The organism is Streptomyces sp. NPDC002926, from assembly GCF_053591755.1.
The window spans coordinates 1-57671 of record NZ_JBSFUK010000008.1; the positions used below are offsets into that span (position 1 = coordinate 1).

The window sequence follows — 57671 nt, forward strand, 5'->3', positions numbered from 1 at the left end:
GTGGCGAGGCCGGCGGCGAGTGCCTGCAGTGCCTTCCTGTCGATTTTGCTGTTGGCGGTCAGCGGCAGGTGGTCGCGCCAGTGGAAGGCGGCGGGGACCATGTAGTGGGGCAGGGAGGCGGCCAGCCGGTCGGCGAGGGTTGCGGTGTGGAGGGGGTGGGGGCCGGTGTAGAAGGCGATGAGGTGTTGGCTCTGGCCGGCGTGTTCGGTGACGACGACGGCGCCGTCGCGGACACCCTCCACCCGCAGCAGGGTGTTCTCGATCTCGCCGAGCTCGATCCGGAAACCGCGGATCTTGACCTGGGCGTCGCGGCGGCCGAGGAACTCCAGCTTCCCGGTGGGGTGCCAGCGGCCGTAGTCGCCGCCGAGGTAGAGCCGTTGGCCCGCGCGGTGCGGATCGCTCAGGTAGGCGGCGCGGGTGCGGTCGGGGTCGTTGATGTAGCCGCGGCCGACGCACACACCGGAGAACGCGATCAGACCCGGCGCGCCCAGGGGGACCGGGGTGAGGTGTTCGTCGACGACGTAGAGGTGCACATTGTTGACCGGACGGCCGAGCAGGACACGCTCCGGTGCCCGGTCCATGACCTCGTGGTTGGTGTCGTCGGAGGTCTCGGTCAGCCCGTAGGCGTTGACCAGCCGGGTCCCGGGCCGGGCCGCGAACCAGCGCTCGGCCAGTTCCCTCTTCAGGGCCTCCCCGGTGGCCGACACGCAGCGCAGGTCGGGCAGGGGGCGGGGGCGCTGCTCGAGCTCGGCCAGGACGGCTTCGAGGTAGGAGGGGACCAGTTGCAGGACGGTGACGTGGCCGGTGGTGAGGGTGTCGAGGAAGCGGGGGATGTCGAGGATCGCTTCCTGTTCGACCAGCAGGGTCCGCCCGCCCACCAGGAGCGCGCCGAGCAGTTGCCACAGGGAGATGTCGAAGCACTGGGGTGCGGTCTGGGCCACCACCTGCCCCGCGTCGATGCCGAGGTCGTCGGTCTTGGCGTAGAGGTGGTTGAGCAGGCCGGCGTGTTCGCACATCGCGCCCTTGGGCTCGCCGGTGGAGCCGGAGGTGAAGTAGATGTAGGCGAGCTGGTCCGGCGTCACGCGGATCCCCGGATCACCCTCGCCGTGGTCCTGGGCGCAGGCCGCGTCGATGAACAGCCGCTCGGTCCCGGGCCGGCTCTCAAGGGCCGGGTCGAGGGTGGCGGTGCTGCCCGGCTCGGTCAGCACCAGGGTGCACCCGGCACGGGCCAGGACGGCGGCGATACGCCCGGCGGGGAAGTGCGGCTCGATGGGCAGATAGACACCGCCGGCCTTGAAGACCGCGATGACGGCGGCCAGCCAGTCCAGATTCCGCTCGGTGACCACCGCGACGACACCCTCACGCTCCAGCCCCCGCGCCAGCAGCGCCCGCGCCAGCCGGTTGGCCCGGGCATTGAGCTCCCCGTACGTCCACCGCACGCCGCCGTGCACGGCGGCGACGGTGTCCGGGTGGGCCCGTACCCGGTCCTCGAACAGTTCGTGGAACCGGCGCTGCGGCAGCTCCCGGACCGGTCCGGCCAGCCCCTGGAGCTGGAAGCGCAGCTCTTCGGCCGACAGCAGGCTCTGGCGCGTGTGGTCGGCATCCGGGCCGGCGGCGATCAGATCCAGCGCGGCCAGGTGATAGCCCGCGATCCTCGCGGCCCCCCCGGCATCGAGGATCTCGGTGCGGTGGCGCAGCCCCAGCCGCAACCCCCCGCCCCGCCGGGAGAATCCCACCCCCACCACCGTGCCCCGGGCCAGAGCCCCGCCCACACCACCCGGATCGAACACCACCTCCGGCACCACCCCGGCCAGGCCCAGCTCCGCCCGCAGCGCCCCCAGGTCATCGCCCGCACCGTCCCGGTGCACCACCAGCTCCGACACGACCCGCTCGGCATCCCGCACCAGCTCCCGCCACGAGCCGGACCCGGTCGACAGCCGGCACGGCAACAACCCACCCCCCTCCCCGACCACGTACCCGGTGGCCACCTCCCGCTCCCCGGACAACGCGGCCAGCACCCGGGCATGCGCAGCCAGCAACACCGCACCGAACGACACCCCCCACTGGCCGGCCAGCCGACGCAACACCCCCACCGTGCCGTCCGGAACCGCCGCCTCGAACTCAGCCACACCCACCACCGGACGAAGCGCCCACCGCGGGGCGGGGGTGAAACCACCGGCCGTCAGTACACCGCGCCAGAACTCCCGGCCGGACTCCACTCGCACTCCCATGGTGGTCTACTCCCGCTCCTGGCCGCTGTTCCGGGGGATCTGCCGGGCGGGATTGCCCGCCCACCGCGCGTGCTCCGGGACGACCTCGCCCTTCATGAGGAAGGAGTCGGGGGCGAGCACAGCGCCGTCGCCGATCGTCACGCCGTAGTGGACGAAGGCACCGACCCCGAGGGTGCAGCCGGCGCCGATCGTGATGCGGTCGGACTTGAAGGCGCCGTCCTCCTGCGAGTGGCACTGGATGACGCTTCCCCCGTTGAGCGTGCAGCCGTCGCCGATGGCGACCATCGTCCGCTCCGTCAGATAGCAGCCGTCGTCGAAGACCCTGCGGCCGAGCCGAACCCCCAGCATTCGCCAGATCACGTTCTTGAACGGGGTGCCGTTGAAGATCCGCAGATACGTCTCCGACGGCACCTTCCAGTAGCGCTCACGCCGCCAGAAGCGGAGATCGTAGATCGAGCAGAAAAGCGGGCCCGGGGGGTGGAACGCCGTGACGGCACGTTCGACCAGCACGAAATACACGGCAGTGAACAGAAATACGAGGACGTATGCCAGCGCGAACGCCGACGCACCGAACGAGGTGTAGAGGTCTGCGGTGCCCGAGGCGAGCAGGGTGACACCGAAGAAGTAGATCCATCCCACAAGCAGGAACAGCCCCATGGTGGCGGCATTGTGCCTGTTCTTGGATGCGAGGCGGCTGCGCAGCTTCCCGCCGCTCTTCAACCCGTCGAACGTGCTGTCCCGCTGCACCGATCGCGGGATCTCGAAACTGGGCGAGCCGAGAAGCCCGACCCCTTCCCGGATATCCCCGTCGACCGGGACCATGACCTTCGTCGCGAGGAGACAGTTGTCGCCCGTCCTGCCCCGCGAGGGGTAGGCGATCCTGTTGCCGAGGAAGTTGCGCGCTCCGATCGAGGCGCGGGACACGCGGAAGGAGGTGCTCGAGAAGTCGGCGTTGACGATCGACAGGCCGTCGGCGACCATCGTTCCGCTCCCTACGGAACTGAGGTACGGGGTCTCGTGTCTTACCTCCGTACCGAAGTTCGACCCGGTCTGCTCGATCCTGGAGAGGTCGTACCCGAGGCAGCGCAGGTAGTGGACGATGCCGGAGCTGTCGCCGAACAGGCGGGTCAGGAACCTCCTGTTGGTCATGAACGCGATCGCCCGGTGCACCCCGTAGTGGAAGCCGTACAGGGGATAGACCCTGCCTGGTGTGATGGCCCGATTGAGCAGGCGGGGAACAGTGGCCAGGACGATGAGGAGCAAGGGCACGGCGCCGAAATAGAGCACGGCGGAGGCCGTCAGGGCGTCGAGGAGGAACGGCCAGCTGGTGAGGGACGCAGGCCCGGGTTCCAGGACCGCTCTGAGCTGCGGCGCCTCAGCGAGCAGGATGCCCAGTCCGCCGACCGCCAGCGGTACGTACACGAGCAAGACGGCCAGCAGTTGCAGGACGCTGTGAGCCACCCTTCTCAGGGCACCGCAGTCGGCCGGGCTCACCACCTGGTACTCCACCTCGGTGGGCTGCGCGGGTGACCCGTGCCAGTGCTCGCCGTCAGGCACCGCCTGACCACTGTGCAGGGAGGAGGCATGGCCGAGCTGCGCACCGTTGCCCAGCGAAGTCTCGATGTCGAGCACGGTGGCCTCGCTGACGGTCACGTCCTTCCCGAGGCTGACCGCGCCCATCTGGATCAGGCCTGCGTGAGCCCGGTAGCAGTTGAAGAACGAGTCCTTGCGGATGACTGTGCCGTCGCCGATGACGAGGAGATCGGTGCACACGGGAACATTCCGGGAGAAGACCGCGACGCCCCGCCCGATTCTCGCGCCCAGCGCCTTGAGGTAGAGCAGATAGAGCGGCGAACCGACGAACAGGACCAGTGGGTTCGACCGGATCAGCGTCTTGACGATCCAGAAGCGGACGTACCCCAGGCTCCAGATGCGGATCTGCCCGGGCTTCCACCGGCCGATGAGGGCCCACTTCACCAGGATCGGAAGGGCGCACAGAACCAGAAGGCCTGCAGCGCCGAACATGACCGATCGCAGATATGCGCCGAACACGCCCGACCCGGTGGAGATCCACTCGTAGCCCCGAGCGGTGACAACCGCGACGACGTAGGAGTACCCGAGAAAAGTCAGGAGCTGCAGGGCGCCGCACAGAACGTACGCGGGCATCCCCGCCGGGGCCGCTGACACCGGAGCCCCCGACACCGGCGCCGAGGGCTCGACCGGGGGAGCAGGCGCCGAGTCCTCCAGCGCTGTCGCCAGGCTCCTGATCGTCGGATGCCGGTAGACGTCCTTCATCGATACCGACGGCAGGTCCGTACGCTTCCTGACCCGCGCGCAGAAATGCGCCATCACCAACGAGTCGGCGCCCAGTTCGTCGAAGAAGTGGCTGTCGACAGACACCTGCTCGACGCGAACGACGTCAGCCAGCATCTCGGCGAGGATCCTCTCGGTACCAGCGGCCGGTTCGTCATACCCGACCCGGACGGTTGGGGACTCTTCCTGGTCGGAGGTCAATTCCTCGACCGGGTTTCCGAGCATGTCTGCTCCCTGGAGAAGTTGCGGCCGCCGGCCCACCACCGGCCCACCACGGGCCCATGTGCCGGGCCCCGTCGTTGCATGCCGGCAAGGTCACAGCGTGCGACGGTGGGTAGCGTTGCGGGCATGGACGGCGAGCGGGTGGGGAGACTCCCCGACCCGGTCCCGTGGATGCTCGACGCGAGCCACAGACGGATGTCATCACTTGTTATTCGACGCACGTGGCTACAGAGATTGCGCATTTCGGTACTTATCTCACATGTCGGTCCACATCTCGAAGAATGGACAACCGACGGCCCGGTCGTGGCGACCGCTTGGGCATGCCCCACAAGGAAAGGGCGGCAGCGTGAGGGGAGAAGCGGGGCCGACTCGAGCCACGCTGCTATTGACCGTCCTCATCGACTTCATGTCCGACGAGCTCGCTCCGTGCGGGAACACCACCACTGCATCGATGCCGCGCAGGCGCCGGCTCGGATGGACGGGTACATCAAGGCGGGTATGCGGGCCGTCAGGACGCGTCGGCCCATATCGCCAGTGCTGCCTGATCGAGCGTCAAGTCCGCGCACCTTGCAGGGGGGTCGCGCCGACTGCACGATTACGGCCGCTGGAGCGGCTGGCGGGCCGCCCGCGGAGGAAGGACCACCGCGGGGAAAGGGCCACCTGAGGAGAATGGACCCGTCAGCCGGTGGACTCCACCAGCTGCGCATACTCTTTGCCGAGCTGCGACATGGCGTGTTCGAACTCCTTGTGAGAGATGGCCTCTTGCAGAGTGCTGAAGACCGCCCGGACGCCGCTGGCGGTTTCGGAACCGGACAGGCCGGTGCGCCCGCGCACCTTGCGGATCGACTCATCGGGCCCGAAGGTCTCCATCTCTCCCCGCCCTCGGTTGAACGAGTCACGCAGAGGCTCGGGGAGTTCGAGGGCCAGATCGCGGGCTTCGCCGTCGCTGAGACGACGCGCGAGCGTCTCTAGAGTGGCACGAGTGAGATCGGCCGCTTCCTGTCGCGAGAGTCCCGTGCGATCCGCCACTGCCAGGAAGAACTCCTTGTCGTCCATGCGGCCTCCTCATCGGAATCGACGGATGGGCCAGGAAGGTGAGCTCACATTCCACCTTGCCACGCACACATCCCGCATGCGACGCCGGTGCCCCCCCGAGGGATCCGGATCGCTGGCGGAGGCGGTACGCCATCATCCAGACGACGACATCGGTGCGCGCCCGCAGGGCTGTGGCCAGCAGAAAGCCGGGCTGGTTCGGGAGGGTTGTCGTGGTGACGCCGGGGCGCGGCCTCGGGGAAGAGAACGGCTATCTCTCACCCGCTGCCGGACACTCACTGTACGCAAGCGAGCACCGACTGCACCCGGTGTGGGCTCGCGCTCGTCCCTGAGCACCGCCGCGGGCACGGCCCCTCTCAACACGTGGACAAAGGGCGAGAATGGCAGGCAGCGGCGACGGACCAACCAGGGTCGTGTTCTCGCTACTGACGAACGGGTCAGTGCAGGAGATAGAGGGTGAAGGCGCCGCCCGACTCGGCGGTGCGGGCGATGTGGGCGTAGCCGCGGACAGTGGCGTACGCACCGGTGCCGCCGGTGACGGCGATGTCGAAGTCGCTGGGCGGCGTGCCAATGGGGCTGGTCTTCAGGTGTTGCCATGACACCTGTCCGCGGGGAAGGCTGAAGGTGCCCGAGCAGAGGGTGGTTGCTGCTGCCACGCGAGTGCACTGCGCCCCTTCGGTGCCGTAGCCGGCACCGTTGCGGAAGAGGTTTGCGGTGAAGATGATCTGATCGCCGATCCCGGGTCCGGTCGTACCGTTGTCGACCACCGTGGTTCCCGTGCTCGTCGACGTCAGGCGGATGGCCTCTGTGTACCCTCCGCCCATGCCCCATTCCAGGGGGTACGGGTCATGGGATGCAGAGGCAGAACTCCCGATAGTTGCCAGCGAGACCGCCGTTGCCGCCACCACGACCCACTTTGAAACGGAAAGCATTCTTCCTCCCCTCATACAAGTGACTTCTTGGGTGCGCCTTAGAATTGCCATTGTGTGATGTAGCGTCAATTATCAAACGCATCAAAAATGCCCGTTTCATCCATTCGGCCGTCTCTGGCGCATCGCCGGGACGATGGCCTCGTTCGGCCGCTCCTCACGCGGCGGCAGCGGAGCGGTGAGGGGGGCGGGGCCCCGGAACGTGACCGCTGATGTGTCGGCAGCCACGTCGGATTCGCCGTTACGGCACGGTCCCGTACCACCGGTGCTGCCAAGGGACCCGGCCGGCGCGCGCGGAGCCCATGAACGGCGCCGCGCCGCCCGGGACTTCCGGGCGGCGCGGGGGTATGAGCTCTGCCCTGGGAGGGGAGAGCGTTCAGACGGCGGGCTGCAGACGCACGGGCAGGTGCTGGTGCCCGTTGGTGATCAGCGAGGGTACGCGCGGGAGTTGGTCGGAGGGGACGGCGAGTTCGGCGTGGGGGAAGCGATCGAAAAAGGCCCGTATGGCGATGGCTCCCTCAAGGCGGGCCAGGGGAGCGCCGAGGCAGAAGTGGGCGCCGTAACCGAAGGCGAGGTGCTCCGGGCCCGGGGCGGTGCGGGTGACGTCGAAGCTGTCGGCGCTGTCTCCATGCCAGTCGGGATGTCGGTTGGCAGCGGCGTAGGAGGCGAGGATTGCCTCGCCCTCGGCGATTACTTGACCGTCGGGCAGCGGAATGTCACGGACGGCGAAGCGCATCGGCAGATGCTTTACGGCCGGCTCCAGCCGCAGAGTTTCCTCCACGACGTCCCCCCATGTCGCCCGGCCTGAGCGGACGTTGTGGAGCTGTTCGGGGTGGGTCAGGAGCGCGGTGATGCCCTGATCGATCAGGTTGACGGTGGTCTCGTAGCCCGCACTGATCATCAGCAGCAGCGTGTCGCGCAGCTCGTTCTCGGACAGCGCCGACCCGTCGCCGTCCTCGTCCCGCGCGGCGATGAGCAGGGAGGTCATGTCGTCGCCGGGATCCGCCCGCCTGGTGGCGATGAGGTCGTCGAGTACCGCGTAGAGGGCGACAGTATTGGCGGCGGCCTGCTCCGGGGTGAGGGTGGTGGCGAAGACGCCGTCGACGACCTCGCGAAAGCCCTCGCGCCGGCCCGCGGGCAGACCCATGAGGTGGCCGATGACCTGGATCGGCAGCGGGTAGGCGAAATGCTCACGCAGGTCGGCCAGTTCGCCGGGCTCGGTTTTCTCCAGGTCGTCGAGCAGGTCGGCGACGATGTTCTCAACCCGTTCCTTGAGCGCGTCGACGCGCCGGGCGCTGAAGGCGGGGGCAACCATCCGGCGCAGCCTGCGGTGATCCTGGCCGTAGGCGGTGAACATGTTCTCGACCGCTACCCACAAGGCGAGTGGCCACGTCTGTATGGCGTCGTTGAACTGCGGCCAATGCTGACGGGCGTCTTTGGAAACGTCCGAGCTGGTCAGCAGCCTCTTCAACAAGTCGGGATCCGTGACGGACCACGCGGTTACGCCGAGAACGTCGACGCGGGCCGCGGGTCCCTCGGCGCGCAGCGTGCGGTGTTCGGCGTCCGGGTCGGCACCGGCGGGGTCAAGGACGAAAGGCTGGGGCATGGTGGGGTCTCCGATTCAGGACAGGGGAACGGGGGCGGCGGGCGGGGAAGGTCACGGGGAGTGCCGCCAGGGCAGTTCGAGGGTGGGAACGGCCGGGTCCCTCTCGGGCAGGGCATCCAGGAGGTGGCCCGTGGCCGTCCGGGCGATCAGGTACGCGTGGGAGTGGGCGGGGGGAGCCCCGACGCTGGGGGCTGGAAAGAGGGCGAGCGCGAGGTCCGTGTATCGATCACCAGGGTCATCGGGTCAATCGTCCCTCAGCCCACACGAGTTGGCGAGACCGCAATTTCGACGGCACGTGGGAAGACCGATACCGACCCGAATTGAATCCGGGGGTGCGCGCCGATTTTGACGTCCGGCACTGATGGACAGGGAACACCCGGGGATTCAAGCCCTGTACGAGTCCTCGGGGTACCAGGAAGGTCGGCCGGCGCCGGCCCTTCCCCAGCGGACTTGCCTCTGCGCGGCGTCGGAGGTGACGGGCGTGACGAAGTTGTTCAGGTTGCCGACGGGGTCCCGGAGAGGAGGGAGCGGTTTCCCCACGGCATCATCGTCGGCTTCTGGACGAACTCGCGGGGCGTCAGACGCTGGTATTCCGCGTCGACGTCGGCGACGCGGAACTCGGTAACCACCGTGCGGTTGGCGGCCGGTCGGTGCACGCCGTCAGCGGACGGTGGCGATCAACTGCACCGACCGAAAGGGCCGCAGCAGCGACCGCGCCGTCCTGCTCCACGGTCTCGTGGCGCATTCCGGACTGTCGTACTTGACCGGCGCCGACGGGCCGGCGAGGAGGTACGCACCTCCCGGCCGGAATCGCCACCTTGTCCACGATCCCGGCAACAGCAACACTCGACGACGCCAACCGGGCCGACTCAGGCGGGACCCGCCCCGACGACTCGAGCGGCCCCCACGGGCAGCCGACGAACGCACCGGATGAGTCCATGTCCGGATTCGAGCCGAACGGCTGGACCGGATTCCCTCCGTACTCGCCGCTCTGGACCGCCCGTTCGTCATCGAACACCCCGCCGCCGCCCTGCGGGATCTCGTGCGCACGCCGGTCCGCCGCCTCGATGAGCATGCCGCTGTGGACGGACTTGCCCGCGCGATCACGTGACTGTCCGGCTTTCGGTTCGTTTCGGCATCCCGGTGCGGGGCGGCGTGACTTGACGGATGCGGAGTGGGAACGGCCGCGGGCGTTACTGCCGGTCAGCAACAACCTTTGCGGCCGTTGGCGGGACGATCAGGGAGGCGACGTCGGCCATCGCGCCCCCGCCGGTGGCTACGCCGCCCTGTGGCTTGGCCGCCGCGAATGGGGGCGTGTCCTGTTGGCACGTTGCTCCGGCGGGCGGGAGGGTACCGTCGATGAAGTAGCGGCTCTCGTAAGCCTTGACGCAACTGCTGGGATTGATCAGTTCGGTGTGCCCGTACCCGTTGTTGGTGAGCAGGCGGGCGTTGGCCAGTTCTTTGGCCATGGCCTGCGTGCCCGAGTAGGGAGTGGCGGGGTCGTAGGTGGTGCCGACCACCAGGACGGGGTGTGCCGTCGGCTTGTTCCACGGTCCGCGGTAGATGTTGGCCGCTGTGGCCGGCCAGTCGGCACACCCCTCGGCGGCCCAGGTCCAGAAGCGTCCGGCGTCGCCCGCACGGGTGGCGCTGGCCTCCTCCATGGCGTGGTAGGCAGCGGGGTCACGCGGATTGGGGCTGTCGCTGCAGAACACCGCGCCGGCCTGTTCATCGCCCAGGTAAGGATTTGGATTCGGGACCGGTGGCGCGGGCGGAAGAGCGGACGGCTCCGGAACGCGGCCCTGCCACAGGTTCTGCAGCCTGCCGGCGAGGCCCGTCCATCCGGGGTGGACAATGTAGAGGCTGTTCACGGTGTCACCGACCGTACGGCCATAGGTCCATGCGCCCACGGGATGCTGCCTCAGTCGCCGCATCAGCTGGTCGAACTTGTCCCGCGTCGCTTTGGGGCTGCCGGCGGAGAAGGCGCAGCGGGCGGTGGTGGTGGACCCGCAGAGGGCGAGGAACTTGTCCAGGACTGCTGCCGCGCCGCGGTCCGCGCCCATGCGCAGGAAGGTCGTGAGCGGGGGGTCGGAGGCGTGGGTCCAGGCCTGCGGGTCGACGTTGCTGTCAAAAACCATGGCGCGGACCTTGCCGGGGTAGAGGTTGGCGTAGGTGGCGCCCAGGAACGTGCCGTAGGAGATCCCGAGGTAGGTGAGTTGTGGGTCGCCCACCGCCTGGCGGAGCTGGTCGAGGTCGCGTGCGGTGTCGGCGGTCGACACATGGCGCAGGAGTTCGGGGTCACGCTGCTGACAGCGCCGGGCGAGGTCCTTGTACGCGGCGATATAGGCCGTCCGCTGCTGTTCGCCCACCGGGAAGCCTGCCGCTTTGCTCGCATTCCACGCGTCGGCTTCCTTGCGACTGCCGAAGCAGTTCACCGCGGTGCTGTTGCCGATTCCGCGGGGGTCCCAGCTGACGATGTCGAACCGCTCCCGTACCTGCTGCGGGAAGGACTCGTAATTCTGTGGCATCTGCACCGTTCCGGGCCCGCCGGGGCCGCCGGGGTTGAAGAACAGGGTGCCGATGCGTCGTCCGGGGCCGGTTGCCTTGTGTCTTATGACTGCCAGCTCGATGGTGCGAAGGCCGGGGTTGAGGTAGTCCAGCGGTACCTTCGCGGTTGCGCAGTCGAACGGACTGCCCGGGATGCAGGGCTTCCAGTCCAGCTGTGGGACAGGCACCGAAGGTGACGGCACGCCATCAGCCGGAGAGAGAGACGGCACCGCGAATATCGTCGAGCAGATCACCGCCGCGGCCAGGGCCGCCGCACAATGCCGGTGGCCCGCTGTGGAACGGGGTATGTGCATACCCGTCCTTCCTCCTTCGTGGCTGAGCGCCCGATGCCACCATGTCCTGGACGTCGGTACGCACCCGTGTCAACAACACGACGGTCCGAGAAGGCGCGCAATCCAATCGCGGCCGAATGGCCGAGCTCCTCGAGGGCGTGCACAGCGTCGGCGGAAACCTGCATCGGGCGGATGCTGCCCTGCGGGACAGCGCGCCGACTCGTGCCGGGCGCTGCCGCAGTGAGGAGGCCCTCGTAGGGTGACCTGCGTGATCGTTCGCGAGGGCGCAGAGAACGCAGGGAACGCAGGCGGTGGTTGGCGACCGGGCTATCCGGCCGCGGCAGTGGTGTTCGCCATCGGGATGGCCGGGACCACCCTGCCCACACCGTTGTACGGGCTCTACCAGGAGCAGATCGGGTTCTCCGAGCTGATGGTGACCGTCGTCTTCGCCGTGTACGCCGTCGCGGTCATCACCGTGCTGCTGGTGGCGGGAAACTACTCCGACGAGGTCGGGCGCAGACCTGTGCTCCTGATCGCCATGGCCTTGTCGGCCGCGAGCGCGGGATGCTTCCTCCTGCAGAGCGGTCTGCCGCTGCTCTTCACGGGGCGGCTGCTGTCCGGCTGTGCGGCCGGCCTGCTGAGCGGCGCGGCGACAGCGGCCGTCATCGAGCTGGCCGGTCCTGGACAGAAGGCGCGGGCCGGGTTCGCCGCCACCGCGGCGAACATGGGTGGTCTGGGCTGCGGGCCACTGCTCTCCGGCATCCTCGCGCAGTACACGCCCTGGCCGCTGATGCTGCCGTTCTGGGTCCACCTGGGGCTGGTGGCCGTGGCCTGTGGAATCACCTGGTTCCTGCCGGAGACCGTGGCGGAGCCGAAGCGATGGCCACCTCTGAAACCGCAGGGAGTCACGGTGCCTCCGGAGGTGAAGGGTGTTTTCACGCCCGCCGCGCTGGCGGCGTTTGCGGGTTTCGCACTTCTCGGGCTGTTCACGGCGGTCGCGCCGAGCTTTGCCTCGCAGACGCTGGGCGTGCGCAACCTGGCTGTGTCGGGCGCGGTGGTGTTCTCCGTGTTCCTCGCTTCGACCGTTGGGCAGTCCTTGACCGAACGGATCGGCGCGCGTCTCGCGCTCCCCGTAGGGTGCGGCATCCTCGTCGTCGGCCTGCTGTTGGTGGCGTCATCACTGATCGCCGAATCCTTGCCCCTGCTCGTCCTGGGTGCCCTGTGCGGCGGCACCGGGCAGGGACTGGCCTTTCGCGGGGCACTCACGCTGGTCAGCGGCGCGGCACCGGCACAGCACCGTGGCGGCACCATTTCCGCGTTCTTCGTCGTCGCCTACACCGGGATCTCGCTGCCGGTGGTCGGTGTCGGCGCCATGGCCACATGGCTCGGGCTGCGCCAAGCCGGGCTGATTTTCACGGGCTGCGTGATGCTGCTGGCGGGGGGCGCGGGAACGTACGCTGCGCGCAGGCCGCCGGCAGGGGCGTAACCGGGTACCCGTGACGGTCGCGCGCACATCGACGACTTCACCGATCGCCTCGTCACCAGCGGCGTCGGCATGTCCGCTGCCACTACGGCCCACGGCAGGCGTAGCCGAGCGCCGCCGGCAGGACCAAGATCGAAAGACGTCGGCAGCGTCCGCGAGACCGTGACTGAGCGCACGGCTCTGTCCACCTGGACGGGGGCGACACGCGATGGATCCGGACGAACCGCAGGGGCGGCGCGGAAGCCGATACGTCTTGGCCCCGGCAACATGGCCGAGTGTCGTCCGCCGGGGGCTTTCCCCCGAGTGAAGCGTCGGCCGGGGTCGGCGGCAGGCCACGACCCTGGTTCCAGGACCTGCGCCTCTTACGCTGTGCGTTTGTGCGGATGCCGCGACGGGCGCAGCGTGGAAACATGACCGAGAGTGAGACCCCGGCGTTTGTGACCTCCCCGATCGTCATCTCGCCTGTCGAGCAGGGCGAGCGGCCGTTCCGCGTCGTGCAGATCAACGGTGTGATAGCGGGGATCGCCCGCGATATGGTGGATGTGCTGCGGCTGGCGCATGCGGCAGGCATGGAGCACGTCGATCTGGACGACCCCGCGGTCGTACGGTGGGTCGGTGGCGGGAAGTACAGATGGGCTCCCTGAGCGGGCGGATTCCGCGGCGGAGTCCCCAGTGGGTTCAGGACACACGCAGCTGACCACGGTGCGCGGCAACGGGGCTGAAGTCCGTGCCCGGCCGCCGGATCCGCCGCACAATCGAAGCGATCGGCCGCGCTCGGGGCGTACTTGCACAAGGGCGCCGTCACCGCGACGACGTCGTCCGGGACGCCGAATGCGTCTCGCCATCCTTGTTCACAGTGGAGACCGGCACGGCGCGGTCCCGTAGAACCCGTGCGCGCCCGGCAGCACGGGCGCCGCGTCAGGGTGCAGACGGAGCAACCCGGCGAGCACCATCGCCTCTGCGCGAACCGATCCGATCAAAAGCCGCGTCGCGTCACCGACAATCACGCCGTGCGCCGGCAGCCGGGCAGAGCCACTCCACGCACGCCCTTCGAACGATCCACACCAAAAACGGCGCAGCCCATCGCAAGATCTTTCCCCGTTTGGCCCCGTCCCGGCCTGGCCTACTGGATACCGTTGAGCGCCACCGCTCAGGCGGACGGGGGACCGGGGGGACCGAGGATGGGTGAGTTACACCCAAAGCTTCACGCTGCTGTCCGGCAGGCGATGGCAGCACCGGACGAAGCCGTGCCGTTCGTGTTCGAGCCGCCGGAAGACGTGCTGGCGCGGGGGACGCATTACAACATCGCTGAACTCCTCTACGGCATACGCGAGAAGCTGACGCCCGACCAGACGGGCGGCCCGGACGGTGTGGACATCGATGTGGTCTACCTTGCCGCCTGTTACCACCTTGCGCGGTGCCAGCACGTGCCCGAGGAACAGAGGGCGTGGGATCACCACGCGTGTACCTTCCTGTTCGGGGTTGTGCACGCGTTGCGTCCCGATGCCGTGCCGCAGCCGCTGCGCGGGGCCTTTGCGGAGGATCCGCCGCAGGTGGTGCCGCCGTACGAGATCGTGCACGCCGTGGGCATTGCGCTGCTCCTTGCGAGTACGCCGGCCAAGGACGAGGCAGGGGTCGGCCTGGCCACGGTACTGATCATGTGGGCACGGGAAGGGGCGCGGGGGAGAGAGTCCGAACCGCAGATCACCTTCAACCTCGGTACGGCCCTGGCGGCGATGTCCGATCTCGACGGTGATGAAGGCGATACGAAGCGGAGGAGAGCCGCCGGCGTCCACTGCATGCGTGAGGCTGTCGCCGCGCTGCCCGCCGGTGATCCGGCGCGCCAGGAGATGATGACCGTCCTCATGCGGACGCAGGCGAAGGCCCCACCGCTCCCGGTGGCCGAGGGCAGCGTCGCGGCCGAGCTGACCCACTACATGCGGGACGGGGACCTGGACCGGCTCGACAACATGATCGGCCGGCTGCGATCGGCCGTCGACGCGCCCCCGACCGGTGAGCCCGAGCGCACTCACCGACGTATCGAACTGGGCCAGGCACTGCGCATGCGCTTTGAGATGGAGGGCGAGCTGGCCGACCTCGACGGCTCGATCGCCGAACTCACCGGAGCCCTCACCGGCCCGCTCGATGACGAGGTGCGGGCAACGGTCTTCTCGTTCCTGGGCCTGGCCCATCTGGACCGGTACGCCTCCTCGGGGGACCTCGCCGACCTGGAGGCGGCCACCGCGGCCGTCCGTCATCCGTACCCCGCCGAGCAGGCCGCCTCGACCACCCACGCCCAGCGGCTCACCAACCTGGCCGCCGTCCTCACCGCACGGTTCGACGCCTATGGGGACACTGCGGAACTGGACGAGGCAGTGAACCACTTGGAGTACGCCGCAGCCGCCACTCCGCCGGCTCAGCACGACCGTTCCGTGATGCTGATCAAGTTGGCCGTCGCACTGTCGAAACGCGGGACGCACACGGCGCAGGACGCTGACCTCGACGCCGCCGAGGCGATCCTCCGGCAGGTGGCGGGAAAGCCGTCGGACTCCGGGCCCAACCAGCAACTGGCCCGTCTGGAACTGGGGCATCTGCTGACCACGCGGGGCCGGAACCGGCGTGCGGTGAACGACTTGGTCGAGGCCGTCGCGCAGTACCGCACCACCGCGCTCGCGCCCACACAAGACGTGCGCACCCGGCTGCACTGCGCCGCTCTGTGGGCCATGACATGTGTGACGCTCGGAGATCCGGGCCAGGCGCGCACCGCCTTCGGCGTGGCGCTCACCGACCTGCTGCCCAAGCTGACCGGGCGGGCGCTGGGCAGAGAGTCACAGGAGGTGCGGCTGCGAGAAGTGGACTCACTGGCGAACGTCGCCGCGGCCGTGGAGATCACGGCGGGCCGACCACGCCAGGCGCTGATCCGGTTGGAACAGGGACGCGGGGTCCTGCTGGCGCAGGCACTGCAGCTGCGGAGACGGCACAACGAACTGATCGCTGCCTCCCCCGAACTGGCCGGCCGTTACGAACAGGTCTGCGCGAAACTGGTCGCGCGACAACGCAGCCCGGAGCAGCGCAAGGCGTCGGCGGCGGAGTTCGACCGGGTGGTCCAAGAGATTCGCGCGCTCCCCGGCCTCGGTCACTTCCACCGGCCGCCGGACTGGGCGCAGTTGAGCGAGGCAGCGGTGGACGGGCCCGTCGCCGTCATCAACGTATCCCCGCTGAGGTGCGATGCCCTGTTGATACGCCGCCGCTCCGGCCGCGGCGTCGTCGAGGTGTTGCCCCTGCCCGGCGTCACGCGAGAGGAGATCGGCCACCGGGTCAGCGCCTTCCAGACCGCTGTGGCGAAGCTTGCGACGCCGGGCACCACGGGCGGGGAAAGGTACGTGCACGACCGTGAACTGAAGCGGACACTGCGGTGGCTGGGCGAAGAGATCGTGGGGCCGGTCCTGGAGAGGCTGGGCATGGACCGTCCCGGGCGGCCGGACGAGCCCCTGCCCAGGCTGTGGTGGTGTCCGACCGGCGTCCTCTCCCTGCTGCCGCTGCACGCCGCCCGGCTCGAGGGGGACGGGCGATCCGGTGCCGTGTACGCCCATGACCGGGTCGTCTCCTCCTACGTCCCGACGCTTCTCTCGCTGCTGCACGCCCGCGACAGGACCGCTCCGGAGGCCGGCCGGACCTCGCTGGTCGCGGTTGCCGTGGACGCCGGCGGCACGTACCCACGGCTGGCGGCCCTGGACGAAGAGCTGTCCGCGACGCGTGGTCTGCCCGGCCGCCGGTCCGAGCTCCGGGATGCGAACGCCACGCCGGAGGCGGTGCTGGCCGCACTGCGTACACACACCCACGCGCACCTGGCCTGCCATGGCGCACGGGACCCGGCCGACCCGTCGCACAGCAGACTTCTCCTGTACGGCGGCGATCTGAGGCTGCGTGAGCTTACGGCCGAGCGGCTGCAGGACGCCGAGTTCGCCTACCTGTCCGCCTGCCACAGCGCAGCTCCCGGTGAAGAGCTGGCCGACGAGGTCGTCTCCGTCGCATCCGCTTTCCAACTGTGCGGCTACCGGCAGGTGATCGGGAGCCTGTGGACAGTGGAGGACGAGATGGGCCCGCTGCTCGCCCGCGAGGTGTACCGGCTCCTCGGCGCACCGGGCACCCCCGGCGCCGCCTACGCCCTGCACCGAGCGGTCAGGGTGCTGCGCGAGCACCCTCGCTACGGCGAACCGCTGTTCTGGGCGTCGGTCATCCACAGCGGGCCGTAGCGGCCGGAGGCCCCATGTTCCCGCACACAGCGAGGAGGATCGATGAACGACGATCGGGTGAGACGCGCAGGGTTCTGCTCGGCGTTGCCCTGGCTGATCGAGGACATGGAGGCGGCGGGCACTCTCGCCGAACTCCACAGCGCCGTACGCGCCGTCCTCGCGGAGACCCCCGTGCTGCAGGCTGTCGCGTCGCTCGACATTCCTGCGCATGTGCTGAGTGAGCTCGGCCCCGTGCGCGGAGATGAACCCGGTGACATGATCCCCGGCGCGATGCCGCACGCCGCGGGCGAGTCATACCGCTGCCCCGATGGGTGGTGCAGCCTGAATCTGGTGCGGCAGCCGGGGGGCGAGCTCCCGGCCGGGGGGCGCTGCTGGCTGCGTGACCGGCCGCTGCGCGTCGTCGAGGCGTGAGCCGGTGGCCCCGCTCCTCGACAGTCTCGGCCAGAAGCTGGCCGAGAAGTGGATTTCCGCCCTGGCCGCTCCAGGACTGATCTTCGTCGCGGCTGCGGCCGCCGGCGCGGTGCTCGGCCAAGGGGACGCGCTCGACCGGTCCGCTCTGCTCGAGCGGATCGGCCACTGGGCGACGGAGGCAGCGCGGTGGTCCACCGTGGGGCAGATCGCCGCCGTCGCAGCGGTCGTCCTTGCCTCCGTGGCAGCAGGAACCTTCGTACGGACATGCGCCAGGGGCGCCGAGCTGATCTGGACAGGCGAGTGGCCGTCCCTGGCACGGCCGTTGACGGATTGGCTGACGGCCCGACGGCTCAGGCGCTGGGAACAGATCCACGCGGAGATCACGGCGCTCCGCGGCGCAACCCCGGCACACCGGCGTGGAGCGCAACTGCGGCAAGACCTCGACGGGCGCGCAGCCCGCCGCGACAGCATCGCGCTCGCCCCGCCGCGCAGGCCCACCTTCACAGGGGACTGCCTCGCCGCGACCGAGACCCGGCTGCACCACCAGTACGGCATCGACCTCGCCTCATGCTGGACGCGGCTGTGGCTGGTGCTGCCGGACGACGTCAGAACGGAACTCCGCACGTCGCGGGCCCGTTTCGACGCAGCGGTGGCCGGATCGGTGTGGGCCGGCTGCTATGCCGTCCTCGGCTGCTTCTGGTGGCCCGCGGCCGTGGGTGCCGTCGTGGTCGGGCTCGTGGCCTGGCGCCGCGGCCGACGCGTCGGGACGGCGCATGCCGAACTGGTCGAGTCCACCGTCGACGTCTACCTGAAGAGGCTGGCGCACGAACTCGGCCTTGACGGCTCGGACAACCCGCCCGACACCCGGGTGGGCACCGCCGTGAGCCGCATCGCCCGCAAGGGCGCCTGAAAGGCCGTTACCTTGGTGCAGCGGCAGTGAGTCCTTTTCCACCTGACCGACTGCTGGGCTGCTGCTCACCCGCTCCGGCTCGCTCCGACCGGCTTACTCGGTGAGGGCCGCTGAGCCGGGTCGCCCGGGGTCCTACTCGCCGACCTCTCCGTCGATCGCTTCGCGGAGCAGGTCGGCGTGGCCGTTGTGGCGCGCGTACTCCTCGATCATGTGGGTGAGGACATAGCGGAGCGAGATGACCTCGCCCCGGAAGTCCACTGTGTCGTCGAGGGACTCGACGGCGTCCGCGGCGGCGCGGGAGCCTTCGCAGGCCTCGCGCCAGAACGTGAACGCCTCGTCCGCGTCGGCGTCGTCCACATCGAACTCGGAGAACTCGCCGTTGGTCCTGGGCCAGAGGGCCTTGCAGTCCTCGCCGTTCAGCACCATCCGGAACCAGCTCCGCTCGACCTCGGCCGCATGCCGTACGAGGCCCAGCAGGGAAAGGCCCGAGGTCGGAACCGCCTTCTGCTTCAGTTGCTCGCCGCTCAGCCCCTGGCACTTCATGGCGAGGGTTGCGCGCTGGTAATCGAGGAACGCGATCAGCGACGCGCGGTCGCCGGCCACCTTGGACGGGTGTATGCGCTGGTCATCACTCATCGGCTGATCATTACAGGGACCGGTGTGCCGCGTTGCCCTGAAGCCGTGCGGGGTGAGAGTGGGAGAAGCGCGAAGCCTGCCATACGAAGTAGGTTGACAAGCATCACACACGAAGAAAAGGCGTAAAACGGACAATTACGAATCTTCTTCGCGTTGTTCTCGCCTCCACCCCTGTTAGGGTCCCGTTATTCGAGGACCGGGACGCTCGTCAGGCTGCCCGCCGGTGAACAAGCTCGGGCTCCTGTGCCGCGTCCCGTTCTTGTGCTCTGCGGCGCCAGTCTCGCGGGGCGGCGTCAGTCGGGCGACGAGACGGCGGCCAAAGCCCGCCAGTACTTGCGGGGCGTCGAACTCCCAAAACTGATCGCGGACGGGCTGCCGACGTGATCGCAGACACGGAGCGGGACGGAATTTTCATGCTCGGAACGCACATATCGACCCGCGCGCGACGGGGCCTGGCCACGGTCCTGGCTGCCGGGACAACGCTCGCTGCGCTCGCAACGGCCGCGCCGGCCGAAGCGAGCACCGCCGGCGCAACGGTCGGCGGTGCGCACGTCACGTGCACTTCGCGACAGCCAGGGCTGGCGGACCGACTGTCGAAGGACATCGCAGGCGCACTCCGCGGGCGCCAGGGGGCCTCCGCGCTCGCGCTCTACGACCGGCGCACGGCGACCTCCTGCGCGTTCAGGGCCGACGCGGCATTCGATTCGGCGAGTGTGGTCAAAGTCACGGTGCTCGGAGCCCTTTTGCGGCAGGTCATGGAGGAGCACCGCAAACTCACACCGCATGAGGTGGACCTGACCACCGCCATGATCACCAAATCGGACAACGACGCGACGTCCACTCTGTGGCGACAGATCGGTCCCAAGGGCATCCAGCACTTCCTGACCCTGGCGGGAATGCAGGACACCGTCGCGGGGCCGAAGGGTTTGTGGGGGCGCACACAGATCACCGCGAGTGACGAGCTCAAACTGCTGCGACTGCTCTCCTCGGACAACCCGGTCCTGGACCGGAACGCACGCGCATACGCCCTCGGTCGGATGAACCGAGTCGTCCCCGACCAGCGGTGGGGAGTGTCGGCCGGGGCGCCCGGCACGGCGACGGTCCATCTGAAGAACGGCTGGCTGCCGCGTGCCACCAACGGCTGGCGGGTGCACAGCATCGGCGCGTTCACTGGCGGAGGTCGCGAGTACGAGATCGTCGTGCTCTCCCACGGCAACCGCACGATGAACGACGGCATCGCCACCGTCGAAGGCGCTTCCCGCATCATCAACCGCGACCTGAACGCGCCGAAGACTCCAGCGTCCTCCTAGTACTCCACTCCCGGCTCGCTGCCGTCGCTGGTCGGATCCGTGCTTCTGAGTGTGCCCGGCTCATGTCCCGGCACGTACTGGCGAGCTGGGAAGCGCACAGCTGCCGAGACAGCGTGGGCCGTCCCGCAGCGGCGCTTCGGCAATGCCATCGGCGAAGGCCGTCGTCGGTCTCCACAGCCTCGAGCAGCTCGTGAACGCAGTCCTCGACTCCGTGCCGCTGGGTGGACCCGAGCCGGCTGTTCAGCCGTAGGGTGGCGCAGTGACGACGACGGTGGAGAAGACAGCAGCCGACCGGCTGGTCTACGGGTGTATGGGGCTCGGTGGCAGCTGGGACCGAGAGCCTTACGGTGCCAGGGACATCGCGGCTGCGGAGGCTGCTGTGCAAGCGGCGCTGGACAGTGGCATCACTGTCTTCGACCACGCGGACATCTACCGGCACGGCAAGGCCGAGGCGGTGTTCGGCGAGGTCATGGACCGTGCACCGGAACTGCGTGAGCGCATCGTCGTGCAGACGAAGTGCGGCATCCGTCTCGCGGACGGTGGGCGGCCGGGCATTTACGACTTGCGCGGGACCACCATCGTGCAGCGAGTGGAGGAGAGCCTGGCCCGCCTGCGCATCGATGTTCTCGATGCGCTGCTGTTGCACAGGCCGGACCCGTTGGCGGACCCCGACGACGTCGCTGCGGCACTGTCCTCGCTCCACCGGCAGGGGCTCGTGCGGCGCTTCGGCGTCTCGAACATGAGCGCCGCGCAGATCGCGCACCTGCAGAAGTCCCTGGATCTGCCGCTGGTCGTCAACCAGTTGGAGATGAGCTTGCGGCGACGGGACTGGGTCGAGGCGGGCGTCGTGGTGAACACGGACCAGGCGGCGGCCATCGGGTTTCCGCTCGGAACGCTCGAGTACTGCCGCGCGAACGACGTGCACGTCCAGGCGTGGGGTGCCCTCGCTCAGGGCCGCTTCACCGGTCGCCAGGAGACACCGGACGAGCATGCGACCGCGCGGCTCGTCGCTGCGCTGGCCAAGGACAAGGGCACAAGTCCCGAGACGATCCTGCTGTGGTGGCTGCAACGGCACCCCGCCCGCATCGCACCGGTCATCGGTACGGCACGTCCAGAACGCATCCGAGCCTGCCGCGACGCCGCACTGGGCGAGCCGCAGCTCAGTCACGAGGAGTGGTACGACCTCTGGCTCACCGCCCGCGGGGCGCCACTTCCGTAAGGCGAGCCCAGTGCTATCCCTGCCCCTACGGCGCCTTCCCGCCCAGAGAAAACGCTGAAATCGTGAGCTGGTCTCGGCTGTCACCAGCGGCACGGGCGTGCACGTGTGCACATACCGGGCGGCCGCCGAGCGGTAAGTCCCGGCGCCCGAAGGGGAGTCACCCGAACGTCTGCGGTCCGACGGCGCAGAGGAGTGCCAGGGCTTGGTGGTCGGGTGTGCCCGGCGCGGCCGTGTAGACGACCAGGCGGAGCGCCGAGCCGGTGGCTTCCAGGACATCGCAGTTGAGTGTCAGCCGCCCTACCTCGGGGTGCTCGACCGATTTGAGTTGCGAGGTGCTCGACGCGACGTCGGTCCGCGCCCAGAGTTCCATGAAGCGCGGGCTGACCGACTGCAGTTCGTCGATGAGCCTGATCAAGTGCGGGTCGTCGGGGAACCGCCCGAGGCTCGCGCGCAGGTCAGCGACGGCGTACGCCTCGAAGGCCGCGGCTTCGGCGGGTGTACGGATCACTCGCGAGGGCAGCCCGGTGAAGTGTCGGCGCAGTACGTTGCGTTCACCGTCCGCTCCCGTGGCGTCGTCACCGAGGAGTGTGATCGCCAGCGGGTTGGCCAGGACGACGTGCCAACCGCGGTCGACCGCCACCACCGCGGCATCGTTCAGCCGGTCGATGATTCGCTGCAGCCCCGGCGTGACGTGCGCGGGCGCGATCCCGGGCGTCGGCGAGGAGTGTCCCGCCAGCCGGTAGAGGTGGTCGCGTTCCTCCTCGCTCAGCCGCAAGGCACGCGCCAGGGGGCCGAGGACCGAGGCTGAGGGCCGTCCTGCGCGGCCCTGCTCGATCCGGGCCAGGTACTCAACCGACAGCCCGGCCAGGGTGGCGAGTTCCTGGCGGCGCAGCCCTGGCGCGCGCCGCCGCGGACCGGTCGGCAGGCCGACTTCGGCGGGCGCCAGACGGTCCCGCCAGGCGCGCAGGCAGCTGCCCAGGTCGGCGTTGCTCATGGCTCCATTCTGGCGGATCCGGGTTCGCGGAGGGTCGCCCTGCTGGTACCAGGATCATCCAGGCTCCTCCGTCCTGGACGGCCCGCCATGGCTTCGGGCACCCGCCTGCGCCGGACGGCGAGAAGACCCATCAGGCGCACGATCCCGCCGACCGCCGTGGACCAACCGGTGCTGAGGGGTGCGGACTTCAGGAATTTCCGGCTACCAACGGGTGGTGATGGCTTCGCGTGCCTGGGCTGCGCGGACGACGACGCCCTGGTGTCTTGGCATGGGGCGAGATCACAGGGCCGGTCGGCGGCGACTGCAGGCGATCGATGTGAGGGCGTCCGCTTCCGCGCACACCGGTGATCAAGTGCCCTCGCACACCCCTGTAACGGTTCCGTGAGATATTTCGTTGAATCACCAGGCATGCACAACTAATTTCGTTGACACGTGGCGAAATTATTGCGGTATCGGTAGCATGCGGTTGTGGAGGTGGACTGCCTGGGCAGGCCTTGCGCAATGCCCGGAGGGGATCCGTGACCGCATGCTGCGCAGTGCCGGATGACGCTCCCCGCCGTCGGCCGGTCCTCTCCACCGGTCCCGCCCGTCTCGGTGCGCGTCTCTGCACCGCCCATCGCCACCGCGCGCCAAAGGCCCCATTCAACCGCTACTTGGAACAGGCCACGTGAACCAGAACCCACTGCCGCCCACATTGCCCGCGACCGACCGCACGCGTCACCGCCGGCTGCGGGAGCAGGGGAGCCTCGACCGTGCAGCCCTCGACGCGATCCTGGATGCCGGCTTCCTGTGCCACGTCGGTGTGGTCGTCGACGGGCACCCCATGGTCGTCCCGACCGTCTACGGAACCGACGGGCGGAACCTGTACTTCCATGGCTCGGTGGCCAGCAGGAGCCTCGTCGCCGCGCCGAACGCCAAGGTGTGCGTCACGGTCACGCACATGGACGGCCTCGTCCTCGCCCGGTCGGTGTTCGAGCACGGCGTCAACTACCGCAGCGCGATGATCTACGGCACGCCCCGTCTCATCACCGACCCTGAGACGAAACTCGCCGGTCTGCGCTGTCTGACCCAGCACGCCGCTCCTGGCCAGTGGGATTACGCACGTCAGCCCGACCGCAAGGAGCTGGCGGCCACTGTGCTGCTCGCCCTGTCGCTGGAGGAAGCCTCCGTCAAGATCCGCACCGGCGGCCCGGACGACGGCGACGGACCCGACGCCGAACTGGGGGTATGGGCCGGCGTCCTGCCCCTGGTGACCTCTTTTGGACAGCCGGAACCTGATCCGGTACTCAAGGAGGGAATCACCCCGCCGCCCCACATCACCGCTCGCGGTGGCACCCGCCTAGGATGACCACGCCCGTCCCCGCCGCTCAAGAGGCTGTACTGCGCCGACCTGTTGGCCGGTTTATTCGTCGACCCGGTCAACGAGGATCATCGCCACATCGTCCGCCAGGTTGCCCTGAGTGTGGCGGATCAGTTCCTGGTGCAGTTGCTCCAGGAACTCGGACGGGGTGCGGGCCTGCACCGCTTCCATGGCCTCGGGCAGGGCGAAGAAGTCGTTGTCGCGATTGCGGGCTTCGATCACGCCGTCCGTGTGCAGCAGCAGATGGTCGCCGGGTGCGAACGGATAACTCTCGGCCTTGGCGGTAGGACCGGTGATCAGGTCTTCCAGACCGAGGGGCGGTAGTGGTGAGGTGGGCATCAGGGCCTGAACCCTGCCCTGGTGCAGCACCAGCGGCGGCGGATGGCCGCGGTTGACCAACTCGACCATGTGCGTGTCGAGGACCTGAGCCACAAGCACGGTGACGAACGATTCCGCCTGATCCTGCGCATCCTCCTCCTGATCGATCCCCCGCGGCATGGCGCGCTCCCGTCGCAGCGCAGCCGCGCAGTGGTTGATGACCTCCGCCAGATCGTCCTCGTAGTGCACGGACTCCCGGAAGGCGCCCAGCACGGCCGCGGCCGAGCGCACGGCAGGCAGCCCCTTGCCGCGGACGTCTCCGACGATCATCCGGACTCCGTACCGGGTCTGTACAGCCTCGTACAGATCACCGCCGATCTCCGCCCCGGTCTCTGCCGCGAGGTACATGCTGGCCGTCCGCACAGGGCCCAGCCGGGCGGGCACGGGCCGCAGTATGACTCGTTGTGCCGCTATTGCGATCCGGCGTACCTGGTTGAGTTCATTCTGCCTGCGTGTATGCATGACGCTACTGGTTGTGACACTGGCTGCGGATACCAGGAGAATCGCCAGGAAGTTGGTGTAAACCTGCTGGCTGCCCCACGCCTGGTTGTAGGTGGCGGTGGTCACGCTGACGGCCAGGGCGACACACGCTGCCGCGAGGGTGCCTTTGGGGCCCATCGTCACCGTGGCAAGCGCCGGCGTCGCTGTCAGGAGGGGGCCGGTGTACAGAAAGTGTGCGGGCGAGAACTCGATCGCCACCACGAGCAGTGCGATCGCGAATGGCACACACTGAGCGACGGTGACGAGGAGCCGGTTGTGACTGCCGGCTGCTGGTTGAGGAGCTGAGCGGAAGGGCGACCGCATGGGTACAGCCTGACTCATTGAAGTGGAGCGTTCCACTCATCGGGCTCACAAGGAACGCGGCACCGGTGCTCTCCCACTGGCCCGAGAGGTTTCGGATGACCGATGTCAGTCGCGTGATCGACAACCCGGCGGTGTGGGCGCTGGTCGATCAGATCGCCGAAACGCCGGACGTAGCTTTCTGACCTTTCCGCGCCTGAGTACGGCTCGCGGCTCGCGCATTGCGTACGTCATTGAGGGAGACATTGGTCGGGGGTCACGGGGCAGACGCACTGCATGCAGGGACACCATGCGCTGCCCATGACCACCGCACTGCCCATCGCCACCGCACTGCGTCGGCTGCGCTTGAAGCCGGCCTTGACGAAAGAGCGCCGGCGCGGCAGGCACGCGCGCTCTGGACGGATCAGGGGGCGACGGCATCGCAGAATCCTCGCTTACCGCGCCATTGAGCTCCTGCAGTCTCCCGCGCCAGAGGGGAAGGGGAGGCAGTGCCTGCTGCTGGTGCACATCCGCAAGGTGATCGGGCAGGTGATGTACCAGGTATGCGGGCAGTGTGCCCAGGGCGTGATCACTGGAGTGGCCATGGAGGACCAGTTCCACGGGAGTGGGCTCGGGACCAGGGCACTGTCGCATCTGCGAGCGCGGTATCCCGGAGTCGCATGGCGGAGCACACTCGACCGGCGCCTGACTCGTGATCTCCTGCGCAGGATGCGAATTCCTGCGGCAACTGCACACGCGGTCTGTTCCCACCTACGGCCGGCGGAAGACGATGACCGCGGCGCTGCCGTCGGTGCCATGCCGAGGTGACCGGCCCCGTCCGTGAGGCGCCACGGCCCCGGATGATGCTCCGTGCCCTACGCATTGCCGCAGGGGCACAGAGGAGTGCCCGCAGCGCATGACGGCGGGGTGCTTCGCCTTCGACCCGGTGCCGCAGCAGGCGCACCGGATCGTGCCGGTGTCGGAGCCGCTTCCGTGCCGCCGAAATTGCGGTCCAGCGGTCGGATTGCTGGACGCCGCAAGAAGGCGCACTCCTTGCCGAGGCGGTGGAGTTGGTCCTGGCACCGGCCGGCCGGGAGCCAGGTGAGTGACGTGCGCTCGGAGCCCATCGCCGATCGGCCCGCCCCCGAGCCGAACTGCGCGCTGCCCGATGTGTGCGACGGAGCCATGCCGCGCCTCTGGGAGGGTTGTCTGCTTCCCCACCCGGCTGCTGCGCGGAGCAGCCGAAGGCTGCCGGACGCATCCAGCGCTGACGAGCCACCTCGGCCCGCCGAAGAACACGGCCATACGTTGAATGACGCCTTCAACTGCCGTACGGCGTCTCCGGACCCTTGTCACAGGAATAGTGACCCGAGTCGGCGGACAACAGCCACTACGTACACCTTCGCCAGTCTGCGGACGGACCTGCACTCCGCAACTCGACAACCCTGGGGCCAACATGACCAAGCCTTCTCACTCCCGTGTCCTTCCCGAACTGGACACATCAGACATGGACGAGCCGATCCCCGCGACCAGAGCCGCGTGGTCTTCCGTTCGTGAACAGGCCACTGGGATGACACATCATGAGGCCAAAGCCGCACTCAGAGCCGCACAGCACTCGCTGGAAGAGAGCTCCGCATCGGACGAGCAGCGTGAGCGACGGGAATTCGAGGAAGCGGAATGGCAGCGCATCGTGGAAAGCCTTGCGGACCACGACGGGCCTTACGACCCCGCGAGCGACCCGTATGTGCAGGGGCAGCTCGCCGGCCAACAGGACCGGGAGGCCGCCGACCGGACATCGTGAACCGCAGGAGGCTCCTCGCCGACGGGCTGCCGTCCGGTCCCGCCGGGCTCCTGCCCGTCCCGGCGAGCGCCGCTGCCGCCTCATCGGTCGGATCAGGTATGCCGGCGGTCTCGACTCGGCGGCCGACCGGCACCACGGGTTGCCGCAGCCGGGCGCCCTTCTCTCCTGTCCGCGTGCTGCTGTCGCTCGCGCGTGGCACGGCCGGCCGATGGGACGGCTCGACCGGTGAGTCGGCAGCGGCGGGCCGCGCACGAGCTTCACAGTAGGCGCGGCCGGCCCGCGATATGACGCTGTGTCAGCTAGCTGCCTGCCGCACGCCGGCTCCCGCACGACGCCCGCCCGCGCACCGAGTTGGGCCGACCTCCCTGTTTGACGCTTTGAGCTGGGGGTACTCGGGTGCGGGCCCGGCGCACAGGCGAGGGCGTCGACAGAACAAGGAGGCAGGCCATGAGTCAGGCTGCGGAGTCGACGACCGGGAGCATAACCACCAAGGTTCCCGCGCGACTTGACCGACTCCCCTGGTCCCGATGGCACTGGATGATCGTGATCGGTCTGGGCACCGTCTGGATCCTGGACGGTCTGGAAGTGACCGTAGTCGGCAACATCGCCGCCCGGCTCTCGGAGGACGGCAGCGGCCTGCCCATCACGGATGCGCAGGTCACCGGTGTCGCCGCGGCACTCTACGTGGCCGGCGCCTGCTCGGGCGCGCTCTTCTTCGGCCGCCTCACCGACCGCTACGGCCGCAAGAGGCTCTTCCTGATCACCCTCGCGGTCTATCTCGCGGCGACGGCGCTGACCGCCGTGTCCTTCTCCGTCTGGTGGTTCTTTCTCTTCCGCTTCCTCACCGGCTTCGGCATCGGCGGCGAGTACGCGGCCATCAACTCGGCCATCGACGAGCTGATCCCGAGCAAATACCGGGGCCGGGTCGATCTCATCATCAACGGCAGCTACTGGCTCGGGGCCATGGGCGGCGCACTGCTCTCGGTGGTGGCGCTGAACACCGACATCTTTCCCAAGGACGTCGGATGGCGGCTGACCTTCGCGCTCGGAGTCGTACTCGGACTTGTCATTCTTCTGGTGCGCCGTCATGTGCCGGAGAGCCCGCGGTGGATGTTCATCCACGGGCGGTCACAGGGGGCGGAGCAGCTCGTCGACGGAGTGGAGCGGCAGATCGAGGCGGAGACGGGCCGGGCGTTGCCCGAACCCGAGGGAGCCATCACCATCGAGCAGCGGCGCAGCACCGGATTCGTCGAGATCGCCAGGACATTGTTCCGCTCCTATCCCAAGCGGGCGGTGCTCGGCTTCGCGCTCTTCATCGGGCAGGCGTTCCTGTACAACGCGATCACCTTCGGCTTCGGATCGATCCTGGTGAAGTTCTTCGACGTCTCCAGCGGCTCGACCGGCTACTTCTTCGCGGCCATCGCCTTCGGCAACTTCCTGGGCCCGCTGCTGCTGGGCCGGTTCTTCGACACCATCGGCCGCAGGCCGATGATCGCGGGCACTTACATCCTCTCGGGGCTTCTGCTGTTCGTCACGGCGTGGTTCTTCAGCAACGGCTGGCTCAACGCCACGACGATGACGGTGTGCTGGGCGGTCGTGCTCTTCTTCGCCTCGGCCGGCGCGAGTTCGGCGTATCTGACCGTCAGCGAGATCTTCCCGATGGAGACCCGAGCCATGTCGATCGCGTTCTTCTACGCCATCGGCACGGCGGCGGGCGGCATCTCCGGGCCGCTGCTGTTCGCCGATCTGACGGCGAGCGGGGTCGTGGGCGACGCAGTGCTGGCGTTCTGCGTCGGTGCGTCGCTGATGGTCCTGGCCGGTCTGGTGGCTGTTTTCTTCGCCGTGGCCGCGGAGCGCAAGTCCCTCGAAGCCATTGCCACTCCCTTGTCCGCCCGGCAGGCGCAAAGCGACAGCACGCCGGGCGCCCCCGCTCCGGCAGCCTCTCCCTGATCCGTCGCCCTTCGCGTCGCCGCCGTCGGTCCGTTGTGGCGTACGACAGCGGTGGCGACGACGCCTGCTGACGCGATCAGAGTGAGTCGGCGCTGCTCGCCACAGCGGCGGCCGGAGCGGTAATGCGGTCATGAGGCTTTGCCGCTGTGGCTCAGGAAGTTGGGCCCGCGGGCGGGGCGCCGCTGATCGCGGCGCGGTAGAGGGCCTGGGTGACGGCGCCGAAGTAGGCGCTGTACGAGACCTGGGGGGTGTTCCCGCCGGTATGGTAGCCGCCGATGACCCCGATCACCGCCCAGCCGCCCGGCCACGGCACCAGCATCGGCCCGCCGCTGGTCCCGCCCACGAAGGCGTCGCAGGCGATGCGCGGGAAAGTACCCGGGTCGGCCGCGTCATCGCTGGCCCACTTGCTGGTCCAGCTCCAGCACTCCAGCGGCTTCTGCGCCCTCGCCGGATACCCGATCATCCGCACCGGCGCGTGGTAGTAACCCGTCCCGGTGAGCAGCCGCACACCACCGACCGCATCCTGGAGCCGAGTCCCGTCCTGGTTGGGCTCTGTGACGGCGAAGGCGAAGTCGTACGCGGCCCCCGCGTGCTCGCCCAGGTCGTAGTACTGCTGCGGAACGTAGACGCCGTTGTTTCTGATCGGGAAGATGCCGAAGGGCTTGAAGCCGTCGTGATACTGCGGCACGAAGCCCAGATCGCGCTTGGGGGAAGTGCCGGAGTAGCCCTTCAGACAGTGCCCGGCGCTGAGCACCAGATCGCGGCCCGGGCTACGCACCACGGAGCCGCTGCAGGTGCGCCCGGTGCCGGTGGCGTCGGTCCAGAAGAAGGTGCCGGCCTGGGGCATGCCGTCGAAGCTCTTGCTGGGCGGGATGTACTCGCCCGGCCGAGGGCCGTCCGCTGTGGGGGAGGCGACCCGGTTCGTCAGCCCCGTCTCGGAGCGTTGGCCGGTGTCGCCGGGCCGTGCGGACGTCATCCGGGCCTTGGTCCAGTAGGCGTTGAGCTGGACGGCGACCGGGTTCGGCTCGGGCGGGGGGCTGTCGGCGGATGCTGCCGGGGCGAGCCCGGCGGAGAGCAGCAGGGTCGCCGCGAACGCTGCGGCATGTCGGATGAGCCTCGTTCTGCGCACCATCAGTTCCCCTCTGGCCGGAGACAAGTGACGGCTCACCATACGAGGGGCATGCTTGCGGGCAGAAGTGCCCGAGAAAGTGGCCGCAGTCGCGAGGCCGGATTGTGCGGTACCGGTCTGAAGAACCGGCGTCATGTCGCTCAGTCCAGGCTGCCTACCACGACAGTCGCGGGTCCTGCTCGTGCTCGGGGGAGTGCGCGGGCAGCGCCCCGGCGTCCGGTCCGTCCGCCACAGGGACCCAGGCCGCGGGCTGTCGCCCCACGCGCGGCGGCGGGACATGGACCCGCTGCGTGCGGGGGATCGACACCTCGACCAGCGCACTGTCCTGGAACATCCACAGCCCGAAGCAGTCGTCGTCCTCGTCGTGGAGCATGACCGGGACGCAACCGTCCCGCCAAAGACCAATATCCACGCCGTACCGGCGTGGTCCTGCGGTACGAGACGGAGGCGGGCCGCGCCATCGCCGTCAAGCCCGCTAGGTCACCCAGCACCGGATCGGCCAGGACATCACCGCCGCGGTGGCGAAACCGTTGGCGGAGGCCGACCACCTGCCGCTGACCGGTGGCCTCACGGGCACGGCCCCCCGGCTGACCGCGGCCTACCGGGCGGCAGCGTCCCCGGGGCGGCCACTGGGTGCCGCCTCCGGGCACGGCAGCCGGGCACGGCCTATCTGACCGCTCGACCGGGCAACCGGCGGCGGTGGGCGCAGGGCCGGGCGGTGCCCTCCGGGGTTCGCCGTAGCCGAACCGCCTACAGCATCAGCACGATGATCGCTCCGATACCGCCGGCCAGCAGTGCGAAGAGCGCAGGGCCCCAGCCGCCGTCCCGCCAGGGGAAGAAGCGGTCCAGCGCGAGGCTGCCGGGGCCCACGGCGGCGACGGTGAGCGCGACGACAGCGAGGGTCATGGGGAATTCGATGCCGCCCCTGTCGGCCCACAGGCCGTGGTCGGCGCCCACGACCATGGCGTTGACCATGACGCCGAACACCGCCGCCGAGGCGAGCGGGGTGAGCAGACCGAGGGCCAGTCCCAGGCCGCCCAGGAACTCGGAGACGCCTGTCAGCCCGGCGAAGAAGACGCCGGGTTCGTACCCGAGGGCCGCGAACCCCTTCCCCGTGGCGTCGAGACCCGCCCCACCGAACATGCCGAACAGTTTCTGGGCGCCATGACCTGCCATGATCAGCCCGACGGTCAGCCGTAGCAGGAGCAGTCCGGCGTCGGCGGCGCCCACGCGCGGCGGCGAGAGTCCCGTGCCGGTGGCGACGGAGTGCCGAGGACCCTCGGTATGGATTTTCATCTGGAGTCACCTCCCGCACCGTCACCGATGCGGGCGCGCACACTGCGCCCGTTGCGGCGGTGCTATGGGGTGGAGCGGTTGTCGGGGCCTGTGTGCCGCGCGGCGGCCGGGGATGATCAGGCACCCTGCGAGCCCGCGCTCGGACCGGTTATACGGCCCCGGTATGCCCGCGGTATGCCCGCGGAGCGGACTCCCGGCAGGGGCGGCTGCCGAGGAACGGTGAGCGCTCCGTCCCCCGGGAGGCGGGCGCCGGTTACCGGTCGCACGGCCCCCTCACACCCGATACTGCGCTTCCCTCGCAGGTGGAGTCCAGGTTCGGAACTCCTCGGTGTCCGTGTTCGTAGGAACTGTGGGGGACACATGAGCGGTGGATTTCACGGCGTGCACGTGAAGACACCGTGTGACAGACGCTGTGCCAGCCCTCCCGCTTCCACGTTCACCCGGGAAGTCGTCACGATCCCGACATGGAGGAGCACACATCGTGAGCGAAACCCGGGCGCCGGCCTGGTGATCGCGACGGCCGAGGAAGGCGGTCTGCACGGTGGCTGTGCTGCTCCGGTCACCTTGCCCATGTCCGCCCCAACCGGCCTCTTGGGTGGAGGTCCTGACCGATCCGTTCGGACGGCTGCTGTGGGTCTCGCCCGCGCTGCCCGGCGCCACTCACGATCTGACCGCTGCCCGCGCTTACGGCATCATCGACGAGCTAACGCCGACCTGCCGTGCTGGGCGGGCAAGGGACGGGGGCGTCCCCGAGGTTGGTGAGTCGGGCCCGCCACCACGGCACAAGCTGGATGATTCCGAACGCCACCTCGACAGCGAAGAACAGCCACAGCCAGCGCGGGGCTCCGTGGGCCAGCGCGTACGCTTGCCACGCGGCGAACAGCGTGCGCGCGACGCCGTCGAGCAGTCCATGCACGGGCAGCGGCTTGACGATCCGCAGGAGTGCCCAGACGACGACAACCGAACCCATCAGATTCGCGTACAGGGTCTGTATCGGGTCGCGTTCGGGCAGGATGCCCAGCCCGAACGCGTCACCCAGCGACGACAGCGCGCCGTGCACCAGCGCGTAGGTCCACGGCGTGGCAAACCCCGCTGTGACCACGAGGTCATACCAGGCACTGGCTCGCACGACGCGAAGATAGGCGAGGCGGGAAAAGGCGAATGGATGGTTCACGACGAGGCTCCTGGTGGTCTCCGGTATCGATGCCACGACGGTAAACAGTGGAGTACTCTCCAAGGTCAAGTCGCCGGTCCACGGGGAGGGTTATGCGAATCGGAGAGCTGGCCGCGCAATCGGGAATGACCAAGGACACGATTCGCTTCTACGAGAAGATCGGCCTCGTCACAGGTCAGCGGCTGGCCAACGGTTATCGCGACTTCCCGCCCGAGACAGTGACCTGGCTGCAGTACGTCCGCACCGCACAAACGCTCGGCTTCTCGCTGGCTGAGATTGCACGGACCGGCGAGGAACTGCGCGAAGCGCCAGACACCGCTGAGGCGTTGTCTGCGCTGTTCGAGGAGAAGATCAAGGTGATCGATGCGCGCATGACGCAGCTTGCGGCCCTGCGGGCCGACCTCGAGGCGCGCGTAGGCACCGGATGCCCGTTGCGGGCGGCCGGCTGAGCACTGAGCTCTTTCCTGGCTCCGCATGGGCGGACTGTTTGGGACCGGTGGCCGTCAGACCGTCAGCGTCCGGCCAAGGGCGCAAGCGGTGCCGGCTCCGTCGCAACAGCACCCAGGCCGGGATTCGCTGCATCGGCGAGCAGACCAGGGCTGCTCTCAGGCCCACGTCACCCCGATCGTCCCGGTCGTCCTCGTGCTTCACCACGCTCAACGTGAGGTTGTAAAAGGCTCATTGACTCAGTCGCCGTCAGGAGCGCGAAGTCAGTATCTGTGTCTCGCGCTGCCGGGGTGAGTGCCTTGCGCTGTACCTGTGACTCCGGGCGGCCGGTTGGGGCCCCGCCGACCCCTCCCCGGGGGCGGCGGAGCCCAGGGCGTCACCCAGGGAAGTCCAACCACTTGAGGCAGACCGTGGAGGACTTCGCCTCGTTCGTCACCCCGTTGACGGTGAACCGCACAGTGCCGCCGTAGGGGCCGGCGGCGGCGCCGGCTCCCCAGTCGTAGCAGTCGGGGACGGCCGCCGTGGGTCCGTAGCAGGCCCGCTGGGTGCCGGTGCTCAGCGTCATCTGCTCGCAGGAGGCGTCGCCGAAGTCGCTGGAGATGGCACCGGAGACGGTGACGGCCTTGCCGGAATGGTTGTTCGCGACCAGGACGACCTGGGCGCGGCCCAGGTCGCTGACGACGAGACAGCCCTGGAAGGCCACCCCGCTGACAGCGGTGTGCGCCACGCTCTTCTCACAGCTGGTGACCTTACCGACCGCCTGCCACTGCGGCGCGGCCACGGCCGTGCCGGAGCCCAGGATCACGCTGCCGAGCACGGCAGCCCCCGCCGCGACTGTCTTCAACATCCGACGCATGGCGTCCCCCTCTACATTGCCGGTGATGAGGTTCGAACTCTAGATCAATTCGGGGAGGGGAAAGGGAAACTGGCCAGTAGATGGCCTATTTGGCTTCCAGGATGGGGGTCATGACCGAAACCACGAACATCGCCGAGACGGTGACCGCCGACACTGCCACACCCGCAATCGCCCCTGGCGCTGATCCCCGTCCGGACCTCGCGAAGGCCGTCGCCATGGCCGGACGCACTCTTGCCGCCGTCCGTCCCGACCAGCTCGACGGACCGACGCCCTGCCCCGAGTACACCGTCCGGCAGCTGTCCAACCACCTCGTCGCCATCCTGCGCAGGGTTGCCGAAATCGGGCGCGGCGGTGACCCCTTGAGCATCCCGGCCATCGCGGACGACGTCGCCGACGGCGACTGGTCGAAGGCGTGGGAGGCCGCCGCCCGCGAGGTCGAGACCGTATGGTCGCAACCCACGATCCTGAGTCGGCCGTTGCGCCTGCCGTTCGGCACTCTGCCGGGTGCGGCCGCCGCCGTTGCCTACACCACCGAGTTCACCCTGCACACCTGGGACTTGGCCACCGCCACCGAACAGCGCCCCTCATGGGACCCGGCAGTGCTGGCGGTCTCCCTCGCGGCCATGCGACGCGCCGTGCCTGCCGAACCGCGCGGTGGACAGGTGCCGTTCGCCGCCGTTGTGGACATCGCCGCGGATGCGCCGGACATCGACCGGCTCGTCGCTTGGTACGGACGACAGCCGTGAGCCGGAGGGCGCGGCGATGACAACCAACGTGATTACCAACGTAAATGACCATCGTGCATATCGAAATGGGAGCTAATCGTGATCGTGATAACAGGGGCCACCGGGAACGTCGGTCGACCGCTCGTGCGGGCACTTGCGGCAGCCGGTGAGCAGGTGACGGCGGTGTCCCGAGGGGTCTCGAGTGCGGACGTGCCGGAGGGTGTCCGGCACCGGCAGGTGAACCTTGCCGACTCTGCGAGCCTTCGGCCCGTCTTTGACGGCGCTGACGCGTTGTTCTTGCACGACACCGGTGCCGGTGTGCACCTGTTGAGCCCGCAGGACATCCTCGACATCGCGAAAGCCGGCGGAGTCGGACGGGTCGTGTTGCTGTCCTCCCAAGGAGTCGCCACCCGGCCGCAGTCGGCATCCCATGGGGGAGTGGGGCGGTCCTTCGAGGACGCCGTCCAGCAGTCGGGCATGGACTGGACGATCCTGCGGCCTGGTGGTTTCGACTCCAACTCGTACGCCTGGGTCGAGTCCGTCCGGGCCAGGCGGACCGTCGCCGCGCCGTTCGGGGACATCGGTCTGCCGACCGTCGATCCGGCCGACATTGCCGAAGTCGCCGCCGTAGCCCTGCGGGACGACGGCCACGCCGGGCATGTCTACGAGTTGACCGGGCCTGCCCTGAGTACGCCGCGGCAACAAGCGGAGGCGATCGGCGACGCGCTCGGCGAGCCGATCCGGTTCATCGAGCAGACCCGCGACGAGGCCCGCACGCAGATGCTGCTGTTCATGCCCGCGGCCGTGGTCGAGACCACCCTCGACATCCTCGGCATGCCCAACCCCGCCGAGCAGCGGATCAGCCCCGACGTCGAGCAGGTCCTCGGCCGCCCACCCCGCACCTTCGCCGATTGGGCGGCACGGAACATCGGGGCCTTCAGGTGACCTCAGGGGTGGCGCTTCGTCGGTGATCTGAAGAAGCGTCCGGCTGGTTCTTCTGGGGCGCTTCTCGTGGATTAGTGGATCATTCGGGGCGGGGGCCGGTGTCCGCCACGCGCTGTGCGCCTACCGGGGCGTGGCGCAGTACGGCGACCGGCCCCTCGAACGAAGCGACCCGCAGGCGCCGACTGCCTTGCTGAACCTGTTGCCCGGCACCACCTCGGCCAGGGTTGAGGGAGGTGAGTGTCGAACACGCGAGGCCCGAAAAATGCCGGTTTGTGACAGAAGAGCTTCTAGGATCTGACCGGCACCCCTCGCCTGTCCGGAGGGTGTGCGGCTGCCCGCCTGGGCGGTGGTTCGTCTGCGATACCGTCCGGCGGGCGCCGTCCAAGGTCTTCGTACCCGGGCGGGGCAGTGGGATCTGCGAAGGCCGGCGGTACCGATGATCGGATGAACCCGGGAAGGGCCTGGGAGGTCTGGTGTGTCTGCTGAGTCGGAGGTGCCGCGCCGCGGACAGGGCCGCTCGGCCGAGGTCCTCCCTGCCCTCCGGACGGATCCGTCACCGGTAAAGAAATGGGTCCACTGGTCGCTGTGGGCCATGCCGGCGGTCCTGGCTGTCGTGTACGCGGTGGTCTCGGTGCGGTTGCATCAGCGGATGCTGACTTCCGGCTACGACCTGGGCATCTTCGAGCAGATGGTGCGGTCGTACGCGCATGGGGATCTGCCGGTGGTGGAGCTGAAGGGCCCCGGGTACATCGAGCTCGGTGACCACTTCTCGCCCATCGTGGCCACGCTGGCGCCGTTCTACCGGCTGTGGCCGTCCCCCTACGTGCTGCTGCTGGCGCAGGCCGTGTTGATGGCGGCCGCTGTGGTGCCGCTGTCCCGGTGGGCGCTCGGGGCCCTGGGGCCGGTGGCCGCGCTGATCGTGGGGCTGGGCTACGGCTTGTCCTGGGGGATCGCCTCCGCAGTCGGGTTCGACTTCCACGAGGTCGCCTTCGCCGTGCCGCTCGTGTCCTTCTCGCTGTGCGCGCTGGGACAGGGACGGCCGCGGGCGGCTGCCCTGTGGGCGCTGCCGCTGCTGCTGGTGAAGGAGGACCTCGGGCTGACCGTCGCGGTCATCGGCCTGCTCATCGCGTGGCGCGGCCGGCGCAGGCTCGGGCTGGCTACTGCAGTCGTGGGTGTCGTGGGCACGCTCCTCGAGGTCCTGGTCATCATTCCCGCCTTCAACCCGACCGGGCGCTACGCCTACCTGAACTATGTGTTGGAGGGGTCCGGCAGCTTCGCGTCCCTGGCCTACCGCTCCACGGTCGGCCTGGTTGCCGCCCCCGACCCCAAACCCGTCACGCTGGTGCTGCTGATCGCCCCCACCGCGTTCATGGCCCTGAGGTCGCCGCTCGTGTGGGCTGCCGCACCGACCCTGCTGTGGCGCTTCTCGTCGAACAACTCGCTGTACTGGGAAACCCGCTTTCAGTACAGCGCAGTGCTGATGCCGATCGTGTTCGCGGCGTTGATCGACGGCCTCGTCCACAAGCCCGTCGATCAGCGGCTGCTGCGGCACACGCTGATCGTGGTCGCGGCCGTGACCGCGCTCCTGCTGCCGCCGTTCCCGTTGTTCCAAGCCGTCCAGCCGAGCGCCTGGCACACCCCCGCCCGGGTCGCGGCCGCACGCCAGATCCTGGCCCGCATCCCCGACGGCGCCACCGTCGCAGCCTCCAACCTGCTGGTCCCCCAGCTGACCGGCCGCACCTCCGTCTCCGAATTCGGCATGCCCGGCAGCCGGCCCGACCCGGAATGGATCATCGTCGACACCACCGCCCCACGTACCTTTCCCGTCGGCAGAGAGCAGCAGGCCCAGCTGATCGACGAGGCCATCGCCCAGGGTTACCGGACCGAGGCACACGTAGGGGAGTATCTGCTGCTGCGGCGGCCCGTACGTGCGAAGGCCGCCAGGTCTTCCTCGCCCCAGGCCCATCAGGCCGACCGGAGCCGAGCTTTCAGCGCACCCGCCGGTCCACCCGTCGCCATGTCCTCCCTGAACAAGGCACCCATCAGCCGGCCCACCTCATGGGGATCGGTACCGACCGAGGCGAACAGCGGCTCATGGAAGATCGCCGCCCGCATCGCTTCGGGGTGAGCCGGCACGGGTTGGTCAGGACCGCTCCACCGCCGCTCGCATGACCGGCGAATGGCAAATGGATTGGCGACCGGTCCTCGGGAAACAAGCGCGATGTGCTGAAGATACTTCTGGTCGCCCTGCTCGGATCGCTGTCAGTGGGAGCCGTGGTCGCCGCCGTTCTGGTCGGGCCCGGGTGGTGGGCCGCGGCCGCCCCACTGCTCGTGCTTGCGCTGGTGGCCGCGCACGATCTCCTGCAGCGTCGGCATTCCGTCCTGCGAAACTACCCCCTGCTCGGGCACCTCCGATTTGCGATGGAGGCGCTGCGACCAGAGCTCCAGCAGTACTTCATTGAGCGGAACTTCGACGGACGCCCCTTCGATCGTGATACCCGGAGCATCGTCTACGAGCGTGCCAAGGGCACCGACGCGGAAGAGCCGTTCGGCACCGAACTCGATCTGTACCGGGCCGGTAGCGAATTCCTCACTCCGTCCATGGCCCCGCGACCGGTGCGCACCGACCCGCCCCGGGTCCGGATCGGCGGACCCGACTGCACCCAGCCCTACGACATGGCTCTGCTCAACGTTTCGGCGATGAGCTTCGGTTCGCTGTCGGCCAATGCCGTACTGGCCCTCAACACCGGAGCCCAGCTCGGCGGTTTCGCCCACGACACCGGCGAGGGGGGACTGTCGGAGTACCACCTGCGCCCCGGCGGGGATCTCGTGTGGGAGATCGGCACCGGATACTTCGGGTGCCGTACGCAGGACGGGGACTTCGACGAGGGGCAGTTCGCCAAGAAGGTCGCCCGCCCACGAGCAGGTCAAATGCGTGTCGTTGAAGATCAGCCAAGGTGCCAAGCCCGGCATCGGCGGCGTGCTGCCGGGCGCCAAGGTGAATGCCGAGATCGCGAAGGTCCGCGGCGTTCCGCAAGGGGAGACCGTCAACTCACCGCCGTTCCATCGCGTCTACTCCACCCCGCGTGAACTGGTCCGCTTCCTCGCCCGGATGCGCGAGCTGTCCGACGGCAAGCCCGTCGGATTCAAGTTGTGCCTCGGCTCGCGCCGCGAGTTCCTCGCCGTATGCAAAGCCATGCTGGAAGAAGGCACCACGCCGGACTTCATCATCGTCGACGGCGCGGAGGGCGGAACGGGCGCGGCGCCGCTGGAGTTCGCCGACAACGTCGGCCTGCCGCTCGGCGAAGGGCTGATGGCCGTACACAACGCCCTCGTGGGTGTCGGGCGGCGCGACCGCATCCGTATCGGGGCCAGCGGTAAGGTCGCCACCGGCAGCGATCTCGTCAAACGGCTGCTCCAGGGCGCCGATTACACCAATGCCGCCCGCTCCATGATGTTCGCGATCGGCTGCATCCAGGCCCAGCGCTGCCACACCAACACGTGCCCCGTCGGGGTCGCCACCCAGGACGAACGGCGCGCCCGCGCCGTCGACGTCGGTGACAAGTCACAGCGCGTGCACCGCTTCCAGCGGGCAACCGTCCAGAGCGCGCTCCAGATCATGGCGTCGCTAGGTATCGACGACCCGAGCGGGCTGCGGCCCCACATGCTGCTTCAGCGGGTGAACGCGCACACGGTCCGCTCCTACGCGGAACTGTACGAATGGCTCACACCCGGACAACTTCTCGAATCGGCACCCAGTAGCTGGGCATCCGACTGGCAGGCGGCCGACCCCGATCGCTTCACCCACTGAACCCGGCACTGACCCCGACCAGCCGAACCGGACCGGAGGACACTCCTGTGGCACGAACCGTCGCCCATGTGATCGTCGACGCACTCAAAGACCTGGGCGTCCAGCACGTCTTCGGAGTTGTCGGAGACGCACTGAATCCGCTGACCGATGCCATCCGCACCACGGACGGCCTGACCTGGGTCGGCTGCCGCCACGAAGAGGCGGCGGCCTTCGCCGCCGGAGCGCAGTCCCAGCTCTCGGGAACCCTCGGCGTGTGTATGGGCACCGTAGGACCTGGTTCCGTACACCTCCTCAACGGACTCTACGACGCGGCCAAGAGCCGCACCCCCGTCCTCGCCGTCTGCGGCCAGGTGCCCCTCGCCGAGATCGGCAGCGACTACTTCCAGGAAGTCGACAACGACCTGCTCTTCCGTGACGTGGCCGTCTACCGCGCCACCGTCACCTCCCCGGAGCAGATGCCGCGGATGCTGGAGTCCGCCGTACGCGCGGCGATCAGCCGGCAGGGAGTGGCCGTACTCACCGTGCCCGGCGATCTGGGCGACCAGGAACTGAGCGACGACCGGCCCGCACGATTCGCCCTCGATCGCCCCGTCACCCGGCCGGACGACCCGGCCGTCGCCGAGGCCGCCGAACTTCTGAACGCCGCCTCCCGCGTCACCCTGCTCGTCGGCCGAGGGGCGCGCGACGCACGCACCGAGGTGCTCCGGCTCGCCGACCTGCTCGCCGCGCCCATGGTGCTCACACTCAAGGCGAAGGAGGGCTTCGAGGACGACAACGACTTCGAGGTGGGTCAGACCGGCCTGATCGGCAATCCTGCCGCCGCTCACGCGCTGGACAGCGGCGATGTGCTCGTCATGCTGGGCACCGACTTCCCCTACCGGGACTGGTACCCGAAGGGGTGCAAGGTCGTCCAGATCGACAAGTGTGAGGAGCACCTGGGCCGCCGGGTGCCCGTGGACGTCGGCCTGGCGGGCGACGTCGGGGCCACGCTACGGGCCACGCTACGGGCCCTGCTGCCGCTGCTGAAGGGGACCGCGGACCGCGCTCACTTGGACGACGCGCGGGAACGGTTCGCCCACTGGCAGGAAGGGCAGCAGCGCCTGGCCGACCCCGGTCACGAGCGCCGCTGGAGCGGGAAGCTGCGGGCGGCTCTGGACAATCGCGACCACGAGATCCGCCCCGAGGCGCTCGCCGCCGCCGTGGACAGGTATGCCGACGAGGACGCCGTCTTCACCTCCGACACCGGTATGGCCACCGTCTGGCTCTCCCGTTTCGTCACCATGCGAGGCAGCAGGCGCCTGATCGGTTCGTACAACCTCGGCTCGATGGCCAATGCCATGCCGCAGGCGCTCGGTGCCCAACTCTGGGCGCCCGAGCGCCAGATCGTCGCCTTCTGCGGGGACGGCGGGCTGAGCATGCTGCTGGGCGACCTCATAACGATCCAGACGTACCGGCTGCCGGTGAAGCTGGTGGTCTTCGACAACCGCCGCCTGGGCATGGTCAAGCTCGAACAGGAACAGGCGGGTCTGCCCGAATTCGGTACGGAACTCGACAACCCCGATTTCGCCGCGGTCGCCACCGCGCTCGGTCTGACCGGCATCCGTGTCACCGACCCCGCCGATCTGCACGACAGTGTGCGCCGGGCGTTGGGCACCCCGGGCCCGGTCGTGCTGGACGTGCTGACGAACCCCGAGGAGATTGCCGTACCGGGGAAGCCGACCGTGGCGCAGGGCTGGGGCTTCGCCATCGCCAAGGTCAAGGAGATCCTCTCGAGCCACGAAGGCTGACCGGGCCGCGCGGCGCAGCACGGCCGCGTCGGGGCCGACGGGCCTGAGCGCCATCGGGCAGGAGGCCGGTCACGTCCGCAGCCCACGGTCAGGGGCGCAGCACCGTGCCGATGTGCCCCCTCAGATACCCGGGTCACCGAGCCGCGGTCAGATGCCGGTGGGCAGGGCGTCGTGGGGGAGTTGGGCCAGTATGAGGCGGCCGTCCGCGCGGACGTTGCACTCGCTGACCGTCCGCGCTGCCTGCTGGACGTGTCCGTCCTGGGTTTCGAGGCGGAGGGTGACGGTGACTTCACCGAGCCCCTGGCGATGTCCGTCTTCGGCGGCGAACCGGCGGTACAGCGTGTGGGGCCAGCGGTCGGGGTCGCTGTCCTGCCACACCTTCACGGCGGGGTCGTGGAACCGGCATTTCTGTCCGCCGTGTGGCTCTTGGAGAAAGGAGTGACTCAGCGGCAGGACGCCCAGCAGGGGGACGAGGCGGGTGTGCAGGTCATGGTTTTCGACCAACCGGTGGCGCTGCCAGTGTCTGCCGGAGGGAACAGTCATCCGCACCGTGGCGAGCAGGTACGGGTGTCCGTCCGGGGCGGTGACGGGAAAATCAGCCCGCCACACCGGCCAGGACGGTACCGGAGGACTCGGCTCCGGTAACGGGCCCTTCTGGCTGGTCAGATGCACCCCGTGTTCGGTTTCCACAAGTAGATTATGACCCCGTGCCCGGCCGTCGCGGGTGCGATCACCGATACGCCGTTCGGCTCCTTGGAACCGCGCCCACCCCGTCGCCGCTGCGGTTGCACGCCGTGCCGGCTGAGGGGCTGCACCGGCGGGGCCCTGACCGCTGGAGGTCGCCCGCCCGGCCCTCGTCCCCCTACGCAGGGGCCGACGGGGCAGAGGTCAGCGGATGATCGGGGACACAGGAGGGGGAGTGCTGCACAGGACACGTACGGCTGACTGCGCTGCCTGCTCCACGGCGGAGATGCCGTGGGACATGCTCGAGCTGCCCTGAGAGAGGATCACGAGGTAGAACGTGCTCCCGTGTGCTTTCACCCGTCCCATGCTGTTGATCGCCCAGCGTTCGGAGTCGGGGCGCGGCAGCCAGCCGTTCTTGAGTTGCCAACGACTGCCCGCCGCGGACACCCCCCAGTCCTGGTCGGCGTCTATGTGACCCATGAGGGTCTGGATCAGGTCGCGTGAGGCTCGGTTCAGCGGTGAATGGTCGTCGAACACCGCGGACAGCAGGGCCAACTGGTCCGCCGCGGTGGTCCGGGTGAGCCCCCAGCGGGGGCCCGACCCCGCTTGGGTGGAGGTCAACCTCAGGGTTCTGTTGGCGTCAGTGAGTCCTTGACCGCCGCCGATACGGTCCCACAGGGCATTGGCGGAGGCGTTGTCGCTGCTCCGGATCATCGAAGCGGCGGTCGAATCCTCCCACTGGGTGAGCGGCCGTCTCTCGCGCTGGGCGCGCAGCAGCAGGGCCGCCAGGATATTCACCTTCACCAGGCTCGCGGTGACGTGCGCTTGCGAGCCGTACACCGCCCGCCGACCGTTCCCGGGCTCCAGAACAGCGACCGACATCTGAGTGCCGCTCCGCGTTCGGATCGGTTCGATGGAACGCGCGAGCGCACTCTTGACATCCATCGGAGCCGGCGCCCGTGTGCCGGGGCTGCGGCTGCTTGACGGCGCTTTGGCCGGCTCCCCCTTACCCGACGTCAGCGGCGTCTGGCTCTCCGCCGGGGAACGTCCACCCTGGTCACCGGCTCCGTTCTGACCGGCAGCGAAGCAGCCCGTGAGCAGCATGCCCGCAGCCGACCAAGCCAGCACCCGCTGCATCCGCCCCCGGCCGGCGGCGGCCTTGACGTGTCTGTCCGGGTCGGGCGGGACAGGCTCCTGGCCTATCTGCTGGGACGAACAGACAGTACCAATCGGATTCACCGGGAACCTCAATCGAAGAAGAAGCGGGCGGCAGCCGGAACGGAAAATATGCTCCTAAGTCTTTTCCGGGGTGAGGCGCGCCGCATCCCGGCGCGGTCACTTGCCAAAGGCGCAACGCGCTCACCACAGACCCCATCTGACCGACCCTCGGGACGAAATGAGGGCCAAGCCCTGCCAGACCTCTGGTTCCTCAGGGAGCGCGGAAAGGCCTGGCACCGGGACCGGAGGCGGCGCCGCGCGACATGGCGGGGCGGGGCAGGTACGCCTCTCCGTCCACTGCTCACGGCACAGTGGGGCTATGAACGCAGATGAGAGGAACCTTCTGACCAGGGCACGCGTGGCGACCAGGCTTCCGGCCCAGGACCTGGACCGGGCGCGGCGTTTCTATTCCGAGCAGCTCGGTCTGGAGCCCGTCGACGAACGGCCCGGTGGGCTGCTCTATCGGTGCGCAGGCGCGGACTTCGCGCTGTTCCTGTCGACGGGAGCCTCGCCCGGCACCTTCACTCAGATGGGGTGGGAGGTCGACGACATCGAGACAGTCGTGTCAGAACTCAAACGGCGCGGCGTGGTGTTCGAAGAGGTTGACGTGCCTGGGTTGCGAACGAGGGACGGGATCGCCGAGATCGAGGGGAACTACCCGAGCAAGGGCGCACGGGGTGAACGCGGCGCCTGGTTCCGCGACAGTGAGGGAAACATGCTGGGCATTGGCGAGCTCGTCGTCTGAGCAGAGCACCTGACCGCCGTGAGAACAGGACGAGAATGAAGGGGCGGCCACGCATCAGCTTGCCGCCTCGTTCCCGAGTGCGTACTCCGTCACTCGGGTGAACACTCATCCGCCTGTTTGTTACCGCCGCTCACGTACTCGATCCGCACGGAATCACTCTGCTCGAGCACGAACTGAGTGGCACGGTCACCCGGACGCACGGGAGAACTGTGCAAGTCGCGCGTGGCACAGGCGGCGGCCCATTCCGGGTCGGCCCTCGCTGCCGAGGGTGGTCGGACATCGTCCTGGCCATGGGTGCCGATGACCAACGCCGGGCCGTCGCGCTCGCCACCGCACGTATATGAGCCGTCCAGTCCGGCCTGAGCGCGGCCCCTTCGCTCCCTGAGTGTTCTCAGGCCACGGGCAGCTGTGTGCTGTCCTGGCTGAGCGCGGAGGGTACGACTCGGGCGATGAGCAGCGCGACGTCGTCGTGGTCGCCGGGGTGGCGCAGGGTGTGCAGGAGCAGGTCGCAGGTTTCGTCCAAGAAGCGGTGGGGGTCGTCCAGGAGGGCGAGCAGGGTGTCCAGGCTGGCGTCGATGGGCTGGTCGCGCCTCTCGACCAGTCCATCGGTGTACAGGACGAGCTGATCGCCCGGATGCAGGGCCAGCGTGGTGGTGTGGAAGTCGGTGTCGCCGACGCCCAGTGGGGTTCCGGTGGGCAGCTTCAGCAGTTCGTGCCTTCCGTCAAGGCGGAGGAGGGCTGGGGGCAGGTGGCCGGCGAGGGAGATGCGGCACTGGGCGCTGTGTGGGTCGTATACGGCGTAGACGCAGGTGGCGATCGTGTCCTGCTCCAGGTCCTCGGTGATGTGGTCGAGTTGCTGGAGGACCTGGGCGGGGTCGAGGTCGAGGCCGGCCAGGGTGCGGGTGGCGGTGCGGAGCTGGCCCATGCTGGCGGCGGCGCTGACGCCGCTGCCCATGACATCACCGACGACGAGGGCTGTTTTGTCGCCACCGAGCGCGATGACGTCGAACCAGTCGCCTCCGATCTCGCTGGCCGCCTGGGCCGGCAGGTACCGGGAGGCGACCGTCAGCCCCGGCCGCTGCGGTGGCGAGCGGGGCAGCAGGCTGCGCTGGAGGGTGAGCACCGTGCGGCGTTGTTCCTGGACGGCGCGGTGCCGCTCGGTGACGTCCACGCTGGAGGTCACCACCCCCAGCACCTTCCCGTTGGGCGCTTCGAGCCGGTGGAAAGAGATCGACCAGGCATGCTCGTTGTCCGGGTCGGCCGGGGTGCGGCCGACGGTGTACTGGTCGATGACCGGGGTGCCGGTAGCCAGTACCTCGTGCATCGTCGCCTCGAAGGAGTCGTCCAGGAAGGGCAGCACCTCATGGACGTGGCGGCCCACATGCTCGGCGGCAGGCACGCCGTTCATCCGCTCCTCCGCCGGGTTGACGGAGACGTACCGAAGATCGGTGTCCAGTACACCCAGCCCGATGGGTGACTGGGACACCAGTCGCGCGGACAATGCCAGGTCCCGTTCGACCTGCCGCAGCGTTGCCTGATCCGTGGCAAGACCCAGGGCGTAGTAGTCACCCTGGTCGTCCTGCAGCCGCATGTTGCGGAACTCCACCAGCCGGGTACTGCCGTCCTTGTGCCGGACGGGGAAGACTCCGGCCCAGCTGCCACCACCCTCCATGACCTGGACGAACAGGTTCAGCACCGTCTCCAGGTGGTCCTCATGGACCAGCAGGCGGCCCGCGAACTCGCCGAGAGCCTCGTCGGCGCTGTATCCGAACAGGTCCTCCGCCTGCGGGCTCCAGAGATCGATCCTGCCTTCGGCGTCAAGGAGAACGGCCGCCACGCTCAGCACATCGAGGAGGCCACCGGACGCGGTGGGAGCGACGCCCGCCGTGTCGGGACCGGTCCGCAAGGACTCGGCTGCACACATCCCAGGCCCTCCTCACTGCACACGCCGCCGCCCAGGGGTGTCAGGGCGCCCATCAGAGCCCGCGGCTCGGCTTGCGTGGCTCCGCCTCCCCCTATCGTCTCCCGGGAGGGGCTGCCTCGGCATCTATGGAAGTCGCGAGCCCGGCGGTCGGCGACTCGGGTGCCCCAGGGGGCCGCTCAGCGGCTTCCGGCGCCGCGGGTCCGTGGCCGCCGGAAGTACGTGGCCGCTCACCACCGCGCCCGGAGTCCTCGCGGCCGGCCCGTTGCCGATCTGGGAAGTCAGGAGTCCGTGATGAGGCTGGTGGCGAGCCTCGCCATCAGCGCGCCCTCGTCATTGGCCTCGCCAGATGTTGTCGAAGGCCGCGTCTTCGATGGCTCGCCGTTGCCGGACGGCTTCCAGTTCCACCACCGCGTCATTGACGGCCGCCAGAACTGTCGCCACCGCGTCGTCGTCGACGCTCGGAGAACTTTCCGTCCGCTTGTCCACAATCCCGACGGCGGCGGCAAGGGCGGCGAGGACGGGCTCATCGGATGCCCATCGGTCCGTCGCCCGGCGGCGAGCGGGCGAATCGACCAGGACCGTCTGCCCGGTCCGGAAGGGCCCGCGGCCGCGTTGCCGAGTGACCTCGCCGTCCTGCTCAAGGGCTGCCACATAGGCCGAGGACAGGCCGCGACCTCTGCGCCACAGCCAGTCGCCGACCGACTCATGCATCGCTTGTCGATCCAGCGACGACGCGGCCTCATCCAACAGGCGATCGTCCATTGCCGGCCGATGGCCTGGCACGATGTGATCGCCGTCCAGACTGATGGCCTCGGCTCCGAGGAGGTCGATCACTTCGGCTCCCGCGAGCGCGAGCGACAGATCCCCTTGCTCCACAGGGCGACTGGATTCCATGTCCATGGCGACAAACAACAGGTCACGCGGTGTGGTCATGAGTGGCTCCACGTCAGAGGCATCAGTAGCGATGCGTCGTTACTGAGCAACTGGTCCGGCAGTCGGTATGACGCCGAGCGGCATGGTCGGCTGCCCTTCTCGGTGGCCTCCATCGATCGCTGAACGGATGTGCCGCGCGTTGCCAGCGGTCGTGAAGTCCGGCCCAACACTCTTCACAGGATCATGTCACTGACCATGCGGCCGGTGCAGAGGGAAGGCGGCCCGGGCGAGCTTTGGGCCATCACGGCGCGGCCGAGCAGCGGCGGAGATGGTGACCTCGACTGGGAGACCCCATATCCGCGGTTCACGCGGTTGATCGCCGCGCATGAGTTGCGTGTTCCATCAAAGCCCCATGCGCGCTTTGACCGATATGATGCACTTTGTGATCATGCCCGGACGGCTGCGGCGCCGTCGTGCCCCCTACGGCGGCCGGTGGGACGGTGCCCTGCTGTCACCGGTGATCGTTACCGTCCTCATCGCCGGCCTGGCGTTCTCCACACCGAGGGAGATCGCCTTCAGCCGCCTCCTGCCCGCCGCACCCGCCCTCGCCGCCGCGATGTGGCCCGTTTTCCCCACGATCCTGCTGGGGACGTTCTGCCTGCTGGTCATGATCGGCCTCAGCTTCTTCTACACCGACCTGGGGACGCCATACACGGCGGCCGCAATCGTCGCGGTTACCTTGGCCGCCGCGTATGCAAGCCATGTCCGACTCGAGCGGGAAGAGATCCTCTTCCACCTCCGGCTTGTCGCCGACGCGGCGCAGAAGGTGCTGCTGCGCCCCCTGCCACGCCTCATCGAGGACGTCGAGATCGAGTCGCTGTATCTGGCGGCCCAAGAGCAGGCCCGGATCGGTGGCGACTTCTATGAGGCGGCCGACACGCCGTACGGGGTCCGGCTGCTCATCGGCGATGTACGCGGCAAGGGCCTGCCCGCGGTGGGGGCGGCCTCGGCGGTGATCAGCTGCTTCAGGGAGGCCGCGTACGACGAGCCCGACTTGAGGGGCATCGTCCATCGCCTGGAGATCAGCATCGCCCGCTACAGCGCCGCGTTCCCCGGCCAGGACCTGCCGGAGCGTTTTGCCACCGCTGTTCTCGCCGAGATCACGCACGGCAGCGGCCAGGTCAGACTCCTGAACTGCGGGCACCCCCCGCCGCTGCTCGTGCACCATGGGGAGATCCGCGTCCTGGAGCCCACCACAGCCTCGCCGCCCCTCAACCTCGCGACGCTCATCGGAGACCGCTACTGGGTCGACACCGTCGCCTTGGCCCCCGGCGACCAGCTGCTGCTCTACACCGACGGAGTAACGGAGACCCGGGACCGCACCGGCGAGTTCTTCCCGCTGCCGGAGTGGATGCGACGGCAAGGCCCGGCGCCGCCCCGCGAGCTGCTCGACCGGCTTCACCGGGACCTGCTCCGCTACAGCGGCGGCAGACTCGAGGACGACATCGCGGCCCTCGCCGTGCGCTGCCCCAGCACCCGGGCCCAGGAGTACCCGGAGTAGGCGGCGGGTGTTCGTGGCGCGGCGGTTTCCACTGGCGCGCCTTGCCCGCGCGTCGTGGCGCTGATTCAGTGGTTCCGGTTGGCCGGTCCTCGTGGCGGTCTGGTTGTTGGTCGGCAACGAGCATGGGAGTGCCTATCCGGGTGACGCGGGGGCGTGCACTCCGGCGAATGCGGGGACCGGTGCATTGCACCAGTACGTCGCCCAGCAGCGCCTGCACGGCGATGCTTCGGCCGAACACGTGATTGCTTCACTCGGGTGTGTCAGCGGCCTGGAACGGCGGTGATCGCTATGCTCGGAAAGGTGGCTGAACTTTCCTCAGAGGTACGCGAGTTGCTCACCGGCCGAAACATGGCCCACGTCGCGACGTTGATGCGTGACGGTGCGCCGCACGTCTCGCCGGTGTGGATCGCCGTCGAGGGGGACCGCCTTGCGATCTTCTCCGCGCAGGAGAATCTCAAGCTGCGAAACCTGCGTCGGGACGGTCGGGTGGGGATCTCGGTTTGCGACGAACGCAACCCGTACCGCAGCGCGGTGATCCGCGGCCGGGTGGCCGCGGAGATCGAGGGCGAGGAAGCGATCGCGATCATGGACCGGATGAGTAATCGCTACATCGGCAGCGACTTCCCCATGCGTAGAGCGATCGTGTCACTCATCGAGCCTGAGCACGTGCTCTTCCAGGACCTCCCCTTCGAGCATCCATCAGAGCACTGAACCGATCCACTGCTGGGCCCACCTGCGGAACCCTTGACGCGTTGCCCACGTACGCGCTGTGTTGCTTCACCGTGCATCAAGTGGGCAACAGCCGACGGTCGGCGGCGCCGGATATGCGAATGCACGTAAGACCCGCCGACCCGGTCGGACGACTGCTGTTCAACATGCTCGGCGTCGTGGCCGAGTTCGGAGCCGACCTCATCCGGATGCGCACCCGTGAAGTCATGGCCCGTCCATCGCGAAGTTCAGCGACAGGCCAACTCCATCGCCGGCTGACATGCCGACGACGCGCACCGGGTTGGCCGTTGCGCGGCCGGGCGCCGCGGGCGCCGCGATCGCCGCGCCGCCCTGCATGCCCGTGCGTCACCCCGCCACGGTGTGGCGACGGACACGCCACTCAAAGTTGCATTTAATATTCGCATTATCTAGCGTGGCGTTATGCGGTTGACGAAGGCAACGGACCTGGCGCTTCGCGCGGTCATGCGGCTGGCGGTCTCCGGGGCCGAGCTGGGCACCGCACGGCAGATCGCCGAGGAGATGCGGGTGCCCTACACCCACCTCGCGAAGGTGGTCGCCCAGTTGCAGCACCTCGGGGTGGTCGAGACGCGGCGGGGGCGCGGGGGAGGGCTGACGCTCACCCCGTACGGCCGTACCGTCTCGGTCGGGCACCTGGTCCGGGAGTTCGAGGGGGCCGGCGAGGTCGTCGAGTGTGAGGGTGATGTGCCGTGCCCGCTACGGCAAGCCTGTCGGCTGCGGATGGCCTTGCGTCAGGCCCAAGAGGCGTTCTATGCCTCGCTTGATCCGCTGACCCTTGCGAAGTTGGTCGAGTCGCCCACCGGCCCCGTGCTGTTGGGGCTCGTCGGGCGCGGCCCCGGCCTGTCCGGATAGGGCTTCCGCTGCCACGTCCGCCCTGCCCGGCAGACGCGGGGTTTTCACGCAACCGTAAATGCGAATTTCAAATACCACTTTGGAGTGGACATGCTGTCGCAGAAGTCCGCCGAGACCGTCCGCGCCACCCTGCCCGCGGTCGGCGGAGCCCTTGGCGCCATCACCGAGCTGTTCTACACGAAGCTTTTCGCCGCACACCCCGAGCTCCTGCGCGATCTGTTCAACCGCGGCAACCAGGCTGCCGGTGCCCAGCGTCAGGCTCTGGCCGGCGCCATCGCCGCCTTCGCCACCGTCCTGGTGGAGCGGCCGGACAGCCGCCCGGACGCCCTGCTCAACCGGATAGCTCACAAGCACGCCTCACTCGGCGTCAGCCCCGGGCAGTACCGCATCGTGCACACTCACCTGTTCGCCGCCATCGCGGAGGTCCTCGGCGACGCCGTCACCGAGGAGGTCGCCGCAGCCTGGGACGAGGTCTACTGGTTGATGGCCAACTCCCTGATCGAGATCGAGCGTCGCCTGTACGCGGAGCAGGGCGTGCTGCTCGGAACGGCCTGGCGGCAGTGGGAGGTGGTCGCCCGGGACCAGGAGACCGCGGACGTGGCCAACTTCCGGCTGCGGCCCGCCGACGGCCGCCCCGCCCCAGCCTTCAAGGCCGGCCAGTACGTCTCGGTCCAGGTCGAACTGCCCGACGGAGCACGCCAGATCCGCCAGTACAGCCTGACGAACGGCCCCGGCTCCCCAGAACGCTCCATCACGGTCAAGCGGCTGCACGGCGGCCCCGCCCCACTCGGCGAAGTCTCCAACCACCTCCACGACCACGTCCACGAAGGCGACCTGATCGCCGTGTCCGCCCCCTACGGTGACGTCGTCCTCGATGACACGGCCGCGCCGCTACTGCTCGCCTCGGCCGGCATCGGCTGCACGCCGATGGTCGCCATGCTGGAGGATCTCGTGGACCGCGGGCACCAGGCTCCGGTCATCGCCGTTCACGCCGACCGCTCACCCGCCGACCACGCCCTGCGCGCCGATCAGGAACGGCTCATCACCAAGCTCGCCGACGGCTCCGCGCACACCTGGTACGAGCGGCCGGAGGGCGACTGGCCTGCCGAACGCACCGGCTTGGTGGACCTCTCCGGCATCGAGCTCCCCGACGGCGTCTGCGCCTACCTCTGCGGGCCGCTGCCGTACATGCGGGAAGTGCGCACCCAACTCCTCGAGCGAGGCGTGCCTGCCTCCGCCATCCACTACGAAATCTTCGGCCCCGACCTGTGGCTGGCCCAGGACTGACCAATGCCCGTCGCCCTCCCCCGGGGCGCAGCGCACATCCATTGCTGCACAGTGGTGAGTTTTGTCCCAGCCGACCCGTTGGACCTGTACGAACCTCCCCAAGTCCTCGCCCTGGCCGACGACTTCACCCGGCACGAGTGACCGCTGCCCCCGGCCTCGACGTGCTTCCTGGTGAAGGGGAGGCAGACATGTGGGGCGAAGCCCTCGAGCTGTGAACCCGAGCAACTGCCCGGCCGGCAGCGTCGGCGAGACTCCGCCGCGGCACCGAACCGCGTAATGACGGGAAGTCTGGGAAGACGAACGATCAACGAAAGGAGCACACCGTGCCCGTCACCTTCCGTAAGAGCTTCCGGATATTCCCGGGCGTCCGCCTCAACGTCAACCGTAAGTCGGTGTCCATCACGCTCAGCAAGGGCGATGGTGCCAGGCGTACTTACTCGTCGACAGGTCGGCGCACGACCTCAGTGGACCTTCCCGGCCCCTTCGGCTATCGCAAGACAACCGCACGCCGCAGCCGCCACTGACCAACAGTCATGTCATGGACCGTTCGGACGACGGGCCGTCACGACGAAGGCCGGTGTCTGAGGGCCCGTCCAGAAGGCTCGCCGCACTGGGTCCCCGCCGTCTGTAACTGGAACCATCGGCGGTCGGCAGGCGAGTCGTTGGCGCGTAGGACCACGCCGACCGGATCCTAGCGCAGCACGCGGGTGGTGATGCCGGTGTCGTCGACCGGTGCCCGGGCCAGGGCCACGTCGACGAGGCCGGCCCCGCAGTCCGGTGGTCGGGCTCTGAGCGTCAACGGTGTGACCAACAGGTGTTGCCCTCGGGGACTGGCCGCCTCCCATGATGCGGTGGCGTGTATTTCTCGGTGAGGTTGGGCCCGGTGCCACGGGGTGCGTCCTCAGGCCGGTCGGGGGGCGGCGGACGGCCCGTCAACTGCGTGCTTACTACGGGCAGCGGCCCGGGTCTCGCCCATGGCCGCAGCGAAGGCCTTTGCGCTGACTCCCGTCCGCTGGTGCAGGAAGCGGCTCCATCCAGGCGTGGGCCGGCGCATTACGCCCGATCAGCACGGCTGGACCACACTCTCCGCAGACCGAGTCGGCATTCCAGCACCGTGATCTGGTGTCGTAGGGCACGAATCTTCGCGTCCTTCTCGACAGAGGCCAACCCCCTGAGCAGGACGCCCGGTAAGACCGCCGCACACCCGGAAGGGTTGCTTCTGCCGATCGCGCGGCGAGGCGCCGTCCCCGGAGGAACAGGCACGCGATGATCCGAACGACCGGACTCGGCCTGATCAAGCGGACGCCAAGAGGTGCTCACGCGGTGGACATCGGTACCCTCCAGAACCAGCTCGGCAACCTCGGCGTGTATTTCGTTTACGACGACGATCCGTCCGAACTCGTCGTTCAGCTGCAGGCCCAGCGGCCGTACCGAGCCGCGCTGTACCTGGACCACCTGCTGGACACGCGTACCTTCCTGACGAAGACGCTGGCGGGCGCGACCTCGGACGGGGGGCTCGGGCCCGACTACCCTTTCGTGCAGCAGGCGCTCGCCCAGGGCAGCCTCCTCATGGACCTGGCGGCCAGCCTGGACGACTGGATCTGCGGCGCGGTCGAGACCGCGATCAACGCGGCCATGGCCGTCGGGCCGCCGAACGCCCCGACCACGTACGAGGGCTGGTTCGACACCGACGTCTTCGATCCCGACGACACCACCTACACCGCCAACGTCGCGAAGTTCTTCACGCAGTACCCGTTCACCCATCAGGCCCTCGCGCAGATCGCCGAGAACTTCCGGAGCAACATCGCGACGGCCTGCCAGCGGATCATCGACGACCGCAAGGCCATCACCGCACTGTTCTCCGACCGGTACTACGGCCTGACGTTGAGCGCGCTGAGCGACCTCTCGTCGACCGGGTCAGACTTCCACAAAGGCGGTCAGCAGGTCCTGGCCCTCACCTTCACCACACGGTCGTTCAACGGCTACGCACCGATGACCTCCACGCTGAGGCTCATCTACAAGCCGGCCGATCTCGAGGTCGACTGCCTGATCACCGGGGAGTCGGCCGCGGTCAACCGTGCCAACCGCGCCACGGGCGACCCGGATGCCAAGGACTTCATGCAGCAGAGCCTCGTCGAGATCTTCAACGCCCAGGTCGCAGCCGACCCCACCAGCGGAGCCCAGCAATTACCGACCTACCGGATCCTGCCGCGCAACCCCACGTCGCGGTCCACGGCCACCCCCGTTCCGGTCCGCAATGCCTACGGCTACGCCGAGTTCCTCGGGTACTCACTCACCGGGATGACCTGGGGCGCCTTCAGCTACTACCCGCTGGGTGCCAGTGACTACGTGATCTTCCAGGGCCAGGACGCGGCTTCGATCACCGAGACGTTCTACCGTCAGGCCGGTCAGCTACTGGCCCTGGCGGTCACGTTCTCGATCACGGACCTGCACATCGAGAACGTGCGGGTGACCGGCTACCAGCCGCACCTCATCGACCTGGAGGCGAGCCTCACCGGGGCCGTCACCCAGGTCGCCGAGACACTGCTGTTCTACATTGACGTTTCTGGTCCGAGCGGCGGGATTGACGGCGAGACGCGGAGCGAGCATTCCGTGCACGTATTCAAGCCCGTCAAAAGCACGCCGCCGAAGGTCCTGGACAGTAGTCAATCCTTCCCCAAGAACTGCCAAAACCGGCTGTGGGCGCAGCACCCGGCTCGCAAAGTCGTGCCGGTCAACGAGTCCTGGCTGCTCCAGGGGCTGGAACAGGGCATGGGTGTGCTGCAAGCGGTCCAGCACGCCGGCGGGTTCGCGGACTGGTTCGACCGGTGCACCAACGTGCTCGTCCGGGTGCTCCCGCTCGCCACGCAGGACTGGCTCAGGGCACGCAGGAACATCTACGACCAGCCCGAGCAGACAGACCTGGCGACGGCGCTCAACGCAGAGATGCTCAAGACGCTCACCTATCAGTTCGCCGAGTACCAGCAGAAACCGACGCCCGAGCCGGACTTCGTCGCCGTCGCGACGCCGCAGGCCACAACCGACCTCAAGATCTTCGACATCCCGGTCTTCTACCACCGGATCGGCACCTCGGACCTGCTCGACTCGATGGGCAAGGTCATCGAAGTACCGGAACAGGTGACGGTCCAGAACGACGACGATCCGCCGACCTCGGTCCAGGCCGACACGAACGTCGGCCGGACCACCTACTACGCCGAGCCGCCCACCCCACAGCGCGTCCGGAACGGCAAGGTCGCCGCGCTCACCGCCGCCGGCTTTGGTGACACCGTCGGCGGCTACAAGGGACAGGTGCTGACGGCGATGGGACTGGCCGAGGTGCCGGCGAACCCCGGGGTGCAGGTCTGATGGCGGAGATCGACGACATCATCGCCACCGTCGAGGGCCTGTCCGTAGCCCAGGACGGCTCGCTCACCCTGGCAGCGGCCGACTTCACCGGCATCGACGTCGTGGGGGCGTTCTTCACGTCGGTCATCGGCGCGCAGTCGTACACCCTGGCCGCCGCCACGCGGACGCCCGGCGGCGGGACGATCACGGTGACCGGGACGGCGGACGTGCTCGGCTACGCGGGCGTCGGCGCGGCCGTGACGTTCACGACGGCCACGGGCCAGGACGGCTCGGGCCCCGCCCCACCGGTCGGCACGGGCGTGACCGCCTCGGTCACCGGCACGCTGGTCTCCGAGACGCCCACGCCGCTGCCGATCGTCTCGTGGGTCGACGTCGTCGACGTCAGTGTCGCGGCGACCGTCGCCGAGCCGTACAACGCCGTCACCTACGGTTTCGCCGCCTCGATCGTGCTCAGCGGCGAGACGGCCGGCTCGATCCCCATCACGATCGCCCAGCGGGACGGCGGTCTGTGGACCGTCCAGGTGGCCGGCGAGGCGGGGCAGTCGGTCACGGCTGACCAGCTCGTCGCGCTGCTCGGGGGGCAGGCGCTGGAGCAGTTCCTGCCGTCGGAGCTGGTCAGCATTCTCGATGGTCTCGCGATCAGCGACCTGTCGATCACCTTCGACGCCACGGCCAAGACCGTCACCGAGGTGAGCGTCGGGCTCACGGTCACCAACGGGTGGACCCTGACGTCCGGCCTCGTCCTCGACCCGGGGCTGCACATCGCGCTGGCACTCCAGAACCCGACCGACGACGCCACCCGCGACGCCGCCGCGGCGGTGACGGGCACGGTCGAGATCGACGGGACAAAGGTCCCGGTCTTCGTCCAGGTCGACGTCTCGGCGGGCGGGACGAGCAGCTGGCTCGTCGGCCTCGACCCGGCCACCAGCGGTGTGACGCTGCCCAGCCTTTCGGGGCTGTTCACGCTGGCCGGCGGCTCCGGCTTCGCCAGCAGCCTGCCGGGCGTACTGGCGAACCTGCCCGGCGTCCAGATCGATCCGCTGCTGATCGGTTTCACGCTCGACCCGGCAGCCCTGCAGAGCGCCAGCTTCGGGGCGACCACGACATCGACGTGGCCGATCATCGAGGGGTTCCTGGAAGTCGACCAGTTGGCGTTCGACCTGACGCTCGCCGGCCTCGACGGGGACACCAAGAGCGTCGGCGGCTCCCTGACCGCGGTGTTCGAGATCGCCTCCGACGTCGGCCTGTACTTCGAGTGCCAGAAGGATCCGGCGACGTCGACGTGGACCTTCAGCGGCGGCCTGCCGCCGGGCCGGCCGCTGAACCTCACGGACCTCGTCTCCAAGCTGCTGAAGCCCTTCGTCACCATCCCGGCCGGCGCGCCCGCGCTCGTACTCGACACCGCCGACCTGACCGTGGTGCCGAGCACGTCGATGACCTTAACCGCGGGTTCGACGACGAAATGGCAGCTGCTCACCGAGCTGTCGCTCGACACGTTCACGCTGACGTTCAGCTACACGGACGGCGCGCCCCAGCCGTTCACCGGCGAGCTGACGACGACCATGACGGTGGCCACGGTGCCGCTCCTGATCACCGCGGGCCTCGACACGTCGGGCGCGTGGTCGTTCAGCGGCGCCACCGGGCCGGGCACGCAGATCAGCGGCGGCGACCTGGCCGACGACCTCGCGAGCAGCTTCGGCGTGACGGCCGTCCCCCATGACGCGCTCACCGGCCTCACGATCTCCGACATCGACATCGCGTTCAGCTCGGGCACCGCAAGCAAGCCGTCGGCCTTCCACTTCGGCTGCGACGGCACGTTCCTCATCGCCGGCGTCGAGCTGGACATCACGGTCGCGATCGACCTGGCCGGCGCGGCCACCGGCTACACCGGCTCGTTCGTCGGCAAGCTCACGGTCAAGAAGGAGGACACGACCACCGAGGAGGTCGTCGTCACCTTCACCGGGCAGAAGCTGACGGCCAGCTGGGCGTCGACGCCCGGGCACGGCCTGAGCCTGACGGACCTGGCGAGCTGCTTCGGGTTCGGCGACCTGCCGCCGATCCCGCCGGCACTCGATCTGACGCTGACGTCGATGACCTTCGAGTACGACGTGCCGTCGGCGGCCCTGGCGGTCGCGGCGAAGACCGGGTCCGGCTGCAAGGCCGTCTTCGTCACCGCGAACGTGCCGAGCGGCGGAGCAACGCCACGGCGGTTCGCCTTCGCGGTCGACCTGCCGCTGAACGTGACGCTCGTCGACCTGCCGGTGGTCGGCGACCTGCTGCCGGGCGCCGGCCAGTACGGCATCCCGGACTTCGGCTGCTGGATCGTGTCTGGGGACCTCGCCGGCACCGGCCCCGCCTCCGACGCCGCGGCGCTCAACGCGCTGATCCTGGCCGGCTACCCGGCGCTGCCGCCGGCGCCGCTCGCCGCCGGGGTGCTGCTGTTCGGAAAGCTGCTGCTGGGCTCCGAGACGATGCCGCTGGAACTGGCGCTGAGCGGCGCCTCGTCGGCGTCGGCCGCCCTCCCGGCCCCGGCGGAAGCGGCCACCGCGGCCCCGGCCCGTGTGGACTCGGCAGCCGCCGCCGCGAGCGACAGCAGCACCGTCAAGTGGTTCACCGTCCAGCGCTCGTACGGCGGCTTTACCCTCGCGCGCGTCGGTGTCCAGTACGACTCGGACGGCGGCACGCTGATCTTCGTCATGGACGCCGACGTGGCCCTCGGCCCGCTGGCGCTGTCACTCGAAAGGCTCGGCGTCGGCTCGGAACTAACCGCGTTCTCCCCGGTGTTCACGCTGAGCGGGCTCGGCGTGTCCTACGCCGGCCCGCCGTTGCAGGTGCTCGGCACGATTTTACGGGTGCCGGACGCGCAACTGCAGAAGGGCGTGGAGTTCCAGTTCGACGGGGAACTGCTGGTCAAGGCCGAGAACTTCGCCATCGCCGCGCTCGGCTCGTACGCCCAGCTGGCAACCGGGCTGCCGTCGCTGTTCGTCTTCGCCCAGCTGGAGGCACCGCTCGGCGGCCCGCCGGCCTTTTTCGTGACCGGGCTGATGGGCGGCTTCGGCTTCAACCGCTCGCTGGTCATCCCCGGCCAGGACGAGGTGGCGGGCTTCCCGCTGTTGGCGCTCGCCACCACCCCGTCGCAGGACCCGGCCCAGGTCATCCAGGTACTCGAAGGCGGCGCACCGCTCAACGGCGTCACCAAGGCATGGATCACCCCGCAGGCCGGCGAGTACTGGCTGGCCGCCGGCGTGCAGTTCACCTCCTACGAACTCGTCACCACCAAAGCGCTGCTGGTGGCCGAGTTCGGCCAGGACCTCACCCTGGCACTGCTGGGTCTGTCCACCCTGCAACTGCCGCTGCCCACAACCGGCTCGCAGACCTGCGCCTACGTCGAGATGATGATCCGGGTGGTCGTGCAGCCCGCCCAAGGCTACTTCGCGGCCACCGCCATTCTGAGCAAGAACAGCTACGTACTCACCCCGGACTGCCACCTCACCGGAGGCTTCGCCTTCTCCCTGTGGTTCGGCGACAACCCCAACGCCGGGCAGTTCGTGATCACCCTGGGCGG

At 68.8% G+C, this 57671-nt stretch carries 43 protein-coding genes and 2 pseudogenes (1 of these 45 running past the window's edge); 26 read left to right on the forward strand and 19 right to left on the reverse strand.

Going from position 1 to position 57671, the window contains the following annotated elements; genetic code table 11:
* The 7 genes from ACWDZ6_RS15975 to ACWDZ6_RS16005 form a co-directional block, all read right to left on the reverse strand.
* On the reverse strand, positions 1-2231 hold a 2231-nt coding region (locus ACWDZ6_RS15975), incomplete at its 3' end, for an amino acid adenylation domain-containing protein (protein WP_451503314.1).
* Positions 2232-2237: 6 nt separating this feature from the next.
* The gene (locus ACWDZ6_RS15980) at positions 2238-4769 is read right to left on the reverse strand and encodes a Pls/PosA family non-ribosomal peptide synthetase (RefSeq protein ID WP_451503315.1); all 2532 of its coding nucleotides are present in this window, start codon (positions 4767-4769) and stop codon (positions 2238-2240) included.
* A 675-nt stretch (positions 4770-5444) separates the two neighbouring features.
* A complete protein-coding gene (locus ACWDZ6_RS15985; protein ID WP_451503316.1) occupies positions 5445-5822 on the reverse strand; it encodes a DUF2267 domain-containing protein in 378 nt (125 codons plus the stop codon).
* Between the two features lie 434 nt (positions 5823-6256).
* Positions 6257-6643, reverse strand: coding sequence for a hypothetical protein (locus ACWDZ6_RS15990; RefSeq protein ID WP_451503317.1), 387 nt, complete (start codon positions 6641-6643; stop codon positions 6257-6259).
* A gap of 481 nt (positions 6644-7124) precedes the next feature.
* Positions 7125-8354 (reverse strand): cytochrome P450 family protein, encoded by a 1230-nt coding sequence (locus ACWDZ6_RS15995; RefSeq protein ID WP_451503318.1) that lies wholly within the window; start codon positions 8352-8354, stop codon positions 7125-7127.
* A gap of 494 nt (positions 8355-8848) precedes the next feature.
* The gene (locus ACWDZ6_RS16000; RefSeq protein WP_451503319.1) at positions 8849-9010 is read right to left on the reverse strand and encodes a hypothetical protein; all 162 of its coding nucleotides are present in this window, start codon (positions 9008-9010) and stop codon (positions 8849-8851) included.
* Between the two features lie 537 nt (positions 9011-9547).
* Positions 9548-11086, reverse strand: a complete 1539-nt coding sequence (locus tag ACWDZ6_RS16005; RefSeq protein WP_451503320.1) for an alpha/beta hydrolase — start codon at positions 11084-11086, stop codon at positions 9548-9550.
* A 373-nt stretch (positions 11087-11459) separates the two neighbouring features.
* Here ACWDZ6_RS16005 and ACWDZ6_RS16010 point away from each other — a divergent pair, with 373 nt between their 5' ends.
* The 5 genes from ACWDZ6_RS16010 to ACWDZ6_RS16030 all read left to right on the forward strand — a co-directional run bounded on the left by ACWDZ6_RS16010 (position 11460) and on the right by ACWDZ6_RS16030 (position 18251).
* Positions 11460-12677, forward strand: coding sequence for an MFS transporter (locus ACWDZ6_RS16010; RefSeq protein WP_451503321.1), 1218 nt, complete (start codon positions 11460-11462; stop codon positions 12675-12677).
* A gap of 407 nt (positions 12678-13084) precedes the next feature.
* Positions 13085-13318 carry a hypothetical protein gene (locus ACWDZ6_RS16015; protein WP_451503322.1) on the forward strand — a complete coding sequence of 78 codons (234 nt, stop codon included), beginning with the start codon at positions 13085-13087 and terminating at the stop codon, positions 13316-13318.
* Between the two features lie 582 nt (positions 13319-13900).
* A complete protein-coding gene (locus tag ACWDZ6_RS16020; protein WP_451503323.1) occupies positions 13901-16930 on the forward strand; it encodes a CHAT domain-containing protein in 3030 nt (1009 codons plus the stop codon).
* A gap of 42 nt (positions 16931-16972) precedes the next feature.
* A complete protein-coding gene (locus tag ACWDZ6_RS16025; RefSeq protein WP_451503324.1) occupies positions 16973-17341 on the forward strand; it encodes a hypothetical protein in 369 nt (122 codons plus the stop codon).
* A 4-nt stretch (positions 17342-17345) separates the two neighbouring features.
* Positions 17346-18251, forward strand: coding sequence for a hypothetical protein (locus tag ACWDZ6_RS16030; RefSeq protein WP_451503325.1), 906 nt, complete (start codon positions 17346-17348; stop codon positions 18249-18251).
* Between the two features lie 132 nt (positions 18252-18383).
* On the opposite strand, the gene ACWDZ6_RS16035 is transcribed toward ACWDZ6_RS16030, so the two are convergent.
* A complete protein-coding gene (locus ACWDZ6_RS16035) occupies positions 18384-18887 on the reverse strand; it encodes a DinB family protein (RefSeq protein ID WP_451503326.1) in 504 nt (167 codons plus the stop codon).
* A 380-nt stretch (positions 18888-19267) separates the two neighbouring features.
* Between ACWDZ6_RS16035 and ACWDZ6_RS16040 the strand changes: the two genes are divergently transcribed.
* A complete protein-coding gene (locus ACWDZ6_RS16040) occupies positions 19268-20197 on the forward strand; it encodes a serine hydrolase (RefSeq protein ID WP_451503327.1) in 930 nt (309 codons plus the stop codon).
* Positions 20198-20456: 259 nt separating this feature from the next.
* On the forward strand, positions 20457-21416 hold the full coding sequence (locus ACWDZ6_RS16045; protein WP_451503328.1) for an aldo/keto reductase: 960 nt from the start codon (positions 20457-20459) through the stop codon (positions 21414-21416).
* A gap of 157 nt (positions 21417-21573) precedes the next feature.
* Here ACWDZ6_RS16045 and ACWDZ6_RS16050 read toward each other — a convergent pair whose 3' ends face one another.
* Complete coding sequence (locus ACWDZ6_RS16050; protein ID WP_451503329.1) at positions 21574-22410, reverse strand: helix-turn-helix transcriptional regulator; 837 nt, start codon at positions 22408-22410, stop codon at positions 21574-21576.
* A gap of 667 nt (positions 22411-23077) precedes the next feature.
* Between ACWDZ6_RS16050 and ACWDZ6_RS16055 the strand changes: the two genes are divergently transcribed.
* The gene (locus ACWDZ6_RS16055) at positions 23078-23758 is read left to right on the forward strand and encodes a pyridoxamine 5'-phosphate oxidase family protein (protein ID WP_451503330.1); all 681 of its coding nucleotides are present in this window, start codon (positions 23078-23080) and stop codon (positions 23756-23758) included.
* 54 nt (positions 23759-23812) lie between these two features.
* Here ACWDZ6_RS16055 and ACWDZ6_RS16060 read toward each other — a convergent pair whose 3' ends face one another.
* Positions 23813-24874, reverse strand: coding sequence for a PP2C family protein-serine/threonine phosphatase (locus ACWDZ6_RS16060; RefSeq protein WP_451503331.1), 1062 nt, complete (start codon positions 24872-24874; stop codon positions 23813-23815).
* A 1561-nt stretch (positions 24875-26435) separates the two neighbouring features.
* Here ACWDZ6_RS16060 and ACWDZ6_RS16065 point away from each other — a divergent pair.
* Together ACWDZ6_RS16065 and ACWDZ6_RS16070 are read left to right on the forward strand one after the other, a co-directional pair.
* Positions 26436-26729 carry a hypothetical protein gene (locus tag ACWDZ6_RS16065; protein ID WP_451503332.1) on the forward strand — a complete coding sequence of 98 codons (294 nt, stop codon included), beginning with the start codon at positions 26436-26438 and terminating at the stop codon, positions 26727-26729.
* Positions 26730-27176: 447 nt separating this feature from the next.
* Positions 27177-28679, forward strand: a complete 1503-nt coding sequence (locus ACWDZ6_RS16070; RefSeq protein WP_451503333.1) for an MFS transporter — start codon at positions 27177-27179, stop codon at positions 28677-28679.
* A 151-nt stretch (positions 28680-28830) separates the two neighbouring features.
* On the opposite strand, the gene ACWDZ6_RS16075 is transcribed toward ACWDZ6_RS16070, so the two are convergent.
* The 3 genes from ACWDZ6_RS16075 to ACWDZ6_RS16085 all read right to left on the reverse strand — a co-directional run bounded on the left by ACWDZ6_RS16075 (position 28831) and on the right by ACWDZ6_RS16085 (position 31104).
* Positions 28831-29811: a trypsin-like serine peptidase gene (locus ACWDZ6_RS16075; RefSeq protein ID WP_451503334.1), complete on the reverse strand. Its 981-nt coding sequence runs from the start codon at positions 29809-29811 to the stop codon at positions 28831-28833.
* Between the two features lie 151 nt (positions 29812-29962).
* Positions 29963-30181: a hypothetical protein gene (locus ACWDZ6_RS16080; RefSeq protein ID WP_451503335.1), complete on the reverse strand. Its 219-nt coding sequence runs from the start codon at positions 30179-30181 to the stop codon at positions 29963-29965.
* A gap of 377 nt (positions 30182-30558) precedes the next feature.
* Positions 30559-31104, reverse strand: coding sequence for a DoxX family protein (locus ACWDZ6_RS16085; protein WP_451503336.1), 546 nt, complete (start codon positions 31102-31104; stop codon positions 30559-30561).
* Between the two features lie 595 nt (positions 31105-31699).
* Between ACWDZ6_RS16085 and ACWDZ6_RS16090 the strand changes: the two are divergent.
* A pseudogene (locus ACWDZ6_RS16090) lies at positions 31700-31813 on the forward strand (IS5/IS1182 family transposase); the annotation flags it as partial.
* On the opposite strand, the gene ACWDZ6_RS16095 reads toward ACWDZ6_RS16090, so the two are convergent.
* On the reverse strand, positions 31808-32278 hold the full coding sequence (locus ACWDZ6_RS16095) for a hypothetical protein (RefSeq protein WP_451503337.1): 471 nt from the start codon (positions 32276-32278) through the stop codon (positions 31808-31810). The pseudogene ACWDZ6_RS16090 and the gene ACWDZ6_RS16095 sit on opposite strands and share 6 nt — an antisense overlap.
* A gap of 92 nt (positions 32279-32370) precedes the next feature.
* On the opposite strand from ACWDZ6_RS16095, the gene ACWDZ6_RS16100 reads away from it, so the two are divergent.
* Positions 32371-32727, forward strand: a complete 357-nt coding sequence (locus ACWDZ6_RS16100; protein ID WP_451503338.1) for a MerR family transcriptional regulator — start codon at positions 32371-32373, stop codon at positions 32725-32727.
* 374 nt (positions 32728-33101) lie between these two features.
* Here the strand turns inward: ACWDZ6_RS16100 and ACWDZ6_RS16105 are convergent, their stop codons facing one another.
* Positions 33102-33572, reverse strand: a complete 471-nt coding sequence (locus ACWDZ6_RS16105; RefSeq protein ID WP_451503339.1) for a hypothetical protein — start codon at positions 33570-33572, stop codon at positions 33102-33104.
* A 119-nt stretch (positions 33573-33691) separates the two neighbouring features.
* Here ACWDZ6_RS16105 and ACWDZ6_RS16110 point away from each other — a divergent pair, with 119 nt between their 5' ends.
* From ACWDZ6_RS16110 to ACWDZ6_RS16130, 5 genes and pseudogenes are all read left to right on the forward strand, one after another.
* Positions 33692-34327 carry a TIGR03086 family metal-binding protein gene (locus tag ACWDZ6_RS16110; protein ID WP_451503340.1) on the forward strand — a complete coding sequence of 212 codons (636 nt, stop codon included), beginning with the start codon at positions 33692-33694 and terminating at the stop codon, positions 34325-34327.
* 78 nt (positions 34328-34405) lie between these two features.
* A complete protein-coding gene (locus ACWDZ6_RS16115) occupies positions 34406-35251 on the forward strand; it encodes an NAD(P)H-binding protein (protein ID WP_451503341.1) in 846 nt (281 codons plus the stop codon).
* Between the two features lie 475 nt (positions 35252-35726).
* The gene (locus ACWDZ6_RS16120; protein WP_451503342.1) at positions 35727-37379 is read left to right on the forward strand and encodes a DUF2079 domain-containing protein; all 1653 of its coding nucleotides are present in this window, start codon (positions 35727-35729) and stop codon (positions 37377-37379) included.
* Positions 37380-37474: 95 nt separating this feature from the next.
* Positions 37475-39062 (forward strand): annotated as a pseudogene (locus ACWDZ6_RS16125) (FMN-binding glutamate synthase family protein).
* Between the two features lie 47 nt (positions 39063-39109).
* On the forward strand, positions 39110-40849 hold the full coding sequence (locus tag ACWDZ6_RS16130) for a thiamine pyrophosphate-dependent enzyme (RefSeq protein WP_451503343.1): 1740 nt from the start codon (positions 39110-39112) through the stop codon (positions 40847-40849).
* A 147-nt stretch (positions 40850-40996) separates the two neighbouring features.
* Here ACWDZ6_RS16130 and ACWDZ6_RS16135 read toward each other — a convergent pair whose 3' ends face one another.
* Both ACWDZ6_RS16135 and ACWDZ6_RS16140 read right to left on the reverse strand, forming a co-directional pair.
* Positions 40997-41458, reverse strand: a complete 462-nt coding sequence (locus ACWDZ6_RS16135; RefSeq protein WP_366735222.1) for a hypothetical protein — start codon at positions 41456-41458, stop codon at positions 40997-40999.
* A gap of 279 nt (positions 41459-41737) precedes the next feature.
* Positions 41738-42415, reverse strand: a complete 678-nt coding sequence (locus ACWDZ6_RS16140; RefSeq protein ID WP_451503344.1) for a serine hydrolase — start codon at positions 42413-42415, stop codon at positions 41738-41740.
* Between the two features lie 655 nt (positions 42416-43070).
* Between ACWDZ6_RS16140 and ACWDZ6_RS16145 the strand changes: the two genes are divergently transcribed.
* Positions 43071-43496: a VOC family protein gene (locus tag ACWDZ6_RS16145; RefSeq protein WP_366735220.1), complete on the forward strand. Its 426-nt coding sequence runs from the start codon at positions 43071-43073 to the stop codon at positions 43494-43496.
* A 391-nt stretch (positions 43497-43887) separates the two neighbouring features.
* Here the strand turns inward: ACWDZ6_RS16145 and ACWDZ6_RS16150 are convergent, their stop codons facing one another.
* Positions 43888-45420, reverse strand: a complete 1533-nt coding sequence (locus ACWDZ6_RS16150) for a SpoIIE family protein phosphatase (protein ID WP_451503345.1) — start codon at positions 45418-45420, stop codon at positions 43888-43890.
* 330 nt (positions 45421-45750) lie between these two features.
* Entirely contained in the window at positions 45751-46353 is a 603-nt protein-coding gene (locus tag ACWDZ6_RS16155; protein WP_451503346.1) for a GOLPH3/VPS74 family protein, read from the reverse strand.
* Positions 46354-46735: 382 nt separating this feature from the next.
* Here ACWDZ6_RS16155 and ACWDZ6_RS16160 point away from each other — a divergent pair, with 382 nt between their 5' ends.
* The 8 genes from ACWDZ6_RS16160 to ACWDZ6_RS16195 form a co-directional block, all read left to right on the forward strand.
* Complete coding sequence (locus ACWDZ6_RS16160; protein WP_451503347.1) at positions 46736-47854, forward strand: PP2C family protein-serine/threonine phosphatase; 1119 nt, start codon at positions 46736-46738, stop codon at positions 47852-47854.
* Positions 47855-48142: 288 nt separating this feature from the next.
* On the forward strand, positions 48143-48565 hold the full coding sequence (locus ACWDZ6_RS16165; protein ID WP_451503468.1) for a PPOX class F420-dependent oxidoreductase: 423 nt from the start codon (positions 48143-48145) through the stop codon (positions 48563-48565).
* Between the two features lie 119 nt (positions 48566-48684).
* Entirely contained in the window at positions 48685-48978 is a 294-nt protein-coding gene (locus tag ACWDZ6_RS16170; RefSeq protein WP_451503469.1) for a recombinase family protein, read from the forward strand.
* 25 nt (positions 48979-49003) lie between these two features.
* The gene (locus tag ACWDZ6_RS16175; RefSeq protein WP_451503348.1) at positions 49004-49453 is read left to right on the forward strand and encodes an RrF2 family transcriptional regulator; all 450 of its coding nucleotides are present in this window, start codon (positions 49004-49006) and stop codon (positions 49451-49453) included.
* A 90-nt stretch (positions 49454-49543) separates the two neighbouring features.
* Positions 49544-50740 carry a globin domain-containing protein gene (locus ACWDZ6_RS16180; protein WP_451503349.1) on the forward strand — a complete coding sequence of 399 codons (1197 nt, stop codon included), beginning with the start codon at positions 49544-49546 and terminating at the stop codon, positions 50738-50740.
* Between the two features lie 323 nt (positions 50741-51063).
* Positions 51064-51264 (forward strand): DUF4236 domain-containing protein, encoded by a 201-nt coding sequence (locus ACWDZ6_RS16185; RefSeq protein ID WP_326654852.1) that lies wholly within the window; start codon positions 51064-51066, stop codon positions 51262-51264.
* A 742-nt stretch (positions 51265-52006) separates the two neighbouring features.
* Positions 52007-54106: a DUF4135 domain-containing protein gene (locus ACWDZ6_RS16190; protein WP_451503350.1), complete on the forward strand. Its 2100-nt coding sequence runs from the start codon at positions 52007-52009 to the stop codon at positions 54104-54106.
* A protein-coding gene (locus tag ACWDZ6_RS16195) for a DUF6603 domain-containing protein (protein ID WP_451503351.1) crosses the window boundary here: on the forward strand, positions 54106-57671 show its 5' portion. Its footprint extends 1216 nt past the window's final position; the window shows 3566 of its 4782 coding nt (coding positions 1-3566); the start codon lies at positions 54106-54108; its stop codon lies off the right edge, out of view. Before ACWDZ6_RS16190 ends, ACWDZ6_RS16195 begins: the two co-directional genes overlap by 1 nt.

What these genes read in the sequence shown, in the direction of transcription:
- ACWDZ6_RS16110 (WP_451503340.1), top strand. Translation starts at nt 33,692, where the DNA reads ATGACCGAAACCACGAACATCGCCGAGACGGTGACCGCCGACACTGCC.
- ACWDZ6_RS16020 (WP_451503323.1), top strand. Translation starts at nt 13,901, where the DNA reads ATGGCAGCACCGGACGAAGCCGTGCCGTTCGTGTTCGAGCCGCCGGAA.
- ACWDZ6_RS16025 (WP_451503324.1), top strand. Translation starts at nt 16,973, where the DNA reads ATGAACGACGATCGGGTGAGACGCGCAGGGTTCTGCTCGGCGTTGCCC.
- ACWDZ6_RS15980 (WP_451503315.1), bottom strand. Translation starts at nt 4,769, where the DNA reads ATGCTCGGAAACCCGGTCGAGGAATTGACCTCCGACCAGGAAGAGTCC.
- ACWDZ6_RS15990 (WP_451503317.1), bottom strand. Translation starts at nt 6,643, where the DNA reads ATGGGCGGAGGGTACACAGAGGCCATCCGCCTGACGTCGACGAGCACG.
- ACWDZ6_RS16035 (WP_451503326.1), bottom strand. Translation starts at nt 18,887, where the DNA reads ATGAGTGATGACCAGCGCATACACCCGTCCAAGGTGGCCGGCGACCGC.
- ACWDZ6_RS16190 (WP_451503350.1), top strand. Translation starts at nt 52,007, where the DNA reads ATGATCCGAACGACCGGACTCGGCCTGATCAAGCGGACGCCAAGAGGT.
- ACWDZ6_RS16065 (WP_451503332.1), top strand. Translation starts at nt 26,436, where the DNA reads ATGGACGAGCCGATCCCCGCGACCAGAGCCGCGTGGTCTTCCGTTCGT.
- ACWDZ6_RS16170 (WP_451503469.1), top strand. Translation starts at nt 48,685, where the DNA reads ATGCACGTAAGACCCGCCGACCCGGTCGGACGACTGCTGTTCAACATG.
- ACWDZ6_RS16180 (WP_451503349.1), top strand. Translation starts at nt 49,544, where the DNA reads ATGCTGTCGCAGAAGTCCGCCGAGACCGTCCGCGCCACCCTGCCCGCG.
- ACWDZ6_RS16165 (WP_451503468.1), top strand. Translation starts at nt 48,143, where the DNA reads ATGCTCGGAAAGGTGGCTGAACTTTCCTCAGAGGTACGCGAGTTGCTC.
- ACWDZ6_RS16085 (WP_451503336.1), bottom strand. Translation starts at nt 31,104, where the DNA reads ATGAAAATCCATACCGAGGGTCCTCGGCACTCCGTCGCCACCGGCACG.
- ACWDZ6_RS16070 (WP_451503333.1), top strand. Translation starts at nt 27,177, where the DNA reads ATGAGTCAGGCTGCGGAGTCGACGACCGGGAGCATAACCACCAAGGTT.
- ACWDZ6_RS16175 (WP_451503348.1), top strand. Translation starts at nt 49,004, where the DNA reads ATGCGGTTGACGAAGGCAACGGACCTGGCGCTTCGCGCGGTCATGCGG.
- ACWDZ6_RS16150 (WP_451503345.1), bottom strand. Translation starts at nt 45,420, where the DNA reads ATGTGTGCAGCCGAGTCCTTGCGGACCGGTCCCGACACGGCGGGCGTC.
- ACWDZ6_RS16140 (WP_451503344.1), bottom strand. Translation starts at nt 42,415, where the DNA reads ATGTCGGTCGCTGTTCTGGAGCCCGGGAACGGTCGGCGGGCGGTGTAC.
- ACWDZ6_RS16075 (WP_451503334.1), bottom strand. Translation starts at nt 29,811, where the DNA reads ATGGTGCGCAGAACGAGGCTCATCCGACATGCCGCAGCGTTCGCGGCG.
- ACWDZ6_RS15985 (WP_451503316.1), bottom strand. Translation starts at nt 5,822, where the DNA reads ATGGACGACAAGGAGTTCTTCCTGGCAGTGGCGGATCGCACGGGACTC.
- ACWDZ6_RS16050 (WP_451503329.1), bottom strand. Translation starts at nt 22,410, where the DNA reads ATGAGCAACGCCGACCTGGGCAGCTGCCTGCGCGCCTGGCGGGACCGT.
- ACWDZ6_RS15995 (WP_451503318.1), bottom strand. Translation starts at nt 8,354, where the DNA reads ATGCCCCAGCCTTTCGTCCTTGACCCCGCCGGTGCCGACCCGGACGCC.
- ACWDZ6_RS16155 (WP_451503346.1), bottom strand. Translation starts at nt 46,353, where the DNA reads ATGACCACACCGCGTGACCTGTTGTTTGTCGCCATGGACATGGAATCC.
- ACWDZ6_RS16145 (WP_366735220.1), top strand. Translation starts at nt 43,071, where the DNA reads ATGAACGCAGATGAGAGGAACCTTCTGACCAGGGCACGCGTGGCGACC.
- ACWDZ6_RS16080 (WP_451503335.1), bottom strand. Translation starts at nt 30,181, where the DNA reads ATGCTCCACGACGAGGACGACGACTGCTTCGGGCTGTGGATGTTCCAG.
- ACWDZ6_RS16105 (WP_451503339.1), bottom strand. Translation starts at nt 33,572, where the DNA reads ATGTTGAAGACAGTCGCGGCGGGGGCTGCCGTGCTCGGCAGCGTGATC.
- ACWDZ6_RS16100 (WP_451503338.1), top strand. Translation starts at nt 32,371, where the DNA reads ATGCGAATCGGAGAGCTGGCCGCGCAATCGGGAATGACCAAGGACACG.
- ACWDZ6_RS16015 (WP_451503322.1), top strand. Translation starts at nt 13,085, where the DNA reads ATGACCGAGAGTGAGACCCCGGCGTTTGTGACCTCCCCGATCGTCATC.